At 55.6% G+C, this 57,671-nt stretch carries 59 protein-coding genes (1 of these 59 running past the window's edge); 22 read left to right on the forward strand and 37 right to left on the reverse strand.

The genetic code is table 11. The annotated features are described in order from the left end of the window. A partial coding sequence (locus ACW8F6_RS09815) for an ELM1/GtrOC1 family putative glycosyltransferase (RefSeq protein WP_491575688.1) occupies positions 1-287 on the reverse strand: 287 nt, incomplete at its 3' end. Between the two features lie 65 nt (positions 288-352). Next, entirely contained in the window at positions 353-1,027 is a 675-nt protein-coding gene (gene radC, locus ACW8F6_RS09820; protein WP_491575689.1) for a RadC family protein, read from the reverse strand. 82 nt (positions 1,028-1,109) lie between these two features. Here radC and coaBC point away from each other — a divergent pair, with 82 nt between their 5' ends. The 4 genes from coaBC to slmA all read left to right on the forward strand — a co-directional run bounded on the left by coaBC (position 1,110) and on the right by slmA (position 6,444). Then, complete coding sequence (gene coaBC / locus ACW8F6_RS09825) at positions 1,110-2,321, forward strand: bifunctional phosphopantothenoylcysteine decarboxylase/phosphopantothenate--cysteine ligase CoaBC (RefSeq protein WP_491575690.1); 1,212 nt, start codon at positions 1,110-1,112, stop codon at positions 2,319-2,321. Positions 2,322-2,359: 38 nt separating this feature from the next. Further along, positions 2,360-4,765, forward strand: a complete 2,406-nt coding sequence (locus ACW8F6_RS09830; protein ID WP_491575691.1) for a phosphomannomutase/phosphoglucomutase — start codon at positions 2,360-2,362, stop codon at positions 4,763-4,765. 50 nt (positions 4,766-4,815) lie between these two features. Further along, a complete protein-coding gene (gene argB / locus ACW8F6_RS09835) occupies positions 4,816-5,718 on the forward strand; it encodes an acetylglutamate kinase (RefSeq protein WP_491575692.1) in 903 nt (300 codons plus the stop codon). A 111-nt stretch (positions 5,719-5,829) separates the two neighbouring features. Further along, a complete protein-coding gene (gene slmA, locus ACW8F6_RS09840; RefSeq protein WP_491575693.1) occupies positions 5,830-6,444 on the forward strand; it encodes a nucleoid occlusion factor SlmA in 615 nt (204 codons plus the stop codon). Between the two features lie 52 nt (positions 6,445-6,496). On the opposite strand, the gene ACW8F6_RS09845 is transcribed toward slmA, so the two are convergent. Then, positions 6,497-7,111 carry a hypothetical protein gene (locus ACW8F6_RS09845; protein ID WP_491575694.1) on the reverse strand — a complete coding sequence of 205 codons (615 nt, stop codon included), beginning with the start codon at positions 7,109-7,111 and terminating at the stop codon, positions 6,497-6,499. Between the two features lie 47 nt (positions 7,112-7,158). Beyond that, positions 7,159-7,803, reverse strand: coding sequence for an orotate phosphoribosyltransferase (gene pyrE, locus ACW8F6_RS09850; protein ID WP_491575695.1), 645 nt, complete (start codon positions 7,801-7,803; stop codon positions 7,159-7,161). 230 nt (positions 7,804-8,033) lie between these two features. Between pyrE and ACW8F6_RS09855 the strand changes: the two genes are divergently transcribed. Continuing rightward, positions 8,034-8,807 carry an exodeoxyribonuclease III gene (locus ACW8F6_RS09855; protein ID WP_491575696.1) on the forward strand — a complete coding sequence of 258 codons (774 nt, stop codon included), beginning with the start codon at positions 8,034-8,036 and terminating at the stop codon, positions 8,805-8,807. An 88-nt stretch (positions 8,808-8,895) separates the two neighbouring features. Here ACW8F6_RS09855 and rph read toward each other — a convergent pair whose 3' ends face one another. Then, entirely contained in the window at positions 8,896-9,615 is a 720-nt protein-coding gene (rph, locus tag ACW8F6_RS09860) for a ribonuclease PH (RefSeq protein ID WP_491575777.1), read from the reverse strand. A 98-nt stretch (positions 9,616-9,713) separates the two neighbouring features. Between rph and ACW8F6_RS09865 the strand changes: the two genes are divergently transcribed. From ACW8F6_RS09865 to ACW8F6_RS09885, 5 genes are all read left to right on the forward strand, one after another. Next, positions 9,714-10,580 (forward strand): YicC/YloC family endoribonuclease, encoded by an 867-nt coding sequence (locus tag ACW8F6_RS09865; protein ID WP_491575697.1) that lies wholly within the window; start codon positions 9,714-9,716, stop codon positions 10,578-10,580. A 29-nt stretch (positions 10,581-10,609) separates the two neighbouring features. Next, on the forward strand, positions 10,610-11,227 hold the full coding sequence (gene gmk, locus ACW8F6_RS09870) for a guanylate kinase (protein ID WP_491575698.1): 618 nt from the start codon (positions 10,610-10,612) through the stop codon (positions 11,225-11,227). A gap of 106 nt (positions 11,228-11,333) precedes the next feature. Next, positions 11,334-11,582 (forward strand): DNA-directed RNA polymerase subunit omega, encoded by a 249-nt coding sequence (gene rpoZ / locus ACW8F6_RS09875; RefSeq protein WP_183911355.1) that lies wholly within the window; start codon positions 11,334-11,336, stop codon positions 11,580-11,582. Between the two features lie 19 nt (positions 11,583-11,601). Next, positions 11,602-13,698 (forward strand): bifunctional GTP diphosphokinase/guanosine-3',5'-bis pyrophosphate 3'-pyrophosphohydrolase, encoded by a 2,097-nt coding sequence (spoT, locus tag ACW8F6_RS09880; RefSeq protein ID WP_491575699.1) that lies wholly within the window; start codon positions 11,602-11,604, stop codon positions 13,696-13,698. Positions 13,699-13,787: 89 nt separating this feature from the next. Further along, positions 13,788-14,171: a RidA family protein gene (locus ACW8F6_RS09885; RefSeq protein WP_491575700.1), complete on the forward strand. Its 384-nt coding sequence runs from the start codon at positions 13,788-13,790 to the stop codon at positions 14,169-14,171. Here ACW8F6_RS09885 and ACW8F6_RS09890 read toward each other — a convergent pair. Next, entirely contained in the window at positions 14,158-14,982 is an 825-nt protein-coding gene (locus ACW8F6_RS09890) for an NAD-dependent epimerase/dehydratase family protein (protein WP_491575701.1), read from the reverse strand. The two genes, ACW8F6_RS09885 and ACW8F6_RS09890, sit on opposite strands and share 14 nt — an antisense overlap. An 84-nt stretch (positions 14,983-15,066) precedes the next feature. Between ACW8F6_RS09890 and ACW8F6_RS09895 the strand changes: the two genes are divergently transcribed. The 3 genes from ACW8F6_RS09895 (at position 15,067) to ACW8F6_RS09905 (ending at position 19,584) form a co-directional block, all read left to right on the forward strand. Next, positions 15,067-15,987 carry a hydrogen peroxide-inducible genes activator gene (locus ACW8F6_RS09895; protein WP_491575702.1) on the forward strand — a complete coding sequence of 307 codons (921 nt, stop codon included), beginning with the start codon at positions 15,067-15,069 and terminating at the stop codon, positions 15,985-15,987. Next, entirely contained in the window at positions 15,980-18,073 is a 2,094-nt protein-coding gene (gene recG / locus ACW8F6_RS09900) for an ATP-dependent DNA helicase RecG (RefSeq protein ID WP_491575703.1), read from the forward strand. Before ACW8F6_RS09895 ends, recG begins: the two co-directional genes overlap by 8 nt. Positions 18,074-18,195: 122 nt before the next feature. Then, the gene (locus ACW8F6_RS09905; protein WP_491575704.1) at positions 18,196-19,584 is read left to right on the forward strand and encodes an aminoacyl-tRNA deacylase and HDOD domain-containing protein; all 1,389 of its coding nucleotides are present in this window, start codon (positions 18,196-18,198) and stop codon (positions 19,582-19,584) included. Between the two features lie 14 nt (positions 19,585-19,598). On the opposite strand, the gene ACW8F6_RS09910 is transcribed toward ACW8F6_RS09905, so the two are convergent. Both ACW8F6_RS09910 and ACW8F6_RS09915 read right to left on the reverse strand, forming a co-directional pair. Further along, complete coding sequence (locus ACW8F6_RS09910; protein WP_491575705.1) at positions 19,599-20,894, reverse strand: dicarboxylate/amino acid:cation symporter; 1,296 nt, start codon at positions 20,892-20,894, stop codon at positions 19,599-19,601. Positions 20,895-20,933: 39 nt separating this feature from the next. Next, complete coding sequence (locus ACW8F6_RS09915) at positions 20,934-21,227, reverse strand: HU family DNA-binding protein (RefSeq protein WP_491575778.1); 294 nt, start codon at positions 21,225-21,227, stop codon at positions 20,934-20,936. Between the two features lie 138 nt (positions 21,228-21,365). Between ACW8F6_RS09915 and ACW8F6_RS09920 the strand changes: the two genes are divergently transcribed. From ACW8F6_RS09920 to ACW8F6_RS09940, 5 genes are all read left to right on the forward strand, one after another. Then, positions 21,366-21,911, forward strand: coding sequence for a chorismate--pyruvate lyase family protein (locus tag ACW8F6_RS09920; protein ID WP_491575779.1), 546 nt, complete (start codon positions 21,366-21,368; stop codon positions 21,909-21,911). A gap of 9 nt (positions 21,912-21,920) precedes the next feature. Next, positions 21,921-22,853: a 4-hydroxybenzoate octaprenyltransferase gene (gene ubiA / locus ACW8F6_RS09925; protein WP_491575706.1), complete on the forward strand. Its 933-nt coding sequence runs from the start codon at positions 21,921-21,923 to the stop codon at positions 22,851-22,853. A 71-nt stretch (positions 22,854-22,924) separates the two neighbouring features. After that, positions 22,925-23,626 (forward strand): phosphate regulon transcriptional regulator PhoB, encoded by a 702-nt coding sequence (gene phoB, locus ACW8F6_RS09930; RefSeq protein ID WP_491575707.1) that lies wholly within the window; start codon positions 22,925-22,927, stop codon positions 23,624-23,626. 50 nt (positions 23,627-23,676) lie between these two features. Next, the gene (gene phoR / locus ACW8F6_RS09935) at positions 23,677-24,957 is read left to right on the forward strand and encodes a phosphate regulon sensor histidine kinase PhoR (protein ID WP_491575708.1); all 1,281 of its coding nucleotides are present in this window, start codon (positions 23,677-23,679) and stop codon (positions 24,955-24,957) included. Positions 24,958-25,027: 70 nt separating this feature from the next. After that, entirely contained in the window at positions 25,028-26,158 is a 1,131-nt protein-coding gene (locus ACW8F6_RS09940; protein ID WP_491575709.1) for a GNAT family N-acetyltransferase, read from the forward strand. Here the strand turns inward: ACW8F6_RS09940 and ACW8F6_RS09945 are convergent. The 11 genes from ACW8F6_RS09945 to ACW8F6_RS09995 all read right to left on the reverse strand — a co-directional run bounded on the left by ACW8F6_RS09945 (position 26,139) and on the right by ACW8F6_RS09995 (position 35,362). Then, complete coding sequence (locus ACW8F6_RS09945) at positions 26,139-26,762, reverse strand: DUF938 domain-containing protein (RefSeq protein WP_491575710.1); 624 nt, start codon at positions 26,760-26,762, stop codon at positions 26,139-26,141. The two genes, ACW8F6_RS09940 and ACW8F6_RS09945, sit on opposite strands and share 20 nt — an antisense overlap. Before the next feature lie 69 nt (positions 26,763-26,831). After that, the gene (locus ACW8F6_RS09950; protein ID WP_491575711.1) at positions 26,832-27,710 is read right to left on the reverse strand and encodes a response regulator; all 879 of its coding nucleotides are present in this window, start codon (positions 27,708-27,710) and stop codon (positions 26,832-26,834) included. A 57-nt stretch (positions 27,711-27,767) separates the two neighbouring features. Beyond that, entirely contained in the window at positions 27,768-28,109 is a 342-nt protein-coding gene (locus tag ACW8F6_RS09955) for a hypothetical protein (protein ID WP_491575712.1), read from the reverse strand. A gap of 156 nt (positions 28,110-28,265) precedes the next feature. After that, positions 28,266-29,042, reverse strand: coding sequence for a peroxide stress protein YaaA (gene yaaA, locus ACW8F6_RS09960; RefSeq protein ID WP_491575713.1), 777 nt, complete (start codon positions 29,040-29,042; stop codon positions 28,266-28,268). A gap of 33 nt (positions 29,043-29,075) precedes the next feature. Then, complete coding sequence (locus ACW8F6_RS09965; protein WP_491575714.1) at positions 29,076-29,552, reverse strand: DUF4265 domain-containing protein; 477 nt, start codon at positions 29,550-29,552, stop codon at positions 29,076-29,078. Between the two features lie 94 nt (positions 29,553-29,646). After that, complete coding sequence (locus ACW8F6_RS09970; protein WP_491575715.1) at positions 29,647-29,871, reverse strand: hypothetical protein; 225 nt, start codon at positions 29,869-29,871, stop codon at positions 29,647-29,649. A gap of 67 nt (positions 29,872-29,938) precedes the next feature. After that, a complete protein-coding gene (gene phoU, locus ACW8F6_RS09975; RefSeq protein ID WP_491575716.1) occupies positions 29,939-30,655 on the reverse strand; it encodes a phosphate signaling complex protein PhoU in 717 nt (238 codons plus the stop codon). Between the two features lie 17 nt (positions 30,656-30,672). Beyond that, entirely contained in the window at positions 30,673-31,494 is an 822-nt protein-coding gene (gene pstB / locus ACW8F6_RS09980) for a phosphate ABC transporter ATP-binding protein PstB (protein WP_491575780.1), read from the reverse strand. Positions 31,495-31,585: 91 nt separating this feature from the next. Beyond that, entirely contained in the window at positions 31,586-32,860 is a 1,275-nt protein-coding gene (gene pstA, locus ACW8F6_RS09985; protein WP_491575717.1) for a phosphate ABC transporter permease PstA, read from the reverse strand. Then, positions 32,853-34,241 (reverse strand): phosphate ABC transporter permease subunit PstC, encoded by a 1,389-nt coding sequence (gene pstC / locus ACW8F6_RS09990; RefSeq protein ID WP_491575718.1) that lies wholly within the window; start codon positions 34,239-34,241, stop codon positions 32,853-32,855. Before pstC ends, pstA begins: the two co-directional genes overlap by 8 nt. A gap of 80 nt (positions 34,242-34,321) precedes the next feature. Next, a complete protein-coding gene (locus tag ACW8F6_RS09995; protein ID WP_491575719.1) occupies positions 34,322-35,362 on the reverse strand; it encodes a PstS family phosphate ABC transporter substrate-binding protein in 1,041 nt (346 codons plus the stop codon). A 167-nt stretch (positions 35,363-35,529) separates the two neighbouring features. Between ACW8F6_RS09995 and ACW8F6_RS10000 the strand changes: the two genes are divergently transcribed. The 3 genes from ACW8F6_RS10000 to ACW8F6_RS10010 are packed head-to-tail and all read left to right on the forward strand — an operon-like array spanning position 35,530 to position 37,878. Then, a complete protein-coding gene (locus ACW8F6_RS10000) occupies positions 35,530-36,093 on the forward strand; it encodes a TRAP transporter small permease subunit (protein ID WP_491575720.1) in 564 nt (187 codons plus the stop codon). Next, a complete protein-coding gene (locus tag ACW8F6_RS10005; protein WP_491575721.1) occupies positions 36,086-37,450 on the forward strand; it encodes a TRAP transporter large permease in 1,365 nt (454 codons plus the stop codon). The genes ACW8F6_RS10000 and ACW8F6_RS10005 overlap by 8 nt, the downstream gene beginning before the upstream one ends. A 35-nt stretch (positions 37,451-37,485) precedes the next feature. After that, complete coding sequence (locus ACW8F6_RS10010; protein WP_491575781.1) at positions 37,486-37,878, forward strand: acyl-CoA thioesterase; 393 nt, start codon at positions 37,486-37,488, stop codon at positions 37,876-37,878. 64 nt (positions 37,879-37,942) lie between these two features. Here ACW8F6_RS10010 and ACW8F6_RS10015 read toward each other — a convergent pair whose 3' ends face one another. Both ACW8F6_RS10015 and uvrD read right to left on the reverse strand, forming a co-directional pair. Next, the gene (locus ACW8F6_RS10015) at positions 37,943-39,058 is read right to left on the reverse strand and encodes a TRAP transporter substrate-binding protein (RefSeq protein ID WP_491575722.1); all 1,116 of its coding nucleotides are present in this window, start codon (positions 39,056-39,058) and stop codon (positions 37,943-37,945) included. A gap of 52 nt (positions 39,059-39,110) precedes the next feature. After that, positions 39,111-41,288 (reverse strand): DNA helicase II, encoded by a 2,178-nt coding sequence (uvrD, locus tag ACW8F6_RS10020; protein WP_491575723.1) that lies wholly within the window; start codon positions 41,286-41,288, stop codon positions 39,111-39,113. Positions 41,289-41,473: 185 nt separating this feature from the next. Here uvrD and hexR point away from each other — a divergent pair, with 185 nt between their 5' ends. Continuing rightward, positions 41,474-42,322, forward strand: coding sequence for a transcriptional regulator HexR (gene hexR, locus ACW8F6_RS10025; RefSeq protein ID WP_491575724.1), 849 nt, complete (start codon positions 41,474-41,476; stop codon positions 42,320-42,322). Between the two features lie 44 nt (positions 42,323-42,366). Here the strand turns inward: hexR and ACW8F6_RS10030 are convergent, their stop codons facing one another. From ACW8F6_RS10030 to mnmG, 16 genes are all read right to left on the reverse strand, one after another. Beyond that, positions 42,367-43,110, reverse strand: coding sequence for a TlyA family RNA methyltransferase (locus ACW8F6_RS10030; protein WP_491575725.1), 744 nt, complete (start codon positions 43,108-43,110; stop codon positions 42,367-42,369). A 1-nt stretch (position 43,111) separates the two neighbouring features. Next, positions 43,112-44,941 carry a glutamine--fructose-6-phosphate transaminase (isomerizing) gene (gene glmS / locus ACW8F6_RS10035; protein ID WP_491575726.1) on the reverse strand — a complete coding sequence of 610 codons (1,830 nt, stop codon included), beginning with the start codon at positions 44,939-44,941 and terminating at the stop codon, positions 43,112-43,114. Positions 44,942-45,007: 66 nt separating this feature from the next. Then, positions 45,008-46,366 carry a bifunctional UDP-N-acetylglucosamine diphosphorylase/glucosamine-1-phosphate N-acetyltransferase GlmU gene (gene glmU / locus ACW8F6_RS10040; protein WP_491575727.1) on the reverse strand — a complete coding sequence of 453 codons (1,359 nt, stop codon included), beginning with the start codon at positions 46,364-46,366 and terminating at the stop codon, positions 45,008-45,010. Positions 46,367-46,548: 182 nt separating this feature from the next. Beyond that, positions 46,549-46,974 (reverse strand): F0F1 ATP synthase subunit epsilon, encoded by a 426-nt coding sequence (locus tag ACW8F6_RS10045; protein WP_491575728.1) that lies wholly within the window; start codon positions 46,972-46,974, stop codon positions 46,549-46,551. Positions 46,975-46,998: 24 nt separating this feature from the next. Beyond that, positions 46,999-48,381: a F0F1 ATP synthase subunit beta gene (gene atpD / locus ACW8F6_RS10050; protein ID WP_183911321.1), complete on the reverse strand. Its 1,383-nt coding sequence runs from the start codon at positions 48,379-48,381 to the stop codon at positions 46,999-47,001. Between the two features lie 48 nt (positions 48,382-48,429). After that, a complete protein-coding gene (gene atpG, locus ACW8F6_RS10055) occupies positions 48,430-49,290 on the reverse strand; it encodes a F0F1 ATP synthase subunit gamma (protein ID WP_491575729.1) in 861 nt (286 codons plus the stop codon). A 55-nt stretch (positions 49,291-49,345) separates the two neighbouring features. Beyond that, positions 49,346-50,890: a F0F1 ATP synthase subunit alpha gene (gene atpA / locus ACW8F6_RS10060; protein ID WP_491575730.1), complete on the reverse strand. Its 1,545-nt coding sequence runs from the start codon at positions 50,888-50,890 to the stop codon at positions 49,346-49,348. 25 nt (positions 50,891-50,915) lie between these two features. Then, on the reverse strand, positions 50,916-51,452 hold the full coding sequence (locus ACW8F6_RS10065; RefSeq protein WP_491575731.1) for a F0F1 ATP synthase subunit delta: 537 nt from the start codon (positions 51,450-51,452) through the stop codon (positions 50,916-50,918). 11 nt (positions 51,453-51,463) lie between these two features. Continuing rightward, positions 51,464-51,934: a F0F1 ATP synthase subunit B gene (locus tag ACW8F6_RS10070; protein ID WP_491575732.1), complete on the reverse strand. Its 471-nt coding sequence runs from the start codon at positions 51,932-51,934 to the stop codon at positions 51,464-51,466. A 51-nt stretch (positions 51,935-51,985) separates the two neighbouring features. After that, positions 51,986-52,234, reverse strand: coding sequence for a F0F1 ATP synthase subunit C (gene atpE, locus ACW8F6_RS10075; protein ID WP_015047823.1), 249 nt, complete (start codon positions 52,232-52,234; stop codon positions 51,986-51,988). A gap of 62 nt (positions 52,235-52,296) precedes the next feature. Then, positions 52,297-53,223 (reverse strand): F0F1 ATP synthase subunit A, encoded by a 927-nt coding sequence (gene atpB, locus ACW8F6_RS10080; protein ID WP_491575733.1) that lies wholly within the window; start codon positions 53,221-53,223, stop codon positions 52,297-52,299. Between the two features lie 46 nt (positions 53,224-53,269). Next, positions 53,270-53,650 carry an ATP synthase subunit I gene (locus ACW8F6_RS10085; RefSeq protein WP_491575734.1) on the reverse strand — a complete coding sequence of 127 codons (381 nt, stop codon included), beginning with the start codon at positions 53,648-53,650 and terminating at the stop codon, positions 53,270-53,272. A 167-nt stretch (positions 53,651-53,817) separates the two neighbouring features. Then, positions 53,818-54,735: a ParB/RepB/Spo0J family partition protein gene (locus ACW8F6_RS10090; protein ID WP_491575735.1), complete on the reverse strand. Its 918-nt coding sequence runs from the start codon at positions 54,733-54,735 to the stop codon at positions 53,818-53,820. A 23-nt stretch (positions 54,736-54,758) separates the two neighbouring features. Continuing rightward, entirely contained in the window at positions 54,759-55,559 is an 801-nt protein-coding gene (locus tag ACW8F6_RS10095; protein ID WP_491575736.1) for a ParA family protein, read from the reverse strand. A 13-nt stretch (positions 55,560-55,572) separates the two neighbouring features. After that, complete coding sequence (gene rsmG / locus ACW8F6_RS10100) at positions 55,573-56,217, reverse strand: 16S rRNA (guanine(527)-N(7))-methyltransferase RsmG (RefSeq protein WP_491575737.1); 645 nt, start codon at positions 56,215-56,217, stop codon at positions 55,573-55,575. Between the two features lie 15 nt (positions 56,218-56,232). Beyond that, positions 56,233-57,671, reverse strand: the 3' portion of a protein-coding gene (gene mnmG / locus ACW8F6_RS10105; RefSeq protein WP_491575738.1) for a tRNA uridine-5-carboxymethylaminomethyl(34) synthesis enzyme MnmG. The gene runs 454 nt beyond the window's last position; only the last 1,439 of its 1,893 coding nucleotides appear in the window; its start codon lies off the right edge, out of view; it ends in the stop codon at positions 56,233-56,235.

A 57,671-nucleotide genomic window follows, 5' to 3' on the forward strand; every position in this document is an offset into this window, starting at 1 on the left:
GGCCGCATCAACACCACTGCATGGCACGCCAGCGCGCGCTTTGCGGCCAGCAGATGGCGGTGGGTGGCAGAACCCGCTGCAATTAACATATCCGGCTTTGGCAAATGGGGTGCGGGGTTTAGCCCACGCCAAATTTGCCAGAGACTGGCAGTGGAGTTTGCGACTGTCACCCAGTGGCAGGCTGCGGAGCTATGTACAGACAGGCGAGCAGCCAAGCCGCGCAATTGGTTTTGATGCCCGGGCTTAGCATCGGTCAAAAGCCACACACACGGCGGATTATTGCTCACTCAGCCTCCTGGGCCAGGGATGTAATAGACTGCGAGGAGCGCCATTCTAACAGGCCAGCTACCCGCTAGAGCAAACCCAGCTCGGCTAGCGAAGCACAATAGCCGTCGCCTACAATTACGTGGTCCAGAACCCGAACATCCACCAGCGCCAGGGCATCTTTAAGGCGCCGAGTGATGGCAATGTCTGCCTGGCTGGGCTCGGCCACACCCGATGGGTGGTTGTGTACCAGAATCACCGCCGCCGCACCCGCCATTAACACTGCTTTAACTACTTCGCGCGGATACACGGAGGCGCCGTCAATGGTGCCCTCAAACAGGGTGTCGAAGGCGAGTACTCTGTGCCGATTATCCAGCAACAAAAGCGCAAACACCTCGCGGTCGCGGTGGCGCAATTGGCTTTGCAAGTATCGGTGCACCAACAGCGGGCTAGATAAAACGTCGGTTTGCGTGAGCGATGCAGCCAAATGCCGGCGCGCCATCTCTAGCACCGCCTGCAATTGGGCAAATTTGGCGTCGCCTAGCCCCCGCGCTTCCACAAAATGTGCGTGCGGGGCCTCCAGAAGCTGTCGCAAGCCGCCAAAGCGCGTCAGCAGATCGCGCGCCAGATCGACGGCCGAACAGCCCGTCACCCCCGTGCGCAGAAAGATGGCCAGCAATTCGGCATCTGACAGTGCGCCAGGGCCCTTTTGTAATAATTTTTCGCGCGGCCGCTCCGTGGCTGGCCAATGGTTTATCGCCATGTGATCCTCCTTGATCCTGGTACGAAATAACGCGTGACAATGGTATCGTATCGCCTCATTCACGAGTAGCCACACACCCGCTATGTCCAGCCTCACCCACAAACACGTCCTGTTGGGCGTTAGCGGCGGCATTGCCGCCTACAAAAGTGCCGAACTTATTCGCCGATTGCAAGACGCCGGCGCCCAGGTGCGGGTGGTCATGACGCCTGGTGCCCAAGAGTTTATTACCCCGCTCACCCTCCAGGCGCTGTCCGGTCACCCAGTGCATACCCAGCTACTGGACCCGGAGGCCGAGGCCGGCATGGGGCACATAGAACTGGCGCGCTGGGCAGATATCTTGCTGATAGCACCGGCCACCGCCGATCTCATTGCCCGTTTGGCGCAAGGTAACGGCAACGATTTATTAACCACCGTGGCGCTCGCCTGCCAGGCGCCTCTGGCGCTGGCACCGGCGATGAACCAAGCCATGTGGGGCCATGCCGCCACCCAGGAAAACCTCGCCCAACTGGTGGCTCGCGGCGCCCGAGTATTCGGTCCTGCGAGCGGCGGTCAAGCCTGCGGTGACGTGGGAATGGGGCGTATGTCTGAACCCGAATCGCTGGCCCAAGAGCTGGCCAATTGTTTCGACACCGGCGCTCTAGATGGCCTGCGCGTGACCATTACCGCTGGTCCCACGCGAGAGGCCATCGACCCGGTGCGCTACATCAGTAATCACAGTTCGGGCAAAATGGGCTACGCCCTGGCCGAGGCCTGTGCTGAGGCGGGCGCGCACGTCACACTGATCAGCGGCCCCACGCAGCTGGCCGCACCGGCCCACGTGAATCTGGTGCCAATTAACAGCGCACAGGAATTATTGGCGGCGGCACTGGCAACACCGGGCGATATATTTATTGGCGCCGCCGCCGTCGCCGATTACCGGCCAGCCACCGTAGCCTCGCAAAAACTCAAAAAGCGCGGCGATAGCACAGACACCATGACTCTCGAGCTGGTGCGCAACCCCGATGTCATCGCCTCGGTGGCTGCCTTGCCGGCGCCGCCATTTTGCGTGGGTTTCGCAGCCGAGACTGAAAATCTGCTAGCCTATGCGCGAGCTAAGCTGAGCCGTAAAAAGCTACAACTTATCGTTGCCAACGATGTATCGCGCACAGACATTGGCTTCAACAGCGACGACAATGCTGTAACACTGATCTCCGCCAACACGGAAGAAACACTGGCTACGCGCACTAAGCGTCAGATGGCCCGTGATTTGGTGGCAAGGATTGCCCGTGCTTATCAGCAAGGCAAAAACCAATAAACACGATTGAAACGCGCTAGCTTTACAAGGAACCTGCCGTGCCCGCCGAGCCAAAAACCAACAGCAAGCCCGCACCTAAGCCCAAGCAACCCCCGTATTTTTTGGGCTTTGCCCTGCTGTCGGTACTCATTGCGGCCGCGGTGGGCTGGCTCGGATTTCAGCAATTTGTGGTGGCCGCCGAGCAGCGCCAACTCGCGGCGCTTGGCAATCTGGAAGTAGAAAAGCGCGCTACTGCCGTCGCCCAGTGGGTGCAAAGCCTGCAGACAGACGTAACGCGCCTGGGTGAGCGCGACGCCTTGGCGACCGCAGTGGCCTATCAAGAGCAGGCCGTGCTGGACGACTTTCGTCGCACCATAGAGCGGAATTTAGACAACTTAGACGCCATCCAGTTTTTCCCCCGAGGCAGCGCCGCACTGGATGCCGAGAGCGAGCCCCCCATCAGCTTCATTCAGATGGATCTCATCTATAAAGCCGAGGCGCGCGAAGCGGTGGTGCCGGAGGCCGTCCAGATAGGCAATCAATGGCAACTACAATTAGCCACGGGCCTGCCCACCGATAAGGAAAAGCCAGCCCTCGGCTCAGTGCTGCTGACACTATCGCTCGATGGACTGCGCAGCCTACTGAAATCCCAAGACAGTAATCTGGGGCAAACCGCCGTTATTCAAAAAGTCGGTAATTCGCCGGAGCACACCCTGGCGGCCAGTGGCAGTGCCGATAGCACCGAGCGCTTTACCAAAGCCATCGAGGGCAGCCATTGGACCGTCCAGTTCACGCCCTCCTACGCGTTGATTCAACAGGCATCCGTCAACCCAATACCCTTCCTGGGCGGCTGTGTTGTGTTACTGCTGCTATTACTGACCGCCAGCGGGCTTGCCGCGCGCCACCTCAACGCCCGCACTGCCTTGAAGAAAGTCACCAAGGCTCGCGAGCGCGCCATGATGGGCAGTAAAGACAAAAAAGAGCTGGATGTCAGCGTAAAAGAAGAAGACAAATCCTTGTTGGGCTTAAACAAAGACACGCTGGCGGAAGTAGAAGAAGCCGAACCCGCCCCACAGGCGCAGGAAAACAAAGCGCTGCGCCGCATTTTTCGCGCCTACGATATCCGCGGGGTAGTGGGCGACCAACTGACACCCGAGTTTGCTGAAACGCTAGGGCGCGCCCTGGGCAGCGAAGCCCTGGAGCAGGGCGAATCTACCCTGCTGGTGGGGCGCGACGGGCGCATTCACAGCGAAGAGTTGTGCACCCAATTGGTGAACGGGATTCTCAGCACCGGCTGCAATGTGCTGAACCTGGGCCTGATTCCCTCACCCTTGTTGTATTTTGCCTGCGCCACAGCTGCCGGCGGCAGCCGCAGTGGCGTTATCGTCACTGCCAGCCACAACGCCGGCGAATACAACGGCTTTAAAATTGTCATGAATGGCAACACCTTGGCGGAGGAGGGCATCAGCAGCATTTACACGCGCATCCAGCGCGCCCAGTTCCGCACGGGCGATGCCGTCGAACAGCAACTGGACGTTATCCCAGACTATATCGATCGAATTTTTTCCGATGTGGCACTGGCCGGCGATGTAAAAATTGTCATCGATGCCGGCAATGGCGCCACCGGCGAGATTGCGCCGCAGCTCTTTGAAGAACTGGGCTGTGAAGTCGAGCCGCTGTTTTGCGAAATCGACGGCCGCTTCCCCAATCACCAACCCGATCCCAGCCGCGCAGAAAATCTGACCGCACTGATTGCCCGGGTAAAAAGCACCGGTGCAGATCTGGGTGTGGCATTTGATGGCGATGGCGATCGGCTCACCGTGGTAACGCCCAAGGGCGACATTATCTGGCCCGACCGGCTGCTGATGCTGTTTGCCAAAGATATCGTGTCGCGCAACCCTGGCGCAGACGTGCTGTTTGACGTAAAAAGTACGCGCCAGCTCAACAGCTTGATCACCAGCTATGGCGGCAGACCCATCATGTGGAAAACCGGCCACTCCAACATGAAGCAAAAAATGCTGGAAACCGGGGCGCTGCTTGGCGGCGAGTTATCGGGCCACATTTTTATCAAAGACCGCTGGTACGGTTTTGACGATGGCATGTATGCCTGCGCGCGCCTGCTGGAAATCATGACCCTGCGCGACCAGGATATAGACAGTATTTTTGCCGCCTTCCCAACCCAGCCGTCAACCCCGGAAATTTTGATTCCCATTGCCGAATCCAAAAAATTTGCGCTGGTGAAAACCCTAATTGCCGAGGGCAAATTTCAGAGTGGGAAGCTCACCACCATCGACGGGCTGCGCGTGGATTTCGCCAAAGGCTGGGGCCTGGTGCGCGCCTCCAACACCACAGCCGCATTGACGCTACGCTTTGAGGCGGATACGGAAGAAACACTGGCGCAACTGAAAAGTCTGTTCAAACGCGAACTAACCCGCGTTGCGCCCGATCTACCCTTAGATTTTTAAAGGTTTCGGCAACGAGACCACAACTACAATATTCAGTCACAGAGGTTTTCATGTCACTTTCGCGCGCCGACGCCATGCAAATTGCACAGGTACTTACAGAGTCCCTACCTTATATTCAACGCTTTACCGGCAAGACCATCGTGGTCAAATTTGGTGGCAACGCCATGATTGACGAGGCCCTGCAAAACAGTTTTGCGCGCGATATTGTGCTGATGAAACTGGTGGGCTTAAACCCGGTGGTGGTGCACGGCGGCGGCCCGCAAATTGGTCAACTACTGGAAAAACTCAGTATAAAATCCGAATTTGTGGACGGTATGCGCGTCACCGACAGCGCCACTATGGATGTGGTGGAGATGGTTTTAGGCGGCACCGTCAATAAGCAAATAGTCAGCTTGATCAATCGCAACGGCGGCAACGCCATTGGTCTGACAGGTAAAGACGGCAAACTTATTCGCGCCAAAAAGATGACCGTTAGCCGCAAAACCCCGGGCATGAATGCCTCCGAAATTGTGGACATCGGCCACGTGGGTGAAGTGGTCTCCATCAATACCGAAGTCATCGATATGCTGACCAACAGCAATTTTATTCCCGTCATCGCCCCGGTGGGGGTCGGTCAAGACGGCGCGGCTTATAACATCAATGCCGACTTGGTAGCCGGTAAAATTGCCGAGGTACTCAAGGCCGAAAAGCTAATGCTGTTAACCAATGTGGCCGGCCTGATGGACAAATCCGGCCAGGTGCTAACCGGGCTGTCCACGCAGCAGGTGGATGACCTTATTGCCGACGGCACGATTTATGGTGGCATGCTGCCAAAAATTTCCTGCGCACTGGATGCAGTGAAAAGCGGTGTCAATTCCTCGCACATCATCGATGGCCGAGTGGATCACGCCGTGTTGCTCGAAATTTTTACCGACACGGGCGTTGGCACCAAAATCAGCAACAGCCCCGATTAATCCGCTGGCAACGCGAAACTACCGGCGCATCTCTGGCTTTTTTCATTGATGCGGCCGGCCTTTGTGGCTAGGATAGTCCGTTCCCCGAAAGCCCTGAACGTCGAAGGTTTTATGACAAACTCCTCATCCAAGGTGTCCCGTCGCCAGCAGATTCTAGAGTCTTTGGCGCACATGCTGGAATCCAGCCCGGGGGCACGTATCACCACGGCGGCACTCGCCAAAGAAGTGGGCGTCTCGGAAGCTGCACTTTACCGGCACTTTCCCAGCAAATCTAAAATGTTCGAGGGCTTAATCGAGTTTATTGAGGATACGCTTTTTTCCCGTATCGGCCTTATCCTGACTGATACCGAATCCGCTCAGGGCCGTTGCGAGAAAATTTTTTTACTGTTGTTGACCTTCACGGAGCGCAACCCCGGCATTACTCGCATTCTTACTGGCGATGCTTTGACCGGAGAAACAGAGCGCCTACACACCCGTATCCAGCAGTTGTTTGAGCGTATTGAAACCCAGATCAAGCAAATATTGCGCGAGGCGGAAATCCGCGAGGGCCTGCGCCCCAAATTACCACTTAGCGCCGCCGCCAATTTGTTAATGGCCGCCGCCGAGGGTCGCATTGCCCAATTTGTGCGCTCCAACTTTAAACGGTCGCCCACCGAATACTGGGGCGAGCAGTGGCCGATTCTCATGCAGGATTTTTTCTACGAGCCACTAGCTCAGGTGAATTGACAAAAATGGGCCCGAAGCCCCATTTTTTTCGCTGACTGATAGCTAGCAATACTTAGCGTTTCATATGTATAACGCTAAAGCGCGCCTTATCCTGCTCAAACTTGTCCGCAACGTCTTCGTACTCCCACTCGCGCTGAATGTACTTTTCGCGAGTGTCATCCAATTCTCGCTCCAAATTGTGCAAGTTATCCACCACAATATCCGGCACCGCCTGACCGCGTCGTTCAAAGGCGGCACCGCGCGCGTACTCAGCTCTAATTTGGGTCTGAATAGTATTGAGATTGCTGATCAGGATTGACATGTTCGCCTCCAGATCCGCCAGCTTTCGCTGCTTGGCCGCTTCGATGTCGTCCACGCTGCTGTAGCGCCGCAGCAGCGCCGCATCCCATTCATCCAGCTCGCGCTGCTCGGCTTTTTGTGCGGCCGCAGCGGCGGCCTGCTCGGGCGTCAGTGCTGGCGGCACCACTTTCAAAACGATGCCGGAAATACTCACTACCTCGTAGCCGCGTTTGGCAGCTTCGGGGGGCAGGGAGTGGTGCATCACCTTGGCGCCCGCTTCGTTGACATAGCGGTAAAACACTTTGTCTGCTGGCGGCTCTGCGGCGGCCAAGGCCAGGGGTAGACAGCAGGCAAGCGCCAATAGCAGTGTGTAAAACGTCGTCGTCATGTTAAACAACCCCTTGGTTTCGATGGCTAGCGCCTGTCAATTCACGCTTAGCAGGTACCGTAGCGTTCGCGGTAGGCGCGAATACTCGCCACCATCTCCGCCTGGTCCGGATCGGCATCAAGATAGCTGATGATATCGTTGAGACTAATGATGCTGATCACAGGAATACCAAATTGCTGCTCCACTTCTGCGATTGCAGACAATTCACCCTTGCCCTTTTCTTGCCGATTGAGTCCGATCACCACGCCGGCGGGCTTGGCACCGGCGGCGTCGATTATTTGCATGACTTCGCGTATAGCAGTTCCGGCCGTAATGACATCGTCGATAATCAGTACCTTGCCCACCAAGGGGGCGCCCACAAGGCTGCCTCCTTCGCCGTGGTCCTTGGCCTCTTTGCGGTTAAAGCAGTAGGGCAGGTCGCGCTGGTGCCCATCGGCCAGTGCCACAGCGGTGGTAGCCGCTAGCGGGATGCCTTTGTAAGCCGGCCCAAATAACACATCAAAGGCAACACCTGAGGCCTCTATGGCCGCGGCGTAGAAGCGCCCCAAGGCCGCCAGTGCGGCGCCTGTCTGAAATTTACCTGCGTTAAAAAAGTAGGGGCTCTTGCGGCCGCTTTTGAGGGTAAAGTCTCCGAAACACAGCGCTTTGTGTTCGATGGCCAACTCGATAAATTCGCGCTGGTAACTCTGCATAGCCGTTTCCCGTGTCAAAATCTGAATCTATGAACTATGTTTAAGCCAATGACGGCTCCTCTGTGGGTCGCTATTTTGGCACATTTGCCGGGTTGGCTGCCCACCTTTTATGGCCACCCGCCCGGCCCACAAACGGCTTTGCAGGTGCCAATGGGCTTGCGGTAATCCCAATATTTACAAAAACTTATAAAGCTCGGGTATCATACACAGTCCGTTTTTAAGGGGCTAACATGCGCATTATCAATCTCAGCGTCGATGGGTTACACCAGGCGGCACAGCGGGGTCTGTACGACTGGCTGGCAGAACAGGACGCTGACATTATCTGTCTGCAGGATTTGCGGGCACTCGAATACGAGTTGGACCATCCGGTGTTTCACCCGGAGGGCTACAACGCCTATTTCTTCGACTCGGGCGTCAAGCACTACAATGGCGTCGCTATCTACAGCCGCAAAATGCCCAAGGCCTTGATCTATGGTTTTGGTTTTGCCAGCGGCGTGGATATGGAGGGCCGCTACCTGCAAATTGATTTTGAGAAAATCAGCATTGGCAGTTTGCTGGCACCCTCGGCTATGTCGGCCAGCGAGTCCCAGGAAGTGAAAATGAAATTTTTTGACGACCTGCAGGCACACTTGGTGAAAATCAGCCGCAAGCGGCGCGATTATGTGTTTTGCGGCAACTGGGCCATGGCCCACAAGGCGCGCGACGTCATGAACGCCGCGCAGCACGAAGGCGACGTGGGTTTCCTGCCGCACGAGCGCAGCTGGCTCAACCAACTGTTTACGCAGTTGGAATACACCGATGCCTTCCGCAAAGTCAACAGCGACGACGACGAGTACAGCTGGTTTCCCGAAACTGAATCGGGCGAAGCCGATGGCTGGCGCACTGACTTTCAAGTCATTTCCAACAACCTAGCCAATCGAGTGGAGTACGCCACTATCTACAAAAAGCAGCAATTCTCCAGCCATCAGCCCGTCATCATCGATTACGATCTGGAAATTGAATAGGCGAATCGCTGCAGGTGATGCACCTGATACACAACAATAAAAAAGGGCCTTAAGGCCCTTTTTTGTTACCCGCCTTAGTGGCGCGAAGCTACTGGGCAAGCGCGTCGGTTTGCAGTTGATGCAGCTCGGCGATGCCTTTTTTGGCCAGCGCCAACATGGCGGCAAATTCCGCATCGCTAAAGGGCTCGGCCTCTGCTGTGCCTTGGATTTCGATGATGCCACCGTCGCTGCCCAACACAATATTCATATCGGTGTCGGCGGCCGCATCCTCTGGATAGTCCAGATCCAACACCGGCTCGCCCTGATAAATCCCCACTGACACTGAGGCAATCATGCGCTTGATAGGCGACGACTTAATCATACCCTTGGCCTGCATCAATGCCACCGCATCGGCCAGGGCCACGCAGGCACCGGTGATGGATGCCGTGCGCGTACCGCCGTCGGCCTGAATCACATCGCAGTCCACGGTGATGGTGTATTCACCTAAAGCAGCCAAATCCACCGCCGCACGCAGCGACCGTCCAATCAGGCGCTGAATTTCTACCGTCCGGCCACCCTGCTTACCGCGCGCTGCCTCGCGGCCCATGCGGGTGCCGGTGGAGCGGGGCAACATACCGTATTCTGCGGTAATCCAACCGCGCCCTTCGCCGCGCATAAAACGGGGCACGCCGTCTTCCACCGTCGCGTTGCAAATCACCTTGGTGTTGCCGAACTCCACCAACACCGAGCCCTCGGCGTGACAGGTAAACTGGCGGGTGATACGCACGGGGCGGAGTTGATCGACCTGACGGCCACTGGGTCTTTGCATGGAGTTACCTATATCGATGGCGAGTGGAAAAGCGGCGATTATACCGAGGAATGGCTGTGGTAACATGGCGAACTCTTTTTCGCATTCAGGACCACACCATGCCGCGCAGTATGACAGGCTTTGGCCGGATCGAGGCCAGCTTTGATTGGGGCAACTTGAGCTGGGAAGTTCGCAGCGTCAACCACCGCTACCTCGAACCCCACTTTCGCTTGCCAGAAACCCAGCGCCAGTGCGAGCCCGCCCTGCGCGATGCGCTGCGCAAATGCCTGAACCGCGGCAAGGTAGAAGCCACCCTGCAATTGCAAATCGGCAAGGCCGAGCAGCAGGCGCTGGGCTTGAACGAGCAGCGCGTTAACCAAGTTTTGAATGCGGTCCAACAACTGGCGCGCACCAACGCCAGTCTGTCGCCCATCAACCCACTGGAACTCCTGCGCTGGCCCGGTGTGGTGGTGGAAGACACGGTGGATACCGACACGCTCAACCAGTGCATTGTGGATTGCTTTCGCCAGGCGCTGGTGCAGTTATCGGACAACCGCGCGCGCGAAGGTAAAGAGCTGGCCGCATTTATCGATCAGCGCTTGACCGCCATTGCCGGGCAAGTGGCTCAGGTGCGCCAATTGATGCCCACTATCCTGCAGGCCCAGCGCGATAAATTGCAGGCCCGCCTGGAAGAGCTCTCGGGCCAACTGGATCAAGACCGCATCGAGCAAGAAATTGTCATGCTGGCCCAAAAAGCCGATGTGGAAGAGGAGCTGGATCGACTGAGCGCCCACATTAACGAAGTGCGCCTGACCCTGGGTAAAACCGAGCCCATTGGTCGTCGGCTGGATTTTTTGATGCAGGAGCTCAATCGCGAGGCCAATACGCTATCGTCTAAATCTGTGGTCACCGAAACCACCCAGGCAGCCGTCGAGCTGAAAGTGCTCATTGAACAAATGCGCGAGCAGATCCAAAACATTGAATAGCCGTACTGGCCAGTAGGTAAATCAAAACTATGCAGACTCGGGGCAACCTTTTTACTGTGTCGGCACCCTCGGGGGCCGGCAAAACCAGCCTGGTAAAGGCGCTGGTGGACTCCACCAACGACATTCGGGTGTCGGTATCGCACACCACCCGCGCCATGCGGCCGGGCGAGGTGGACGGCGTCAATTACCACTTCGTGGACCAAGACACCTTCAAATCCATGCTCGCCCAGGCCAGCTTTCTCGAACACGCTCAGGTGTTCACCAATTACTACGGCACCTCCAAGCACTGGGTCGAAGCGCAGCTCGCCAGCGGCATGGACGTGATTCTGGAAATCGACTGGCAGGGCGCCGCCCAGGTGCGTCGACTGATTCCCGATACCGTCGGGCTGTTTATTTTGCCGCCCTCGCGCGAAGCATTGCACCAGCGCCTCACCGGACGCGGGCAGGATAGCGCCGAAGTGATTGAAGGTCGCATGAAGGAGGCCATCAACGAGATGACCCACTATGTGGAAGCCGACTACCTCATCATCAACGACGATTTCGACACAGCGCTGGCCGAATTTAAGGCCCTGGTAGTCAGCCAGCGTTTAAAGCAATCCCGCCAGAGCCAACGGCACCTGGGATTGTTGGCAGACCTATTGAGCTGACTGGTCGATTTGCGTACACTGGCCGACCTTTTTCATACCGGCACCCGCGCGGCCAGTGGGCTAAACTCAAAGCGGGTGCTCACGCACGTTTACCGGAACTCCGAATATGGCACGTATTACTGTTGAAGATTGTCTGAACCATGTTGATAACCGCTTTGAATTGGTTATTGTAGGCAGCAAGCGCGCGCGTCAAATTGCCGTGGGTGGCAAGTCGCCCATGGTGCCAGAAGAAAACGACAAGCCCACCGTGATCGCCCTGCGCGAAATCGAAGAGGGGCTGGTTGACGCCTCTATCCTGACCCAGCGCGACGAGCCAGAATACGAAATCGAAGCACCGATTCTGACCGAAGAGTAAGTTCCCAGAGGAGGGAAGATTGCACACCATTGACGCTCTCGCGCATCAGCTTTCCTCCTATTTAGAACCCGCACATATCAATCTGGTCCGGCGCGCCTACCTCTACGCAGAACAGGCGCACGATGGCCAGAAGCGCCGCTCGGGCGATCCCTACATCACCCACCCGCTGGCGGTAGCGACGATTTTGTCGTCCATGCACATGGACCATCAGAGCCTGATGGCAGCCATGTTGCACGATGTCATCGAAGATACCGGCATTGCCAAGACCAGCCTGGGCGAGCAGTTCGGCGAAACCGTGGCCGATTTAGTGGACGGGGTCAGCAAGCTGACCCAGATCGAATTTGAATCCCAAGCCGAAAAGCAGGCGGAAAACTTCCAAAAGATGACCCTGGCTATGGCGCGCGACATCCGTGTGATTCTGGTCAAGCTGGCCGACCGACTGCACAACATGCGCACCCTGGGCGTGATGCCGCCCGAGAAGAAGCGCCGCATAGCCCGCGAGACCCTGGATATTTACGCGCCCATCGCCCATCGATTGGGCATGAACGATATGCGCATCGAGTTTGAAAACCGCGGTTTTTCCGCCATGCACCCGCTGCGCGCCAAGCGCCTGAAGGCGGCGCTGCAAAGCGCCCGCGGCAACCGCAAGGAACTGGTGGAAAAGATCCGCCAGAGTTTGCAAAAGCGCTTGGAAGACGAGCACATCAACGCCCTGGTTATCGGCCGCGAAAAACACCTGTACAGCATTTACACCAAGATGCGCTCGAAGAAGAAGTCCTTCAAAGAGATCATGGACGTCTACGCTTTCCGCATCATTGTGGATTCCGTGGACACCTGTTACCGCACCCTCGGCGCCATTCACAACCTCTACAAACCCATCATCACCGAATTCAAAGATTACATCGCCATCCCCAAAACCAATGGTTACCAATCGCTGCACACGGTACTAGTGGGTATGCACGGGGTACCTATTGAAGTGCAAATCCGCACCAAGGAAATGGACGAAATGGCCAACAGCGGCATCGCCGCCCACTGGCTCTACAAAACTAACGACAATCCCAACGCCAGCCACTTGCGCGCGCGGCAATGGGTACAGGGGCTGCTGGAAATGCAGCAGCGCGCCGGCGACAGCCTGGAATTTATCGAAAACGTTAAAATCGATCTATTTCCCGACGAAGTCTATGTATTCACCCCCAAAGGTCGCATTGTGGAACTGCCAAGCGGCGCAACGCCGGTGGATTTTGCCTACGCCGTGCACACCGACATCGGCAATGCCTGCGTGGCCTGTCGCATTAACGACCGGTTAGCACCGCTCTCGCAAACGCTGCAGAGCGGCCAGAAAGTGACCATCATCACCGCCGCCAGCGCCCAGCCCAATCCCGGCTGGTTGAACTTTGTCACCTCCGGCAAGGCCCGCTCCGCCATTCGGCATTTCCTGAAGCACCAGCGCCACCACGAATCCATTGAGCTGGGCAGAAAACTGCTGACCCGCTCGCTGGCCGACCGCGGCATGGAATTGCAAAATCTGGACAAAGAAGCCCGCAAGGCCCTGTTAAAAGACTCGGGCACTCACAGCCTGGAAGCCTTGTTTGAAGAAATCGGACTGGGCAAACGGCTGCCCCACGCGGTGGCTAACCTAGTGCAATCCGATAGCCGCAAAGCCAATGCCCAATCGCCACTGATGATCGAATCGGCCGACGGCATGATGATCAGCTTTGCCCGCTGTTGCCGACCTATACCGGGCGACCCCATCGTAGGCCATATCAGCGCGGGCAAGGGCCTGGTGGTACACCACGACACCTGCCGCAATATTATTGAGCTGCGCGAAAACCCTGAAAAAATTGCCGCCGTGAACTGGTCGCCCGACGTACGCGGCGAATTTCCGGTGGATATTCGCGTGGAGGTGGAGTCCGGCCGCGGTATTATTGCCAGCCTGGCCACCCGCATTACCGAGCAAAATGCCAATATCGAACAAATTAATGTGCACGAGCGCGACGCCCACAACAGTGTCATCAACCTTACACTGGGCGTGTCCAACCGAGTGCATCTGGCCAATATCATCCGCCGCCTCAAAAGCCTGCGCTCGGTGATTCGCATCAGCCGCCACCGCAATTAGCACGTTCAAGCATCGGCGGCCGTCGCATTGACGACCCACCGGTCAGTAGCCTTATACTGGCCGTTTTTCCCAATACTCGGACCTTTCCCATGACCAATAAAGCCATTATCAGCACCGATCGTGCGCCCGCCGCCATCGGTACCTACTCGCAAGCGGTGAAAGTGAACAACACCGTGTATTTGTCGGGGCAAATTCCCTTGTTGCCAGACACCATGACACTGGTTGACGGCGACTTCCGGGCGCAGGCGCACCAAGTATTTAAAAATCTGAGTGCCGTGTGCGAGGCCGCCAACGGCAGCCTCGCACATGTCGTCAAGCTCAACCTCTACCTGACGGACCTGAGCAACTTTCCCGTGGTAAACGAGGTGATGGCCGAGTACTTCCAAGAGCCCTATCCAGCGCGCGCCGCCGTGGGGATCAGCGAACTGCCCAAGGGCGCGCTGTTTGAAGCCGAAGGCGTCATGGTGATTTAAACGCCGCCACGATCTCGCGGTAGCCCGCCCGCCAATCGGGGTACACGGGCTGCCAACCGCTGGCTTTGAGCCGACTATTGTCCACCCGCTTGCCGCTAAACACGGCACCCGTAGATTGCGTCGGCGCGGCTACGCCCAAGGCCAGTGCTAAACCGCGCACCACTTCCGCCAGTAACACCGGCGCGTCGTCGTTGACCAGGTAACAACTGGCCGGCGCGTCTAACGCCAATATATGGTGCAGTGCCAAGGCTGCATCCTGCACGTGAATGCGGTTGCTGTAGGCGAGCAAGTTGCGCGAAACCTCGCCAGCGCGCACCTGAGACAGCAACCGCTCGCGACCGGGGCCGTACAGACCCGACAGGCGCGCAATAACCACCGGCAGACCCGACGACAACAACATCTGCTCGGCTTCCAGTAACCGTGCACCGGCAAATCCCGTTGGCTCCGCGGGGCTGATTTCATTTACCCACTCGCCATTCGCCTGCCCGTACACCGAACTACTGGACACGAATACGATACGCGGACGCTGTTGCAGTTGCTGCAATGCGGCCAGCAACACCTGCACCGGCGCCACGTAGGCAGCCTGGTAGCCGGCATCGGTGCGCGCCGATGGCGTCAGCGTTATCACTATCTGATCAAAACCGCGCGCCAGCAGAGCGCGCATAGCGTCTGGCTCGGTGGCATCGCCGGCCACGCAATTCGAGAGCCCTTGGGGCCGGCGGCGCAAACCGGTGATTGTGCCTGGCAACAGCGCCGCCAGACGCTGGGCCAGATCGCCGTAACCGATCAATAAGGTGCGCGATAACTCCATAACAATTCCCATTTAAAAGGACTATCGGGTTGCTAAGTTCTGATATAAAGTCGCAATCATACGCGAACGCCCTGGCAGCACACCATGACCCTGAACGAACTCCGCTATATCGTCACTCTGGCCCAAGAGCAACATTTTGGCCGCGCCGCCGAACGCTGTTACGTGAGCCAACCCACGCTCAGTATTGCGGTGAAAAAACTCGAAGACGAGTTGGGCATTGCCCTGTTCGAGCGCTCCAAGACCCGCGTACAACCGACGCCCTTGGGTGAAAAAATCGTCACCCAGGCGCAGCTAGTGCTGGAGCAAACGGCGGCCATCAAAGACATCGCCAAGTCGGGCAAAGATCAGTTGTCCAGCCCGCTGCACGTGGGCGCCATTTTTACCATTGGTCCCTATCTGTTTCCGCATTTTATCCCCGAATTGCAGCGCATCGCGCCGCACATGCCCCTGTATGTGGAAGAGGGCTACACGGCAACCCTGCGCCAGCGACTGCGCAAGGGCGAACTGGATGTCATTATCGTCTCGCTACCCTTCACCGAAGCAGATGTGGTCACCCAAACCCTGTACGACGAACCCTTCGTAGTGCTGATGCCCAGAGACCACCCGCTGGCGGAGTTCGACGCCATCAAACCCGCCCAACTGCACGACTACAATGTGTTGCTGCTGGGCGAGGGCCACTGCTTTCGCGACCAGATTCTGGAGGCCTGCCCGGCACTCCAGCCCGCCGCCGACCCCAAGGCCGGCCATATTCGCACGGCCGCCAAGGGCAGCTCGCTGGAGACGCTGCGCCACATGGTGGCCTCCGGCCTGGGCATCACCATACTGCCCTACTCGGCGGTGGAGGCCACACGCTATGCCGATAATCTGTTGATATACCGCCCCTTTATTGAGCCGGCGCCCCGACGCACCGTGGCCATGGCCTGGCGCGCCAGTTACCCGCGCCACAAAGCCATCGACGCTTTGCGCGCCTCCATTAACCAATGCCACCTCGTAGGGAATGACTAGCCAGCCTTCTCAAAGCCCCACACTCGACACAGTACCGCTCACCGCCCTCAAAGGCGTGGGCAAGGCGCTGGCCGACAAGCTGGCCAAGTTGGGGCTGCACAATGTGCAGGATCTGCTGTTTCACTTGCCGTTGCGCTACCTGGATCGCACCCGCATTACCCCTATCGGCGCCCTGCAACCGGGCGTGACGGCCGTTATTGAAGGCGAAATTCAGGCCGCCGACGTGGTATTTGGGCGCCGCCGATCGTTGGTGGCGCGGCTGCGCGACCACACCGGCACCGCCACTTTGCGTTTCTATCATTTTAATCAGGCGCAAAGGCAATCATTGGCCAAGGGCCAGCGCCTGCGCTGCTTTGGGGAAGCCCGGCGCGGTGCCGCCGGACTCGAGTTGTACCACCCAGAGTACGAAAATGCGGACCTGAACCAGGCGCCTTTGGCGCAAAACCTGACCCCGGTTTACCCCGCCACTGAGGGGCTGACCCAACCCCGCATGCGCAGCCTGGCCACTCAAGCACTGGCATTGCTGACCCCGCACAGTCTGCACGAACTGATGCCCCCACAGTTGCGCGAGGCCTACGGCCAATGGCCGCTGGCCAAGGCGCTCCAGTATCTACATCAGCCACCGCCCGAGGCCGACATCCAACAGCTGGCGCTTGGTCAGCACCCAGCCCAGCAGCGGCTGGCGTTCGAGGAGCTGCTGGCTCACCACCTGAGCCTGCTCGGCCTGCGCCAGCAAATTCAGGCCGAAGGGGCGCCGCCACTACCCCCAAGCCCTCACCAACTGGCCACCTTTCTGGCCCAGCTTCCCTTTAAACCCACCGCGGCCCAGGCGCGGGTGGCCCGTGAAATTAGCGCCGACCTTGCGCGGGCCGTGCCCATGCTGCGGCTGGTGCAGGGCGATGTGGGCTCGGGCAAAACCCTGGTGGCGGCCATGGCGGCATTGCAGGCCATTGCCAACGGTTATCAGGTGGCCTTGATGGCACCCACGGAAATCTTGAGCGAACAGCACCGCCGCAACTTCCAGCAATGGTTTGAGCCCCTGGGTATGCAGGTGGGCTGGCTGGCCGGCAAGCAAAAGGTGGCCGACCGACGCGCACAATTGGCCGCGTTGGCCAGTGGTGAGACCCAACTGGTGGTGGGCACCCATGCGCTATTTCAGGAGCAGGTAAGCTTTGCCGACCTGGGACTGGTAATTATCGACGAGCAACACCGGTTTGGCGTGCACCAGCGGCTCAGCTTGCGGGAAAAAGCCGGCAGTCAACGGCGCCCCCACCAACTCATCATGACGGCCACCCCCATTCCGCGCACCCTGGCCATGAGTGCCTACGCCGACCTGGATTGCTCGGTGATCGATGAATTGCCGCCCGGGCGCAAGCCGGTAACCACGGTGGTTATCAACCAGGATCGGCGCGAGCAGGTAATCGAGCGGGTGCGCGCAGCTATCGCCGAGGGCCGGCAGGTCTATTGGGTGTGTACCCTCATCGAAGAATCCGAAGCGCTTACCGCCCAGGCGGCGGAGGCCACTCAGGAGGCCTTGGCGCTGAGCCTGCCCGGTATTGCCAGTGGCCTGGTGCACGGGCGCCTGAAGGCCGCCGAAAAAGAAGCGGTCATGGCGCAGTTCAAGGCGGGCGAATTGCCGCTACTGGTAGCCACCACCGTTATCGAAGTGGGGGTCGACGTGCCCAACGCCAGCCTGATGATCATCGATAACCCAGAGCGCTTAGGCCTGGCCCAACTGCATCAATTACGCGGTCGGGTCGGGCGCGGTACCGCCAAAAGCCATTGTGTACTGCTGTATGCCGGGCCCCTATCGCAGCACAGCAAAGCGCGCCTGGAAGCCATGCGCGCCACCAATGACGGCTATATCATCGCCGAAAAAGATTTGGAATTGCGCGGCCCCGGCGAAGTATTGGGCACGCGCCAAACCGGCGCCATGCAATTTAAGATGGCCGATCTGCAGCGCGATGCGGCGTTAATCCCGCCGGTACGGGCAGCGGCCGCAGACATACTTGCGCACCATCCCATACACGCTGCCGCACTCACCCGTCGCTGGCTGGGTTATAACGAGGTCTATGCCAAAGTGTAAATTTAGGCGCCACATATTCTAAATGTGGCCACCCAACTGTGCCGACAGTTAACTACACTGACACAAGCCCGAACGTAAAATTGCGCAATATGCGCCATTCCCGTTGCCTTGAAGGAGTTTCAGTGCCACTTTCCGCCAGCGTTATTCAGTTTTTGGACCACTTAGAACTCGATTACCAACTGACCGAGCCGCTGGACACGCCCGTTTGGCACGACCAACAGCTGCGCAACAGCGCCGCAGCCAGAGCTACCCTGTTGGAAAACGACTACGAACGAGTACTGGCCATTTTCCCGGCCGACACCCTGCTCGACCTAAGCGCCGTCAACAAATTGCTGGGCCGCAACCTGACCGCCATGGAGCCAGGGGCACTGCGCCATTTATACGAAAAGTACCAGCTGTCATCGGTGCCTGCGCTACCGGGCCTAGCCGGCTTAACCACTGTCATCGATCAGGGCCTGTACGACCGGCCGCGCCTGTACCTGGATGCCGGCAGCCGTGCTCAAATGCTAGATTTGCCACAAAAATCCTTTCAAAAGCTGGCAAAAGACGCGATCAACGGTGAAATTGCAATCCCATTGGCGAGCTTAGAACGACCGCTCGAGGGCGACGATCTCACCCTGATCACCCAGTCCGTGAAGCAATTTACCGAACTGCGTGTCAAGGAACGGCTCGAGGAAACGCTAGAGTTGCCGCCGCTGCCCGATACCGCCCAGCGCATCATCCAATTGCGGGTCAACCCCAACGCCGATATCAGCGACCTGGCCCACATCGTAGAAACCGATCCTAGCCTCGCCGCCCAAGTGGTGAGCTGGGCGGCATCGCCCTACTATTCGGCACCCGGTAAAATTAAGTCCATCCACGATGCCATCGTGCGGGTACTGGGTTTCGATATGGTGCTCAATTTGGCACTCGGCCTGTCGCTGGGCAAAACATTGAGCATGCCGAGCGATGGCGTGTTCGGCGTCACCCGCTATTGGCAACAGTCGGTATACATGGCCGCCGCCATGGAGGGGCTGGTAACGGCGATTCCCCGCGACCACCGGCCGGGTTTTGGCATGGCCTACCTGTCGGGCTTGGTGTTTAACTTTGGCTATCTGGTGATGGCCGAGGTATTTCCACCTTACTTTACCAAGCTGTGCCGCACCCTCGAGGTCAACCCGCACGTGGATCACACAGTGGCGGAAAAACACTTGCTGGGCGTCACCCGCGACCATATTGCCAGCTGGTTAATGGAATTGTGGAACATGCCAGAAGAAGTGGTCTTTGCGCTGCGCCACCAAAATGAACCCGGCTGCGAGGGCGAGATGGCGCCTTATGCCAAGCTGTTATTCGTGGCGCGTCGGCTTTTAGCTCAGCGCGGGCTGCCTTGTGGGCCCAAGCTGGAGGTGCCCATGCAGGTCTATCAGGACCTGCACTTAGACCCCGTTAAAGCCGAGGCAACCATCGATAATATTCTAGAGTCCTCAGCGGAGCTGGAACATATCGCCGCCCAAATGGCCCCGGCGGCTTAGCCACCGGGCCAGGCTCACACCGCGCTAACCCGCTTGCGCTCCGGCACGGCCGGATCTTCATTAAAGCGCTGCTCGTCGAGCATGCCTTCACTCTTGGCCACCGCCAGTGTCACCATGGCATCGCCGCACACGTTCACGGCCGTGCGGGTCATATCCAACAGGCGGTCGACGCCAATGATCAGGGCGATGCCCTCCACCGGCAGGCCAACCTGCTGCAACACCATCGATAGCATAATCAAGCCGACTCCGGGTACGCCCGCCGTGCCGATGGAGGCCAGCGTGGCCGTCAGAATGACCATCATGTAGCCACCCAAACCAATGTCGATATTGTAGGCCTGGGCGATAAAAGCTGTGGCCACGCCCTGCATGATGGCGGTGCCATCCATATTGATGGTGGCGCCCATGGGAATCGTGAAAGACGCCACCCGATTGTCGGCGCCCAGTTCATCGCGCACCGCTTTTAAGGTGACAGGAATCGTGGCATTGGAGGAGCTCATGCTAAAGGCAAATAGCACCACCGATTTCATCTTGCGGAAAAACATCACGGGATTTAAGCCGGTTAGCACTTTCAGCGCTGATCCGTAGGTCACCAGTCCGTGTAGCAACAACACAAACAGCACCGTAAAAAAGTACTGGAGCAAATTGCTAAAGGCATCCAGCCCCAAATCGGCAGCCAGCTGCGCCATCAAGCAAAAAACGCCATAGGGAGCAAAGTTCATTAAGATCACCACCATTTTCAGGATGATCTCGTTAAAGTCGCTAAAAAAGCTGGCGATGCGCTTGCCGGGCTCACCCGATTGGGACACCGCAATACCCACCAACAGGGCAAACACAATAATTTGCAGCATGTTGCCTTCGGCCATGGCCTGCACCGGGTTGGTGGGCACTATGCCCAGTAACACCTCTTTCAACGAGGGGGCCTCAGCGGCCACGAAAGTGGCCTCGGTGGTCAGATTAAAACCCACACCAGGCTGCACTATCACGCCGGCCAGGAGCGCCAGTGAAATAGCCACCGCAGTGGTCACCATGTACAACAACAACGTTTTACCGGCCATGGGGCCCATGCGCGTATTGTCGCCCAGCGACGCGGTACCGCACACCAACGACACAAACACCAGCGGTACCACCAACAACTTCAACAGCGCCACAAATACCTTGCCGCCCAAGTCGAACAAGCCCCCGACAATAAAGGTATCGACCCAGCTGTTGAACACGCCGGCGAGCCAACCCTGGCCCTCTGCAAAATTAAACATGCCCCCGATCAACAGGCCCAGGGCCATGGCAATTAATATCCGGCTGGTAAGGCTCATACTTGTTGTCCTGCGTAGTGGCTAACGGCTCGAAGCCGACTAAGAATTGACGGCGTCTTTCAGGGCTTTGCCCGGTTTGAAACCCACGGAGATGCTGGCGGGAATTTGAATGGTTTCGCCCGTTTGCGGACTGCGGCCAGTGCGGGCGGCGCGGGCGCGCTGGGTAAATGAGCCGAAGCCCACAAGGCTGACCGATTCGGCGCGCGCCAGTGCATTGGTAATCTGCTCCAACGTGGCCGCAACCACTAGATCAGCTTTTTCTTTGGACAGGTCGGTGGCATCGGCCACGGCGGCCACAAGGTCAGTTTTGTGCATGGTGATCGCTTCCTGAATTGTTATCGGTATATCCTAAAGGACGTAATCCTACCGCCTTTCCACAAGCGCCCGCCAGTGTGCAGAATTGCGGCCAGCGCCAAGCCACCCTAGAATAGCGGCCCACTCTCTGCCCGATCAGGTACCACTTTGTCTGCAATGTTACCGGCCCGCGAGCCCAGTTGGCGCGATGCCCAACAACAGTCGTGGCAGCTGCCTAGAGCGCTGTGCCCCTGGCTGCTCGACGAGGGATCGCTCACCGCGCGACTGATAGAGCACAGTGCGCAACAATTTGCCGTACGGCTGTTGCGCCAGGGCTGGGGCGAGGCCTTTACCGGCGAGTACCGACTGCTGCAGAGCCCTCTGCGGCAAAAAATGCTGGTGCGCGAAGTCGTGCTGGAAGGCGCCGGCCAAGCGTGGGTGTTTGCCCGCAGCCTGGTGCCGGTCACCAGTCTGCAGGGCCGGCTAAAGGCGCTGAAACACCTGGACAACCGGCCCTTGGGCGCACTGCTGTTCCAAGATCCAGGCATGCGCCGCGGGCCCATTCAAGTGGCGCGCATCGAGCCCCAGCACAACTATGTACACCCGAGCGCGGCGCCCACCAACGGCGAGGCCTTGTGGGGCCGGCGCTCGGTGTTCTATCTTGACCAGCAGCCGCTGATGGTAAGCGAAGTGTTTTTGCCCGCTTTTTTATCAACTTTGTAAGGATCGCCCATGGCCCAGGCCGGTAAAGCAGCGCAACCCAAAGCCCGCGCAAAGCGGAAAGCGACCACTAGACGCCCGCCGCAACCCAACCAACTGTCGGCGCTGTGGCGATTGATGCGCTTCGACAAACCCGTCGGCACCCTGTTGTTACTTTGGCCCACCCTGTGGGCACTGTGGCTGGCCGCTGGCGGCGTACCCGAGACGCGGGTGCTGGTTATCTTTGTACTGGGCGTGATCGTGATGCGGGCCGCCGGCTGCGTGATCAATGACTATGCCGATCGCCACGTAGACGGCCACGTCGCGCGCACACACAAACGACCGCTGGTGAGCGGCGCCGTCACCCCCAACGCCGCTCTGGCAACTTTTGGACTCTTGGTGGCCATTGCCTTCGGTTTGGTGTTAATGACCAACGCGCTGACACTTTTGCTGTCTGTGGGTGGCCTGTTGCTGGCCAGCATTTACCCCTATATGAAACGCCATACCTACCTGCCGCAGGTGGTCTTGGGCGCCGCTTTCGCCTGGAGTATTCCCATGGCCTTTGCCGCCACCCGCGACAGCCTGGATCAGGGTATCTGGCTGGTGTATACCGCCGTGGTGCTTTGGACCGTTGCCTACGATACCTTTTACGCCATGGTGGATAGGCGCGACGATTTACGCATCGGCGTTAAGTCCACGGCCATACTGTTTGGCGATATGGACCTGGTCATCATTGGCGCACTGCAGTTGTTGGCCCTGATCGCGCTAGCGCTGGCCGGGCAGCACTATCAGCTGGAACTCTATTACCAGCTGGGTCTGGTGGCCGCCGGCACACTCTTTCTATGGCAACAGTGGTTGGCCCGACGGCGGGACCCCAAAGGCTGTTTTCAGGCCTTTTTGAATAACCAGTGGGTGGGCGCCGTAGTATTCGCAGGTTTAGTGGCCGATTATGCAATGCGCGCTTAGTGCCAGACGGTCATATAATTGTCATCTCGCCGTAATCTAATACAGCCTCACTCACGCTAGATGACAAGGTTATGAGCAAAAAAACCATACTTATCATTGACGACGAGCCCGCCATTCGCGACATGCTGCGGGTTGCCCTGGAAATGGCAGATTATCGGTGCTTAGAGGCAGACAATGCGCAACAGGGCCACGCCCTGGTCATCGATGAAAAGCCCGATCTCCTGCTGTTGGACTGGATGATGCCCGGCACCAGCGGCATCGAACTGGCGCGCCGCCTGAAGCGCGACGAGGTGACCGCCAAAACCCCCATCATCATGCTCACCGCCAAAGGCGAAGAGGACAACAAAATTCAAGGCCTGGAGACGGGCGCCGACGACTACCTCACCAAGCCTTTTTCCCCGCGCGAGCTCATCGCCCGGCTAAAGGCGGTATTGCGCCGCATTGAGCCGGACACCCCCGAGGAGCCCATCATCGTGGACCAGCTGTGTCTGGACCCCGTCAGCCAGCGGGTCACCATCGAGGAAGAGCCCGTCGATATGGGACCCACCGAATACCGCCTGTTGGCTTTTTTCCTCACCCACCAAGAGCGCGTGTACAATCGCGGGCAATTGCTGGACCACATTTGGGGCGGCAATGTGTATATCGACGAGCGCACTGTGGATGTGCACATCCGCCGTCTGCGCAAGGCGCTGGCACCGGGCGAACACGATCGCTTCGTACAAACGGTGCGCGGCTCCGGTTACCGATTTTCCACTAAGGTGGCCAGCCGGTAAGATCGGTCGCACAATACTCACGCAATTACACCATAAGGATCTGACTCAAGGTGCTCAGAGGTTTTAACGCCGAACTTAAACGGGTCGCACTGTTCACGGTTTTGTGCCTGATTTTTGGCCTGATTAACGGCTATGTGCTGGTCACCTTGTTGTTGGGCGGCAGCCTCTATATGTTCTGGATGCTGTGGCAAATTCGGCAACTGGATATTTGGCTCAACCAGCGCAAGAAATCGCCGCCACCGGAAGCCAGCGGCATCTGGTCAGATATTTTCGAGAGCATCTACCGCCTGCAAAAACGCCAGGAGCGCGAGTCCGAGCGGGTTCGCCAGGTGCTCAACCGCGTGCAGGAAACCACCGGTGCGCTGCCCGATGGCGTATTGCTACTAGATAGCCGCGGCAATATCGACTGGTGGAACCCCGCCGCCGAGCGCTTATTTGGCTTTGAACAAAGCGATCAGGGCCAGCCGCTGGTGAACTATGTGCGCAACCCAAAGTTTGTGGCCTATATGGAAAAGCAGGACTTTCGCGAACCCCTCGATATTCCCGCCTCCCGCAACAAAGAACACCGGCTGCAATTTCAGGTCACCCGCTATGGCCAGAATGAAAAACTCGTGGTGGCGCGCGACATTACTTACCTGCACAAACTCGGTCAGATGCGCAAAGACTTTGTGGCCAATGTGTCCCACGAACTGCGCACCCCCCTGACGGTGTTGAAGGGCTATCTGGAAACCCTGGCCGACGCCGAGCAGCTACCCACCAATTGGCAGGGGCCGCTCGCCCAAATGCAACAGCAGTGCACGCGCATGCACCTGCTGGTAAACGACCTGATTTCGCTGTCGGTTTTGGAAACCGAAGTAAACCCCGAGCGCCATCAGCCTATGCCGCTGCAGCCCTTGCTTCAGCGCCTGGTGGACGAGGGGCAGTCGCTGGCAAACGGTCGCCAGGAGCTGGTGCTCAAGTGCGATCCAAGCATCAATATCAAGGGTGTTGAGAAGGAACTGCAAAGCGCGTTCGGCAACTTAATCAACAACGCCATTAAGTACACCCCGGCCGGAAGCCGAATCGAAGTGACAGCCCAGGTGGATGGCTATGGGTTGCAGGTGCGCGTGGCCGATAACGGCCCCGGTATCGAGGCCCGGCACCTGCCGCGGCTCACCGAGCGCTTTTACCGGGTGGACGACAGCCGCAACAGCGCCACTGGCGGCACCGGTCTGGGGCTCGCTATCGTCAAGCATGCCCTGTCGCGCCACGACGCGCGCCTGGATATCAGCAGCCAGCTGGGCAAGGGCTCGGTGTTTACCTGCCACTTCCCCAAGCAACGGGTCGCCTGAAGCCCTATACTGATCCGCCAGCGCAGCCACCAGGCTGCGACCACCGCCGACTAACTCAACCAGCGCGCCCATGGAACTGGAATTTTTAGACAGCATCACCCGCGTGGACGCTGCCCAATGGCAGGCCCTACTGGCCTCTGACTACCCCTTTGCGCACTATGAATTTCTGCTGGCACTGGAGCAGCAAGGGTGTGTGGGAGACGCCTGTGGTTGGACTCCCCACCACCTGTTGGTACGCGACCAGGGTCAGGTGATCGCCGCGGCACCGCTATACATTAAAACCCACTCCTGGGGCGAGTATATTTTTGACTGGGCCTGGGCCGACGCGTTTCAGCGGGCAGGGCGGCCCTACTACCCCAAACTCCTGTGCGCCATACCCTTTACTCCGGCCACCGGGCCGCGCCTGCTGGGCGAGCTGACGGCAGACCAACGCGCGCAACTGCAGCAACAACTGGAAGATCACTGCCGAACTCAGGGATTCAGTGGCTTGCATTGGCTGCTGAGCAGCGCCCCGGCCGCCCGGGCCTTAGGTCAGCGCTGGACCCTGAGGGAAACACCTCAATACCACTGGTTTAACGAAAATTACGCGGATTTTGCTGATTTTTTGCAACATTTCACCGCAAGAAAACGCAAATCACTGCTGCGTGAAAGGCGCCAAGTAGCCGACCAAGGACTGGTGCTAATGCGCAAAACCGGCGCCGACATCACGGCGCAGGACTGGCAGGTGTTTTACCAGTGCTACCACACCACCTATTTAAAGCGATCGGGCGAAGCCGGTTACCTTAATCTGGGGTTTTTTCACCAATTGGCACAAAAACTCGGCGATCAACTGCTGATGGTGACCGCCCACCATGGGGAGGCGGCGGTTGCGGCTGCACTCTACTTGTTTGACGCGCACACGCTCTACGGTCGCTATTGGGGCTGCTTAGCGGAGTATGAGTGCCTGCACTTTGAAGCCTGCTACTACCAGGGTATCGAATTTGCCATTGAGCGCGGCCTCGCGCGCTTTGACGCCGGCGCCCAGGGCGAGCACAAAATTGCCCGCGGCTTTCGGCCGGTATCGGTCTATTCCAACCATTGGCTCAAAGATACCGATGCGCGCGCCGCCATTGGCGATTTTATTGCCCAAGAGCAAGCCCAGGTGCAAGCCTATGGCCGGGTTGCCAGCCAGAAGCTGCCCTTTAAGCAGTCGGTGCGCTAGGGACTTTTTCCCACACCAATAGCCGGTTATTGGCGGGCATGTCGTTATCTTCGCGAATGTGCAGCCCCGCCTGTAGGGCCAGGCGCTGCAATTTTTCAAAGTCGCGGATCCCGCGCGCCGGGTCTTGGGCCTTCAGCCAAACGTCAAAGCGCTCATTGCTATCGCTGGTATAGCTGCCGCCGTAATTCATGGGGCCGTAAACCACCAACAATCCTCCCTCGGGCAATAACAGACCCACACCTTCAAACAGCGCCTCCACCGCCGACCAGGCCATTATGTGAGCGGTATTGGCGGTAAAGACCGCGTCGACGGCGGGTACTGCGGGCCAGGGTTCGGTGACATCCAGCGCCAAGGGCGGGTGCAGGTTTGGCAGCTGGTACTCTGTCAGCCACAGGCCGATACCCTCGTGGTGCTCCAGCAAGTCGCTGGTGTACCACTGCAAATGCGGCAGTGCCTTGGCAAAGTGCACCGCGTGCTGGCCTGTACCACTGCCGATTTCCAGTACGGCGGTTACCGGCTCAAACAAGCGCTTTAGGTGGTGCAATATGGGGTCGCGATTATTCTGACAGGCTTGCGAAAAAGGTTTCAAATCGATGGATTCCACAGACGGCACCTGCTCCCTTTCGTTATTGGCATTATTGTGTCTAGGGGTTAACAGCGAGCAATAGCGGCATTAGAGCCGGGCAATGTATTTTGAAAGCTGTTCAAATTTTGCCGGATCATCGTCCACAAAGCGAATGGTGATTTTTACCAGGCGGGTGTCCATGCGCGGCTCAGCCGCTTGTAGACTGCTCACATAGCCATTTACCCGCGCCACCGCCTGGCCGTCGTTATCCATGATATCCAGTACGGCCGACTCAAATAGACCGGGCAAAGGCTCTTTGCGCTGAATGACGCCATTGAGCGCTTGCAGCGACAGCTCGCGGATCAAACACTCGCACTGGCTTTTGGCCAACCGCAGTTGTGCCATGCCTTTGCGCGTATTGGCCTTGGCCTTCGGGACTTTTTTAGGCGCGGGAGCGGCTTGGCCGGTTAGCGCGGCGGCCGAGCCGCCCGTCAATGCCGCGGTCGAGCCGGCGGCGGGCGCGGCGCTGGAGGACTTCCCAGTGAGCGCCTCGATCGAGCCGAAGGCCACGCCCTGGCCACTGCCGGCGGGTCGGCTGTCCGCGCTAATACCCAGGCGCTTGAGCTGCTTTGCCACCTTGCCCATCAACTCTTCCGGCGTGAAGGGCTTCACCAGATAGTCGGACACACCGGCCTGTACCGCCTTGACCACAACTGCGCGAGCGCCGCGGCTCCGTACCATCACAAAGGGGGTTTGGGCATAGTGCTCCTGGCTGCGTACCCAGTGCAACAACTCCTCGCCCGACATACCGGGCATTTCCCAATCGGACAGGATAATGTCGACCGTCTGCTTCTTGAGCAGGGCCACCGCCCGCTGACCATCGGCGGCATCAAAGAGTTTGACCCCGGGCAACAGGCTGCGCAGGTTCTTTTTCACCATATCGCGGATGAAACTGGCATCGTCCACCACCAGTATGCGGGCTGACATTGTGCTACAACTCCCAGAATCTCTGTAGAACTAAGAGCCTAGCAGCTGCCTGGCCGTTTAGGCGGTCGCCTGTTGGCTGGGCGCCGTATACGCTGCCGATAAGCAGTGGGCAAGACGGGTGGAATCCGTGAGCCACGCGAGGGGAACCGGGTAAAACTGGCTGTCGATGGTGACGCCTGCGGGCTGCAGCGGCTTGGCATTGGGCAACCAGCGCGAGGCTGACTGCTGCTCCAGATGCATAAACAGGGTGTTGTTTACGATGAGCGCAACGCGCTTGTCCAAGAGGCTGAAACTCACTGCGTTGAAGTGGTGGCGCACTTCGGTGGCCAGCCCAAGACTGGCTGCCGCGTCTTCGAGTTGCGCTATCACATAGGCAACAAATTCTGAGTCCTGGGCCATAGTAGCCTTGCGCTGTGCGTTATTGGAATATTGTGTGGCACGCTTGAAACAAGCCGGCGTCAGCTGGGGCGTAACCCTATCAGCTTGACGAAATCCCGCAAGACGATTTTGATCTAAAAAAACGCCAAACCCTACCATCGGGAAGCTTCAGCGCTCCTAGGCTTGCTCGGCGCGCTGAAACACCCATTCCGTTGCGCTGGAGGCGGCGGGGTTAAACGCGTAGCCCTCACGGTCAAACCCTTTGAGCTGTTCGGCATCGGTTATCTGATTGTCGATGGCATAGGCCGCCATCATGCCCCGGGCCTTTTTAGCGTAAAAACTAATAATTTTATAGGTGCCATTTTTACAATCTTTAAATATCGGCGTCACCACTGGCACGGCTAAAGCCTTAGGCTGTACTGCCCGGAAGTACTCATTGGACGCCAGGTTAACCATGCAATCGCTGCGCAATTTGCGCAATTGCACATTGAGCGCCTGGGTGATCTGCTCGCCCCAAAACGCGTAAAGATCTTTGCCCTGTTGGGTGCTAAACCGCGTGCCCATCTCCAGCCGATAAGCCTGCATCAAATCCATCGGCCGCAGCAATCCGTACAGGCCCGATAGAATTCGCAATCGCTGCTGCGCAAATTGGAGCGATTTTTTAGAGAAGCTTTCAGCCTGCAACCCCGTGTACACATCACCCTTAAACGCCAGCAGAGCCGGTTTGGCATTGGCGGGAGTGAAGGGTGTTTGCCATGCCTGAAAGCGGTCAAAGTTGAGCCCCCCCAATTTGTCACTGATACGCATGAGAGCGGAGATATCCTGGGGCGAGAGCTTGCGCAAGGCGTCGATAAGTTGCGCCGATTGCTCCAGAAAATCCGGCTCTGTGGTTTTGTCGTAGTGCCAGGGGGTATCGAAATCCAGCGTTTTCGCCGGCGAGATGACCATTAACATAACAGCGGAGTATCCTTCGATTGCGCGGTCAATTTATTCAGGTGCCAAAATGGATTGCCACCAGTTGAGGGGGGTTTCGCCGTCTACCGGGTCGTACACATTGCCGTACAACCACTGGCATTGATCGTCTAGGCAGTTGTTGAGAATCGACTCGATGGCACTGAAGCCCAGGCTTACGTGCACACTGAACACCAGCATCCGGGGAGTCTCGATATCCAGCTCGCCACCCAGCTTTTCCAATTCGGGAATCAGTCGTTCCGATACCGCCGCCATATCGCCGCGCGAAAACACCCGCACACACAAATTGCCGCTGCGACGCACAATTTCAAAGGCGCCATCGGCGGGGTCGAGTTTGATGGTGTCGCCCGATGCCAAGCCTTTGATAAAGGCCGGTGACTTTACCAACTGCAAGGTATCATCGTCATTCACCCGTACTTGAAGTTTTTCGGCCACGGGCTGGCCTTGGGGATCGTAACCCGCAAAGATTTCTACTAGGTGAAGGGACTGCATGGGACTTCTCGCTGGCGACCGATTTTTCAGGGGCGCTCATTATAGGGGTAGGGGAGGCGCTGGCCCAAATTAATCGGGCCTATGGCCGGTATAGTTACCGACTGGGGCACACATAACTGCCCAATTCCGCCTTGCGGCGCTCGCACTCGCGCCGCATATTTTCACAGGCGGTAGCGTAGCCGGGGGCAGAGGGCTTTTTTTCCAGGCACTGGCTGTAGCGCTCCGAGAGCTCGAAGTCGGTCATGCGCTCGATGCGGGACGGTTCGCAGGCCAGGCAGGCCACCGCCGCACAGCTGATAAACAAAGAGTGACAATTCACAGGCATATTCCATCGGACACTCACCCAGTATAGATGTTATGCCCGATGGCGACAGTGCCGGCGGCGCTTACTGCTTTAGAATCTTGGCTTCGGCCTCGTCCAGGCTGATGTGGCGAATGTCCAGCCCGCGCACCAGATACACCACGTGTTCGCAAATATTGCGAACGTGATCGCCGATACGCTCCAGTGCGCGCAGGGCCCACAATACATTCATCACGCGCGAGATTTCGCGCGGGTCTTCCATCATGTAGGTGACCATTTCGCGAATGGCAGTTTTATATTCGCGATCCACCGACTCATCGGCCTCTACCACCCGCAGCGCTGCTTCTGCGTCAAAGCGTGCAAAGGCGTCTAACCCCTGGTTCATCATGGCCAACACGCTGGCGCCTATGTGCCGCAACTCGCTGGCGCCGCGACGGTTTGCACCGTCGCCAGACAGCGCAATAGCCATCTTTGCCACTTTTTGCGCTTCATCGCCAATGCGCTCTAAGTCGCGCACGGCCTTGATCACCGCCAGAACCAGGCGCAAATCCGAGGCCGCGGGCTGACGGCGCGCCAACACCAAGGTGGCCTGCTCATCCAGCTCAATCTCAAATTCGTCCACGCGGTCTTCGTTGACAATGACCTTCTCAGCCATCTCGGTATCGCCCGATTCGATACTGGCAACCGCATCGTTGACTTGCTGCTCCACCAAGCCGCCCATTTCCAATAGCTGGGTGCGCAAAGCTTCCAGCTCAACGTTAAACTGGCGAGAAATATGGCGGTCTAAATGTAACTTATCCATTGCTGCAACTCCCTCAATCAGCCGAAGCGGCCGGTTATGTAGGCCTCGGTCAATTCGTGATCCGGATTGGTAAACACTTTTTCAGTGTCGTTCACTTCTATCAATTTGCCCAGATGAAAATAGGCCGTGCGGTGCGAAACCCGTGCCGCCTGTTGCATAGAGTGGGTGACGATAGCGATGGTGTAATTTTCACTTAATTCCGCAATCAGTTCTTCAATTTTTGCCGTGGCTATGGGGTCCAGGGCCGAGCAGGGTTCATCCATGAGGATCACTTCGGGGCTCACGGCAATGGTGCGCGCAATACACAGACGCTGCTGCTGACCGCCCGACAAGCCGGTACCCGGGCCGTGCAATCGGTCTTTTACTTCGTCCCACAGGCCGGCTTTACGCAGACTGGTTTCGACAATCTCGTCTAATTCGGTGCGACGACTGGCCAAACCGTGGATGCGCGGGCCATAAGCCACATTGTCGTAGATGCTTTTCGGAAAGGGATTGGGTTTTTGAAACACCATGCCCACCCGGGCGCGCAGCGGCACAACGTCTAACGAGGGGTTATAGATATCCAGCTCTTCGAGCATCAACTGGCCTTGTACGCGGCAAATATCAATGGTGTCGTTCATGCGATTCAAACAGCGCAGGAACGTAGATTTACCGCAGCCCGAGGGCCCAATCATGGCGATCACTTCGTTGCGACCAATATCCAGATTCACATCAAAAATGGCCTGCTTGTCACCGTAAAAGACATCCACATTGCGCATGCTCATTTTGGCGTCTTTAACTAATGGTCGACCAACGGTTTTGGACGTGTCTGCCTGGGCAGTTTGCTCGGTAATGTTCATAGGTGCTTGGGCTAGAGCCGTTGTCATAGTGTTAACCTGCTCGCTAATTCTAATTAGCTAAATTCTGTATTAAAAAACGGGGACGCCGGCGCTACCAGCGGCGCTCAAGCCGGCGACGCAGCCACACGGCCAGGGCATTCATCAAGAATAAAAACCCCAGCAACACCATAATGGCCGCCGACGTTTTTTCCACAAAGGCCCGCTCGGGGCTGTCTGCCCAAAGAAATATTTGCACCGGTAGCGCGGTGGCCGCATCGGTAACTCCGCCGGGAATATCCACCACGAAGGCCACCATGCCAATCATTAACAGCGGCGCTGTTTCGCCCAGCGCCTGCGCCATACCAATAATGGCGCCGGTCAACATGCCGGGCATGGCGAGCGGCAGCACATGGTGCAAAACCATTTGCATTTTGGAGGCACCCAGACCCAGTGCCGCCTCGCGAATAGAGGGCGGTACCGCCTTAATCGCGGCGCGGCTGGAGATAATAATGGTGGGTAGCGTCATTAACGTTAACACCAAGCCGCCCACCAATGGTATCGAGCGCGGCATTTCAAAAAAGTTAATAAAAATAGCCAAACCAAGAAGGCCAAAAATAATTGAGGGCACGGCCGCCAGGTTATTAATGTTGACTTCAATTAGATCGGTCCAGCGATTTTTCGGGGCATACTCTTCCAGGTAAACCGCGGCGGAAACACCTATGGGAAACGACAATACCAGCGTGACCAATACCGTAAACAGTGAGCCTAATGCCGCACCCAAAATGCCAGCCATCTCAGGTTCGCGCGAATCGCCGCTGGAAAAAAAGGTGGCGTTAAAGGCGGTGCGCAATTCGCCATTTTCCAACAGAGTTTCCAACCAGGCGAGTTGCTGCTCTGTTAAGCGACCGGTAAAGGCTTCGCGCCCATCGCGACTTTTATACCAGGTATCCACATCGTCGTCGGCCAATAGCCAAAAGCCCTGGCTGCTATCGAGTAAATCGGGATTGGCTATTACTTTGTCGCGCACCGTGTAGCTAGCGCCACTGCTAATCAGTGCATTGAGCGAGCGCTTGGCACGCCTATCACTGACCGACAAACGCTCGTAGAGCGCGCGCTTAATGGCGCCCTCGAAGTCTGCCTGCATAAAGGCATTCTCGGCCTCGATATCGACAATGCCCAAATCCTCACTCGCCAAATCTACGGTTAAATAGATTTCGGTGGACACAAAACCCTTGTATCCCTTGCCAATGATATCGGTGAACAGCACCACCAGGCAGGTGAGGCCAAATAGAATAGACAGGATACCGTACAGCCGGAAGCGCTTCTCCGCGCGGTAGCGGCGGGCCAGATTGCGGTTGACCTTGTCGATAGTGGTTTGGTTAGTCATATTGTTCCCGATACTTTCTTACCACGTGCAATGCCACAAAATTGAGCGCCAAGGTGGTCACGAATAACATCAATCCCAGGGCGAACGCGGCCAGCGTTTTAGGACTGTCAAATTCTTGGTCACCCACCAATAGGGTAACGATCTGAACGGTGACGGTGGTCACCGACTCCAGCGGATTAGCGGTCAGTTTCGCCGCTAGTCCGGCTGCCATAACCACAATCATGGTTTCGCCAATGGCGCGCGACACGGCCAGCAATATACCGCCCACCACGCCCGGCAGCGCCGCCGGCAGAACTACCTGCTTAATGGTTTCCGATTGGGTAGCGCCCAGGCCCAGAGAGCCGTCGCGCAGCGATTGCGGCACTGCTGTAATCACATCGTCGGCCAGCGAGGACACAAAAGGAATGATCATGACCCCCATAACCAAACCCGCGGCCAAAGCACTTTCACTGGAGGTGGCAAAGCCCATGGATTGACCCAGGTCGCGCACCACCGGTGCCACAGTGAGCGCCGCAAAAAAGCCATAAACCACAGTGGGAATACCGGCCAGCACTTCTAATAAGGGTTTGACCACGGCGCGGACTTTTTTATGGGCGTACTCCGCCAGGTAAATGGCGGCCATCAGGCCCACGGGCACGGCAACCACCATCGCAATAAAGGAGATCAACATGGTGCCGGCAAACAACGGTACCGAGCCAAAGGCACCCGAGCTGCCCACCTGATCGGCGCGCATGGCCATTTGCGGGCTCCACTGAGTGCCAAACAAAAACTCAAACGGACTCACCGAGCGAAAAAACTGCAGCGATTCAAACAGCACACTGAACACGATGCCCACGGTGGTGAGGATGGCTAGGCAAGAACACCCCAAAAGCATCCAGCTAAAGGCGCTCTCTACTTTCTGGCGCGCGCGCAACTGAGGTGCGATTTTGGTCCAACCAAACAGTAATCCCACCACGCCCAAACTCAGCACCACACCGGTCACCGCCAGGGCATTCGTCGTTTGAATTGCGTGTAGACTGTCTGCCGCAGCCAAGAGTTCGGGCGGTTGGTTTGCCGAGGGCAGATGGCCCTGAGCAATATTTGAGACAGTATTAAGTAGCAGCCCTAATTCGTCGGAAGGCAGCGCCTGCATGTCAGCCGGCAGTTTGGCAATCACCAACCACTCTATTAATCGAGCATCCAGCAATTGCCACAGGCCCAGTACCAACAAGCTCGGCAGGGCGCACCACAGGGCGGTAAGCATGCCATAGTAAAAAGGCAATGAGGCGAGATTGCGCGCGCCGCCAATCGCCTGTGACTGCATCATGGCGCGACCGCGACCTATGACAAAGGCAAATACCGCTAGGGCAATTAATGTGGTTAGTAACGTTAAGGGCTGCATAAGTATTCTGGGTTTCTCAATAAAACAATCGCCCGGTGAGGCTCACCAGGCGATTGCGACATCATACCGTGATTTGGCAGTTACATGGCGTTCAGTGCTTTGACGTCGGCGGCCACTTTATTGCGCTTGGCCTTAGCCATTGGAATCATGCCTTTGTCGGTCAGGTAGCCTTCGTCACCCCAGGCTTTTTCGTGGGTGAATTCAGCCAAGTATTCTGCTATGCCCGGTACCACGCCCACGTGGGCTTTCTTAACGTAGAAGTAGAGTGGGCGTGAAATCGGGTAGCTGCCGTCGGCAATGGTATCAAAAGTAGGCTCTTTGCCATCCACTTCAGACGGTTTCACTTTGTCGCTGTTCTGATCCAGGAAGCTGAAGCCGAAGATACCCAGTGCATTGGGGTTGGCATTCAGTTTCTGCACGATCAAGTTGTCATTTTCACCGGCTTCCACGTAGGCGCCGTCTTCGCGAATTTCGTGACAGATGGTTTTATAGCGGTTTTTGTCTGAATCTTTCAGGGCTTTGATCCAACCAATACTGTTACAGCCGCCTTCCATTGCCATTTCCAGGAATGCATCGCGGGTGCCGGAGGTTGGCGGTGGGCCAAGCACTTCAATTTTGCTGGCGGGCAGAGACGCATTCACGTCTTTCCAGGTTTTGTAGGGGTTGGCAACCAGCGTGTTACCGCCTTTGGGGTTGGGCACTTCCTTTGCCAACGCCAGGAATAGGTCCTTGCGGGTAACCTTAAATAGCGGTGCGTTGATGGCATTGGCAATGACGATGCCGTCGTAGCCAATCAAGACTTCAACAATTTCAGTGACGCCGTTTTCCGCGCACATTTCGCGCTCTGAGTCCTTAATGGCGCGCGAGGCATTGGTCATATCGGGGTACTGGACGCCTACACCACCGCAGAACAGCTTAAAGCCACCGCCAGTACCGGTTGATTCAACCTTGGGCGCTTTAAAGTTGGTAGAGCGGCCAAAGCGCTCTGCCACTGTGGTAGAAAAGGGGTATACAGTAGATGAACCCACAATGCTGATGTGGTCACGCGCGGCGGCGCTGGCGGTCATAACAACACCGAATGCGGTGGCAGCCAGGGCGGCGGTAGTCAGTAGTTTCTTCACAATGTCCTCCAAAGGGGCGTCTGTTTGCTTGACGAGCGCTACTCTATGTCGCGTGGGTGACAATTATATGAAAGCAAGATGACACAAATGTGACAAAGCATAGACCTCTCAGAGAGGGGCCGTGTCTGTATAATGCGTGTCTTATATTTATAAAAAAGCTTTCCAATATGCCCAAAGAAGGATCTTTACGTCTGCCGGAACGCCTTGTGGCCTGGCAGCAGTTTCTGCAAGCAGTCACCAGTTGGCTGGGTAGAGCCGTGGCCTGGCTCACCTTGGCCATGGTACTGGTGACCTGTGTCATAGTCGCGCTGCGCTACGGCTTCAACCTGGGCAGCATAGGCTTGCAAGAGGGATTGGTTTACCTGCACGCCTGTGTATTTCTATTGGCATTGGCCTATACCGCCGACGAAGACCAGCAGGTACGGGTGGATATCTTCTATAGGCGGTTCTCGCCCCTTGCCAAGGCCTGGGTTAATTGCCTGGGCGCCTTAACCTGCCTACTGCCCTTCGCCTGCTTAATGCTCTGGGCTACCTGGCCGTTTTTTGTGAACGCCTGGACGATTCGCGAGGGGTCGGGGGAGGCCGGGGGATTGCCATTTGTCTACCTGTTAAAGGGCTTACTGCCGCTGGCGGCCCTGTGCCTGATCCTGTTGGCAATCGGCCAGGTTCTGGGCAACCTGGGCCGTATTTTGCAGTTACAGCAGCCACAGCGGGAGTCTGAACATGCTTGAGTTGTTGCCGCTGCTGCTCTTTGGCGCCGTCTGCCTGTTGTTGATGCTGGGCTACCCCGTGGCCTTTACCCTGGCCGGTGTGGCACTGTTATTTGCTGGGTTGGGCATATTGCTTGGGCATTTCGACCCCAACCTGTTGCTGGCGCTGCCCGATCGCCTGTACGGCACCATGACCAACGTGACACTCATCGCCGTGCCACTGTTTGTCTTTATGGGCGTCATGCTGGAGCGCTCCCGACTGGCGGAAGACCTGCTCAGCAATATGGCGCGCGCCTGTGGCCGACTGCCCGGCGGACTGGGTTTAAGCGTAATTCTGGTGGGCGCGCTGTTGGCGGCCAGCACCGGCATAGTTGGAGCCACAGTGGTCACCATGGGGCTCATGTCGCTGCCCACCATGCTCAAGCGGGGTTACGATCCCGCCCTGGCCACTGGCACCATTTGCGCCACCGGCACCCTAGGGCAAATTATTCCCCCCTCCATCGCGCTGGTTTTACTGGGCGATATTCTCAGTAGCGCCTATCAGCAATCACAGTTGGCGCTGGGTGTTTACAACGCCGAGCCCATCTCTGTGGGCGATCTCTTTGTGGGTGCGCTGGTGCCCGGCCTGCTGCTGGTGGCTTTGTACCTTCTCTATTTAGCGATTACCGCCTGGCGCTCGCCGCAATTGGCGCCACCCAGCGATGACGAGGCGCCGCCTTTGGGGCAGCTGCTTAAGAGCCTATTACCTCCTATCTTATTGATTTTATTGGTGCTGGGCTCAATTTTGTCCGGTGCTGCAACCCCCACTGAAGCGGCCGGGGTGGGCGCTTTGGGCGCCTTGCTACTCGCACTGGCCAAGGACCAGTTGAGTATTCAAGTACTGCGCGATGTGGTGCAGTCCACTACCCGAATTACCGCTATGGTGTTTGGCATACTCATTGGCGCCTCCCTGTTTTCACTGGTTTTCCGGGGCCTGGGCGGAGAGGAACTGGTGCACCAGCTGTTTGCCGGTCTGCCCGGCGGCGTATTTACCGCCACTCTGGTGGTGATGCTGCTGATCTTTTTGCTCGGCTTTATCCTCGATTTCATTGAGATCACCTTTGTGGTGGTGCCCATTGTGGCGCCCGTGCTATTTGCCATGGGCATAGACCCTTTGTGGCTCGGCATCATGATTGCCATCAACCTGCAAACGAGCTTTTTAACCCCACCCTTTGGCTTCGCCTTGTTTTACTTGCGCGGAGTGGCGCCAGAAACCGTACCAACGGCGCAGATTTACCGTGGCGTGGTGCCCTTTATTGTGATCCAATTGCTACTCCTTGTATTGCTGGCCTTCGAGCCGGGACTGGTTAGCTGGCTACCCAGTTTGCTCAAAGCCTAGCGGCACAAGTTGAGGTAACGATAATGAGAAACGCGATGCAAAACGAAGACGAAAACCCCACACCCTCCGGCCAGCTACTGCTGCAAGCGCTGACTTTGCCCGCCGATACCAACCCCAGCGGCGATATTTACGGCGGTTGGCTAATGACCAAGATGGATCTGGCCGGTTCCATTGCCGCTCAGGCCATTGCCGCCGGGCGAGTTACCACTGTGGCAGTGGGCTCAATGGTATTTTTGCGCCCGGTGCCCGTGGGCGCCAGCGTCGGTTTTTATGTGGAAGTAGAAGAGGTGGGCCGCTCCTCCATTCGCACCCTGGTGGAGGCCTGGATAATGGACCCCAAGGGCGGCGAAGCGCAGAAAATTACCGAGGGGGAGTTTGTCTATGTGGCCATTGACGGCAATGGCCGTACCCGCCCCATCAACAAATAGCAGCTATTAGCGCCATTAAAAAAGGGTTGCCCAAGCAACCCTTTTTTAATGGCCGAATGCACCGCTATCGGCTTTGATAGTAAGCCTCTTCCGAGATTGCGTGGTAATTTTTCGCTTGGTCGCGAAACGCTTTGTAATCCGCGTACACTTTGGCAAAAAATGGGTCTTTCGCCGATTGCTCAGCGTACATTTCTTCCGAAATTCGCTTTAAATTGTCCAGCACATCTTGTGGCAAGCGCTTAATCGTCACCCCGTGTTTGTTAACCAGTTCATTCATCGCGCGGTAATTGCGGGCCGTGTATTCGTCCAACATGTCTTGATTAACGGCTCGCGCGGTGACCTCCACCAATTTCTGTAGATCTTTCGGCAGTGACTCTAGGGCAGTTTTGTTAACGATCAATTCCAGCGTGGGGCCCGGCTCGTGCCAACCGGGATAATAGTAGTATTTTGCTACCTGGTGAAAACCAAAGGCCAAATCGTTATAGGGCCCCACCCACTCGGTTGCATCAATCACGCCCGTTTGCAGTGAGGTATAAAGTTCGTTGCCTGGGATATTTACTGCCACGCCGCCGGCGCGGGCAAATACTTCGCCACCCAGCCCCGGGATGCGCATTTTCAACCCTTGTATGTCGGCCATGGAGCGTATTTCTTTGTTAAACCAACCGGCCATTTGCACACCGGTATTGCCGCCGGCAAAGGGTACAATGTTGAACGGCGCATAGGCCTCGCGCCACAACGTAAGACCATTGCCATAGTGCAACCAACCGTTCATTTCCTGGGCATTCATACCAAAGGGCACTGAGGTAAAAAACGGCGCCGCGGGAATTTTTCCTTTCCAGTAGTAGGCGCCACCGTGACCCAACTCCACACTGCCACTGGACACAGCATCGAATACTCCCAGCGGCGGCACCAGCTCATTGGCGCCATACACGGTGACCTGCAGACGCCCATTACTAGCTTGATTAATCCAGTTGGCAAAATTTTCCGCCGCCATCCCCAGCCCCGGAAAGTTCTTTGGCCAGGTAGTCGCCATGCGCCACTTGTATACCTGTTGCGTACGGCCATCCGTGTCCATCACATTTTGTACCGCTGGCTGGTTAAACACCAAGGCGTAAAATAGCGCTACAACCAATGCCACCAATGCAACAATGATTAAGGGTTGTTTGCTTCTTAGTTCCATGGTCGCTTTCGTGCTCTCGTCGATTATTATTAAATTAAAGCCGGTTGTTTATCTACAAAGCGCTTAATTTTGCCAGTCGTAATACCAGCCACTTGCTGCCTTCATTTATAAAATTTACCTGCACTCGGGCATTGGCACCCTGACCTTCAAATTGCGTAATCACACCTTCGCCAAAAATCGGATGATTGACACCTTGGCCCAGGTTAAAGCCGGCATCCTGTGCCATATCGGCTTGATTATCCCAGCGCGAGGGTGCTGCACGGTCAAAGGAGACTGGGCGACTGAAACTGGCTTTGACGCGCACTTCTTCCAGCAGTTGATTGGGAATCTCCTTCACAAAGCGCGACAGCGCATTGTAGGATTCACTGCCGTACATACGCCGCGATTCGGCATAGGTAAGGTAGAGTTTTTGCATGGCCCGGGTAATACCCACATAGGCCAGCCGCCTTTCCTCTTCCAGGCGCCCAGGTTCTTCCATCGACATTTTGTGGGGAAACAGGTTTTCCTCCATACCCGCTAGAAAGACCAGCGGAAACTCTAGCCCCTTAGCGGAATGCAATGTCATCAACTGCACGGCATCTTCAAATTCATCGGCTTGTTGATCGCCGGCGTCCAATGCCGCGCCGTCGAGAAATTCTGCTAAATCCGATATGTCTTCATCTTCACCGACGAAGCTGCCACAGGCATTGATCAGTTCCTGCAGGTTTTCCACCCGCGCCTGGCCTTTTTCGCCTTTTTCGTTTTTGTGAAAATCGAGCAGACCTGAACCTTTTATCACGCGATCAACCATGTCGCCCAAGGGCAGCTCGCGGGTGGCGTCTTTGAGTTCATCCACCAACACTTGAAACGCTTCTACTGCAGAGCGCGCGCGTGCGGCTAATACTTTTTGTTGCACCATTTTTTGTGCCGCCGCCCACAGGGAACAACCTTCTGCACGAGCAAACTGGCGAATGCTATCGACAGATTTCTCACCGATACCGCGCGTGGGCGTATTGACCACTCGCTCGAACGCCGGGTCGTCGTGGGGATTGTTAATTAAGCGCAAATAGGCGAGCGCATTCTTAATTTCCAGACGCTCGTAAAAGCGCTGACCGCCGTAGATACGGTAGGGCACCTGCTCGCGCAACAGCGCCTCTTCCAACACCCGAGATTGGGCGTTCGAACGATAGAGTATGGCCACTTCATCCAGACGTCGGTTGGGTTGGCTGTGCCACTGCTCGATGCGCTCCACAATAAAGCGCGCCTCGTCTTGCTCGTTGTAGGCCGCATAGAGCGCGATCAACTCGCCCTCGTCGCCATCGGTCCACAACTCCTTACCCAGCCGGCCCTGGTTATTGTCGATGACTGCATTGGCCGCCTTCAATATAGTGGCGGTAGAGCGATAATTTTGCTCCAGTCGAATGGTTTTGGTATTCAAAAAATCATCGGTAAAGCGCTGGATGTTTTCAATGCGTGCGCCGCGCCATCCATAGATCGACTGGTCGTCGTCGCCCACCGCGGTCACGTAGGCGCTTTTACCGGCCAGCACCCGCAGCCAGGCGTACTGCACGGCGTTGGTGTCCTGAAATTCATCCACCAGAATGTAGGGGAAGCGCTGCTGGTAGTGCTTGAGCAGTGGCGGGTTGTCGCGCAGCAACTCCAGTGCGCGCAATAGAAGTTCACCAAAATCCACCAGCCCCGAGGTATTGCAGGCCGCTTCATAGCCTCGATAGATGGCCAGATGGGTGCGCGTATAGACATCGCCAGTATCGTCTACATGCTCGGCGCGACGGCCTTCATCCTTTTGGCTATTGATCCACCACTGGGCCTGGCGCGCGGGCCACTGCTTTTCGTCCAATTGCAGCTCTGCACACACACGCTTGATCATGCGCAGCTGATCATCGCTGTCGAGGATCTGGAAATTTTGCGGCAGCTTGGCCTCTTGCCAATGCATCTTCAGCAACCGGTGCGCAAGGCCGTGAAAGGTTCCCACCCACATAGCGCGCGGATTGAGGCCCAGTAGTTCCTCCAGACGCGCACGCATCTCGCGGGCGGCCTTATTGGTAAAGGTCACCGCCATGATAGACACCGGTGATATGTGTTCCACCTGTATCAACCAAGCGATGCGATGCACCAGCACGCGGGTCTTGCCGCTGCCCGCACCGGCCAGAATCAGTTGGTTACAGGGGTCTGCGCTGACGGCTTCCCGTTGCGCATCATTCAGTTGGTCGAGCAGGCGAGAAACGTCCATGCACCATCATATTTCGCTGTATGTAGGAAAACTACAAAAATCTGGTGTTTTTACTACATGATTGAATAAAATAATGCCGGGTCTACAAGCGGCACGCTGATGCTGCTGTGGAATCACAGGGCAGGGTTGCTCAGGGAGCACCCGCTGCGCCAGTAACGCAGAAAGCGATAAACAAGGAGTAGGCAGTGAAACCGGCACTCATGACACAAAAAATCAGTGACGCTATCTTAACGATGCGCAAGTCTGAACGCAAAGTGGCGGAGTTTGTGTTGGGTCACCCCGCCGACATTATCCATATGCGCATTGTGGATCTGGCTAAGCGCGCCGATGTAAGCGAACCCACAGTGGTACGCTTTTGTCGGGCCATTGGCTGCGAGGGTTTTCAAGACTTTAAACTCAATCTCGCCCAGCAGCTGGCCGCCAGCCCCAGCTTTGGCCAAATAGCCGTCACCGACGAAGATACCGTAGCGGATTACAGCCACAAGGTGTTCGATTCTACCGTCGACACCTTGCTCAAAGTCCGCGATTCGCTCAATGCCGAGATTCTCGATCGCGCAGTAAATGCGCTGTGCAATGCCAACCGGGTGGAGTTTTTCGGCTTCGGCGCAAGCGGCGCTGTGGCGGCCGATGCGCAACATAAATTCTTCCGCCTGCAGCTAGCCACCGCCGCCTACTCCGACCACCACATTCAACACATGAGCGCTATGAGTATGCAACCGGGTGACGTGGTGGTGGCTATTTCCCAGTCAGGCCGAACCGAGGCACTCATTAACGCCATCGAGGTAGTTAGGAGTGTTGGCGGTGCAGTGATAGCCATTGCACCTTCTGGCTCGCCAGTTATTCAAAAAGCAAGCATTCCTATCGAAGTGGATGTGGAGGAAGATATAGAAATCTATACTCCACTGTCTTCGCGCATCGCCCATTTGGTGGTGATTGATGTATTGGCCATTGGAGTCGCAAAACATAAAGGACCGAAACTGCACGATCATTTATTTCGGTTGAAGCAGGGATTGAGAAAACTTCGTGTCAGCTAATTTTTACGCGATCGAGACAGCATTGCGCTTGTTATAGTAAAAGCCTACTTTCGAGCAAACACGAAGAATTCCTTATTGCCATCGCCTCCTTCAATGGGTGAGGCAAAATAGTCCAATACGGAATAACCATTTTCATTGAGGTTTAAGCGGATTTTTTCTTCTACCAGGGGGTAATAATCGGTCGATCGAACCAGTCCATTTTTGCCTATATGCTCTGGTTGCAATTCAAACTGCGGCTTAACTAGCGATAAAATGTGCGCAGCTGGCTTTAGCAATGGCGCGAGCGCCGGGAGTATTAAGGTTTGCGATATAAAAGATACGTCCATTACCGCAATATCAAAACCCTGTTTCCTCTCCGTGTGTGAGATTAGCGTTTGTACTGGCAGCTCGCGCGCATTCATACCCTCCAAGCAAATCACGCGAGGATCGTCGCGCAGTCGGAGGGCAAGTTGGTCTCGACCAACATCGATGCCAATAACCCGGTTGACGTCCCGCTGAAGTAAACAATCGGTAAATCCGCCGGTGGATTGGCCTATATCCAGAGCGGTTAGGCCCTTTACAAAAAATCCAACCCTATCGAGCGCGCCGGCCAATTTAACGCCACCCCGCGAAACATATTGCGCAATGTCGCTATCGGCCACAGCTAGTCGCATGTCGTCGGCGTAAATATATGACGATTTGTTAATGACTTTTCCGTCGACAGAAACAGCTCCCTGTTTAATCAATGCTTGCGCCTGCGATCGGGAGCGGGCATAGCCGCGCTCCACTAGAGCAATATCTAGGCGCACGCTATTCAACGGTTACTGATTTGGCGAGGTTGCGCGGTTGATCGACATCCGTGCCTTTGACAATGGCAACATGGTAACTTAATAGCTGCAAGGGAATGGTGTACACCATGGGAGCGATACTATCGGGCACTGAAGCCACATTGATCACAGTAACGTCATCAGAACTTGGGAAGGCAGAAGCTTGGTCAGAGAAAACAAACAGTTTACCTCCGCGTGCTTGTACTTCTTCAAGATTTGATTTTAGCTTTTCCATCAGCTCATTGTTTGGCGCCACAGCAACAATGGGCATATCCGCATCTACCAACGCCAATGGGCCATGCTTCAGTTCTCCGGCCGGATAGGATTCAGCGTGAATATAGGAAATCTCTTTAAGCTTTAATGCGCCTTCCATTGCCACGGGGTATTCAACGCCCCGGCCCAAAAATAATGCGTGTTTTTTGTCAGCAAATTTTTCACTGGTCGTTTTTATTTCATCATCCAACGTTAGAGCGTTGCCAATTTCTTGCGGTAGAGAAGCCAATGCTTGCACCATGGACTCCTCTACATCCTTCTTTAGACCGTGACGACGACCTAGGACAATAGTTAACAATTGTAGTGCCACCAATTGAGTAGTGAACGCTTTGGTAGAAGCCACACCTATTTCTGGGCCTGCTTGCGTCATGAATACCAGGTCTGACTCTCGTACCAAGGAGGAATTGGGTGCGTTACAAATTACTAGACTCGCCAGATAGTCACTTTTCTTGGCTTCTTTTAATGCAGCAAGCGTATCTGCCGTTTCTCCAGACTGCGAGATAGTGACAAACAACGTATTCCTTGGAACGAAGACTTTTCGATAGCGGTATTCGCTGGCCACCTCCACCTGACAAGGTATCCCCGCGTAGGATTCCATCCAGTATTTAGCAACTAAGCCAGCGTGGTAGCTGGTACCACAGGCCACAATTTGCACGCCTTCGACCTTATCAAATATCGCTGCAGCGTTGGCACCGAAGGATTCTTCCAGCACCCGAGTTTTACTGATGCGCCCCTGTAAGGTGCGGGTTAACACAGCTGGCTGTTCAAATATTTCTTTGAGCATATAGTGGCGATACTGGCCTTTATTTGCCGCCTCGGCTTTATCGGTAAGCTGCTGAACTTGTCGTGTTACCGCGTTGCCGTTTCCGTCATAGACCTCGACGTGTTCGCCTTGCAGATGTACGCAATCGCCTTCTTCTAAAAAGACGAAGCGGTCGGTCACCTGACGCAGCGCCATTTGGTCGGAAGCAACAAAATTTTCTTCAATACCCAAACCCAGCACTAATGGGCTGCCACTGCGACAGGCAACTAGCTCGCCGGGCCGATTGACGTCGATAACAGCCACTGCGTAGGCACCATCAAAACGCGCCACCGCGGATTGCACTGCATTAATCAAAGATTTTCCAGAAGCCACCAGACTGTGAATAAGATGAGCAATAACTTCTGTGTCTGTTTCAGAAACAAAGCGATAGCCTTGTTCTTGCAATTCAGCGCGCAGTTCGCCGTGATTCTCGATAATGCCGTTGTGAACCACCGCAATATTTTCTGAACAATGTGGGTGTGCATTGAGTTCAGACGGTTTACCGTGTGTGGCCCAGCGGGTATGGGCGATACCGGTAAAACCCGCAGACGGATTAGTTTCTAATTTATCGGTGAGGCCTTTTACTTTGCCAACCGCTTTGGTGACGTTCAATTCACCGTTCTTATCAATGACGGCAACACCGGCGGAGTCATAGCCGCGATACTCAAGCCTCATTAAGCCTTCAATCAAGATACCGGTCACATTGCGGCTGGCAACGGCGCCTACAATTCCACACATAATAATTCCCTGTCAGTCAATTCCAGTGGTTAGCGAACTGGAAAATTTATCTCAAAATACCAATCGTTATTTTTTTGTTGGCTTTTGCCAATCGGTTATATTGCGTTGTTTACCGCGCGCAACAGCGAGTTCATCGGCATCAACATCCTTCGTGATGGTTGAGCCAGCGCCCACAGTGGCCCCTTTTCCTAATGAAATAGGTGCAACCAGTGCGGTGTTGGAACCCACAAATACGCCATCACCGATAGTGGTCTGAAATTTATTCACACCGTCGTAATTACAGGTAATCGTACCAGCGCCGATGTTCACCTTGTCGCCCAGCACCGCATCACCTACGTAACTTAGGTGATTAATTTTACTACCCTTACCAACCAGTGCTTTTTTCGTTTCGACAAAATTGCCGATTTTTGCGCCTTCCGCCAATTGAGTACCCGGGCGCAAACGAGCGTAAGGTCCCACTTCACAATTATCAGCGATCTGTGAATCTTCCAGATGGCTGTTGGCTTTGATGCGACAACCATTACCCACGGTGACATTTTTCAATACACAGTTTGGCTCGATAGTAACGTTGTCACCGAGCGCAACCTGTCCTTCAAAAACGCAATTCACATCGATAATGACATCCTGACCGCAACGCAGTTCACCGCGCACGTCAAATCGGTAGGGGTCCAGCAGCGTCACACCCTCGGCCATCAATTTATCGGCATTCGTTTTTTGATAGTAGCGCTCTAACTCGGCTTGTTGGCGGCGGTTATTAACGCCCAGCACTTCTAGTTCGGAAGCAGGGTGCACGCCATTGACCGCTATACCATCGCGAGACGCCAGTGCGATAATATCGGTCAGGTAATACTCGCCCTGGGCGTTATCATTTGAGAGTTCGGGTAGCCAGCGCTTTAGCAATGTACCTTTTACTGCCATCACACCCGTATTAACTTCTTGCACACGAAGTTGTTCCGGGCTGGCATCCTTTTGTTCCACAATGGCCACAATGTGATTATCGCGATTTCGCAATATACGGCCATAGCCGGTGGGATCGGCTAACAAAACTGTCAGCAGCGCCATTTCAAAGTGATTCACCTGTTCGATCATGCGCAACAGTGTGTCGGAGCTAATTAATGGCACATCGCCGTACAGAATGAGCACAACGGCGTCGTCGCGCAATTTCTCCAGGGTTTGCAGTACAGCGTGACCCGTGCCCAATTGCTCGGTTTGTTCTACAAAGGCCAGTTTCGGTGCGTGAACAGCATCGCGCACACGATCGGCGCCGTGACCAATAACAACAATCAGTTCACTTTCCGGCAGCTGGCTGCTGGTGTCCAAAACGTGCTGCAACAAGGGCTTACCTGCTACGGGATGCAGTACTTTTGGAAGCTCCGATTTCATGCGCGTACCTTTGCCGGCCGCTAAGACAACGATGTCTAACATAGTCAATCCTGGTCGGTCCCCGGCCGTCCCTGGACGCCCCGACGGAACTGTAGTTTAGAAATATATCTGCGATTTCGACAGCCATAGGCAATCGCTAACCCAGGCCCCTGTACGTTGCTCAGTGGGCCCATAAAAAAAGGGCAGCTAATGCTACCCTTTTTTGAAGGCGAATGCGCTCAAACTTACTTATTGATGTTTTTGCGAATTGCCTGGAGCGTACGGAGTTTTGCAGAAGCTTCTGCCAGTTCCACCGCAGCGCGGGAGAAATCAATTTCGCCGGCATTGTTGTGGAGCTGTTGTTCAGCGGCTTTCTGGGCTTCCAGAGCCGCCGCTTCATCTAAGTCGTCTGCACGCAGTGCTGAGTCGGCCAAAACGGTAACCTGGTAGGGCTGAACCTCCAGAAAACCGCCGGAAACGTAATAGACTTCCTCTTCGCCGTCTTGCTTCACTACCCGAATCGGGCCTGGCTTCAAGCTGGACAGCAGGGGCGCGTGGCCGTAGGTGATCCCAAGATCACCTTCGGTTCCCGCCGCTACTACCAGTTCAACCAAACCGGAAAAGATAGCTTCTTCTGCGCTGACGATGTCACAGTGGACTGTCATGGCCATAACCTTTGCCTCAGTTGACGGCTGTTACTTCTTCATTTTGTTGGCTTTTTCGATGGCTTCATCGATGGTGCCAACCATGTAGAAAGCCTGCTCTGGCAGATTGTCGTAGTCGCCTGCCAACAGTCCTTTAAAGCCTGCAATGGTTTCTTTCAACGTGACGTATTTGCCGGGTGCACCGGTAAATACTTCCGCCACGTGGAATGGCTGAGACAAGAAACGCTCAATTTTACGGGCGCGATAAACAGTCATCTTGTCTTCTTCAGACAGTTCATCCATGCCCAAAATGGCGATGATGTCCTTCAACTCTTTGTAGCGCTGCAATACCGTTTGCACACCGCGAGCCACATCGTAGTGCTCGGTGCCAATGATCAGTGGGTCCAACTGGCGCGAGGTGGAATCCAGCGGATCGATCGCGGGGTAGATACCCTTGGCGGCGATATCGCGGCTCAGTACCACGGTTGAATCCAAGTGCGCAAAGGTGGTGGCAGGGGACGGGTCAGTCAAGTCATCCGCAGGCACGTATACGGCCTGGATTGACGTGATAGAACCGGTTTTGGTGGAGGTAATACGCTCCTGCAAAACACCCATCTCTTCAGCCAGCGTTGGCTGATAACCTACCGCTGAAGGCATACGACCCAACAGTGCAGACACTTCAGTACCGGCCAAGGTGTAACGGTAGATGTTGTCAACGAACAACAGTACGTCTTTACCTTCGTCGCGAAATTTCTCCGCCATGGTCAAGCCGGTCAGTGCTACGCGCAAACGGTTACCCGGTGGCTCGTTCATCTGGCCGTATACCATCGCTACTTTGTCTAGTACGTTGGATTCTTTCATCTCGTGATAGAAGTCGTTACCTTCACGAGTACGCTCACCTACACCGGCGAAAACAGACAGACCACTGTGTGCTTTTGCGATGTTGTTGATGAGTTCCATCATGTTTACGGTTTTACCGACACCGGCACCACCGAACAGGCCAACCTTACCGCCTTTTGCAAACGGACAAACCAAGTCGATCACCTTGATGCCGGTTTCCAGCAAATCAGATGAAGGCGACAATTCGTCGTAAGCGGGGGCTTTGCGGTGAATAGGCATACGCGCCTCTTCACCAATGGGGCCAGCTTCGTCAATGGGGTTGCCCAGTACATCCATAATGCGACCCAGGGTTTGTTTGCCCACGGGTACGGAGACTGGTGCTTTGGTGTTTTCAACGCTTAATCCACGGCTCAAACCTTCTGAAGAGCCCATGGCAATCGCGCGTACCACACCGTCACCCAGCTGCTGTTGCACTTCCAGGGTCAGACCTTTGTCTGCCACTGTCAGTGCATCGTAAACCTGGGGTACGGAATCACGCGGAAATTCCACGTCAATAACGGCACCGATGATTTGTACAATGCGTCCGCTACTCATTTCCGGTTCCTCTTAAAAACCTAAATTTCAAATCTATTGCGCAGGGCGTTAAACCGCCGCAGCACCGCTAACAATCTCAGACAATTCCTGGGTAATGGCTGCCTGTCGCGCTTTGTTGTACACCAGCTGTAGATCTTTGATCAGATCGCCGGCATTGTCGGTGGCGTTTTTCATGGCCAACATACGCGCAGCCTGTTCGCAGGCACCGTTCTCAACCACGGCCTGATAGACCTGAGATTCGATGTAGCGGGTCAACAAACCATCCAGCAATGTTTTTGCATCGGGTTCGTACAGGTAGTCCCAGGTGTGAGACAGTTTTTCAGTCTTTTCCGCTTGCAGCGGCAACAACTGGTTCACGTAAGGCACTTGGGTCATAGTGTTAACAAAATCGTTACCCACTAAAAACAAACGGTCGATCTTTGCTTCGGCGTAGGCCGTCAGCATGGTTTTCACCGTGCCAATTAAGCTTGTAAGTGAGGGTTCTTCACCCATATCGCGCACAGATGCCACCACGTTGCCGCCGTAGCTTTTGAAGAATGACTGCGCTTTGCCGCCAATCACACAAATATCTATGCCCACACCCTGATCAGACCATGCCTTCATGGACTTGAGCGCGCCTTTGAACATGTTGATGTTCAAACCGCCACACAGTCCACGATCAGTGGATACCAAAATGTAACCGACGCGCTTTACCTCACGCTCTTGCATATACAAGTGCTGGTACTCAGGCGCTGCATTGGCAATATGCCCAACCACTGCGCGAATGCGCTGTGCATAGGGTTTGCCGAGCTGCATGCGCTCTTGCGCTTTACGCATCTTGCTCGCCGCAACCATTTCCATGGCCGAGGTGATCTTCTGCGTACTTTTAATACTCGTAATCTGAGTACGTATCTCTTTTCCGGCTGCCATATCGGGCCTCAAACAGATTCGTTAAAGTTATTGAAGGGCGCGGTGCGCCCAGCAATTACCAGGTTTGGGTTGCCTTGAATTTTTCCAGTGCAGCCTTAAACGTTGCGGCGATTTCATCGTTGTAATCACCGGTTTCGTTAATTTTCTTCATGAGGTCGCTGTGTTCAGCGTTCATGTAAGACAGCAGGGCACTTTCAAAGGCGCCAATTTTGGCTACTTCAACGTCTTTCAAGAAACCTTCGTTAGCGGCGTAAACCACCACAGCCAGCTCACCCACTTTCAGTGGCTGGTACTGCTTCTGCTTCATCAGTTCGGTTACGCGCTCACCGTGATCCAGCTGTGCCTTAGTGGCTTCATCCAGATCAGAGGCAAACTGTGAGAAGGCCGCCAGTTCGCGATACTGTGCCAGAGCAGTACGAATACCACCGGACAATTTCTTCACGATCTTGGTCTGCGCGGCACCACCTACACGGGAAACCGAAATACCGGCGTTCATCGCTGGACGTACACCCGCATTGAACAGACTGGTTTCCAGGAAGATCTGACCATCAGTAATGGAGATCACGTTAGTGGGTACGAAAGCTGATACGTCACCGGCTTGGGTTTCAATGATTGGCAGTGCGGTCAACGAACCGGTTTTACCCTTCACTTCGCCCTTGGTGAATTGTTCAACATAGTCGGCATTCACACGCGAGGCGCGCTCCAGCAAACGCGAGTGCAAATAGAACACGTCACCTGGGTAGGCTTCACGGCCTGGCGGACGACGCAACAGCAACGAAATTTGACGGTAGGCCCACGCCTGCTTGGTCAAATCATCGTAAATGATCAGTGCATCTTGGCCGCGGTCGCGGAAGTATTCACCCATGGTGCAACCGGCAAAAGGTGCCAAGAATTGCATGGCCGCTGGATCAGAAGCAGTAGCGGCGATCACGATGGTGTGATCCATGGCGCCGTGTTCTTCCAACTTGCGCACAACTGCGGCAACGGAAGAGGCCTTCTGACCGATAGCGACGTAGATACACTTAACGCCAGTGCCTTTCTGGTTGATGATGGCATCAACAGCGATCGCAGTTTTACCGGTCTGGCGGTCACCAATGATCAGCTCGCGCTGACCGCGACCGATTGGCACCATGGCATCTACCGCTTTCAAACCAATCTGGATTGGCTGATCAACGGATTGACGGGCGATAACACCGGGTGCAATTTTTTCAATGGCGTCGGTTTCGGTCGCATTTAACGCGCCCTTACCGTCGATGGGGTTACCCAGGGCATCCATTACGCGACCGAGCAGGGCTTCGCCCACGGGTACTTCCAGGATGCGACCGGTACAACGGGCTTTCTGGCCTTCAGCCAAACCTGAGGTATCACCCAAAACCACAGCGCCGACAGAGTCTTGCTCGAGGTTCAGGGCCATACCGAAGAGGCCGCCGTCAAATTCAATCATTTCACCGTACATTACGTCGGCCAATCCGTGAATACGGATAATGCCGTCGGATACGGAAACAATGGTGCCCTCATTCTGGGCTTCAGTAGCCACATCGAGACTGTCGATGCGCTGCTTGATAATTTCACTGATTTCCGAAGGATTCAGTTGCTGCATGCTTTTGTCCTCAATCCTATAAGAGTTAGGCGTTCATCGCTTCGGCAAGTTTGGCCAGCCGACCGCGCACAGAACCATCAATGATGGTATCGCCGGCGCGAATAACTGCGCCACCAATCAAATTCTGATCCACGCTAGCCTGAACACGCACATCACAGCTGAGCTTTTTGCTCAGTGCGCTTGCCAGTTTCTCTTGAAGGTCGGCGGAAAGGGTAAATGCTGATACCACTTCCACATCGATGGTTTTTTCCTGTGCGGCTTTGAGCTGCTCGAAAATTACCGCGATATGCGGCAATAGAGACAGGCGCTTGTTGGCTGCCAGGTTCTTAATAAAGTTTTGGCCGGGACTGCTGAGCGTGTCTGCACAGACGTCGACAAAAATCTGCGCTTTTTGATCTGCTGTGTAAGAGGGCAGGCTCAAAACCTGCTCCATTACGTCTTGCTGAGCAACGGCAGCCGCCGTGCTCAACATCGCAGACCAACCCGCCAGATCCTGTGCCGCTAATGCGTACTCAAAAGCCGCTTTTGCGTAGGGCCGTGCCAGAGTGGTCAATTCAGCCATGGAATCCTCGCTTAGAGCTCTTGCGCTAATTGATTGAGCAGATCCGCATGCTTGGATTCATCTACAGATGTCCCCAGCACTTTGGTGGCACCCGCCAATGCTAAGCTGGCAACCTGCGCACGCAGAGCTTCTTTAGCACGGTTGGTTTCCTGCACGATTTCAGATTGCGCAGCCGCTTTCAGGCGATCGCCCTCTGCGCGAGCTTGCTCTTTCGCTTCTTCCACGATCTGCGCCGCGCGCTTGTTAGCCTGCTCAACGATAGCTGCCGCTTGCGCTTTAGCTTCTTTCAGTTGATCGGTGGCTTTTTTCTGCGCCAGCTCTAGATCTTTGTCTGCACGCTCGGCTGCTTGCAGACCGTCGGCAATTTTCTTTTCACGTGCAGCCATCACGCCTATGAGCGCGGGCCATACGTATTTCCAGCAGAACGCAACGAAAAACAAAAATGTTATCGTCTGTCCTATCAGGGTCAGATTAATGTTCACACCAACACCTCTTGCTCTTTAGTGAGTGGTTAAAAGGCAAAAAGGGTGGAATTAACCTGCCAGGCCTGGAGCCACTACGAAGATCAGGTACATGCCGATACCCACGCCGATCATTGGCACGGCGTCGAGCAGACCAGCCATCAGGAACATTTTGCCTTGCAGGGCAGGGGCTTGCTCAGGCTGACGCGCGGCGCCTTCCAGCAATTTGCCACCCAGAGTACCAAAACCAATTGCAGTACCCAGAGCGCCCAGACCGATCAGCAGTGCAGATGCTACGTATACCAAACCAAGTGCTTCCATTGTTATCTCCTAGAGTAGGTAAAGTTAAAACAAAATATCAGTTAAAAAAGTAAAACGTTTAATCAGTGCGCTTCGCCCGTGTCGTGCGCCATGGCCATATACACCGTGGTCAACACCATGAACACAAAGGCCTGCAGGGTAATTACCAGGATATGGAACACCGCCCAACCCCACTGCAGCACACCCGCGCCTAAGCCCAGCAGCAATCCGCCACCAAACATCAGCGCAATCAAAATAAATATCATTTCACCGGCATAGAGGTTGCCGAACAATCGCAGGCCCAACGAAATTGGCTTGGCAATCAGAGAAACGGTTTCCAGAATCAAGTTGATCGGAATCAGGAAAATATCGAAGTACCACTTGCCCGAGTGGAAAGGGTGCAATGTCAATTCCTTCACAAAACCCATCAGGCCTTTTTCTTTGATGCTGAAAAACAACATCAGCAGGAAAACCGCAAAGGCCATACCCAGAGTGATGTTCGGGTCGGTGGTGGGTACCACTTTAAAAAACAAGTGGTCATTGCCGGCAATTTTAGCCGCCGCCATGGGCAACCAATCCACGGGAATCAAATCCATCAGGTTCATCAAGAACACCCACATAAAAATGGTCAGTGCCATTGGGGCGATCATGGTATTGCGGTGGTGAAAAATGTCTTTCACTGTGTTGTCTACAAATTCAACCACCAACTCCACAAAGCTTTGTACGCCTGTGGGCACACCGGTCGTAGCCTTGCTGGCAACCCGGGCAAACAAGAACGCGAAAATAATACCAAGTGCGATGGACCACCCCATAGAGTCGAGGTGCACAGCCCAAAAGCCCATGTCCACCGCTTCTTGCGATGTATGTGCCAAGGTCCAGGTGGATTCCTCCAGCACAGTGACACTGCCATCGGCATTCACGCGCTCGTAGCCGGCTGGCAATTTGCCATAGGCCATATTCTGGAGGTGGTGTTGGATATAACCGGTTGTGGTGATTTCTTCGCTTGCCATAATGCTTCAAGCACCTCAATGATTTAAGAAAGCCGTTGTGGCTGGTTTACGCCTGTCGAGCGGCAAGCCCAACTTGAACTGCCAAAAATACGCAGTAGGTCGCAAATAACACCAGCGGTTGCACCGGTAGCGGGGACCCAAAGATCAACCCAAACCCCACCAGTGTCAGTACAAATTTTCCACTTTCGCCCCGGTAAAAAGACTTCACCACCCAAGGGGCGGCGCGCGCACCGGAAAAACGCCAAACAAGGCCTGCAAAATAGGCGTGGGGGACGATGGCAACCAATCCACCCAGAAGGCAAGACACCGCGTAGTAGGCGGGCTGCTCGTCCGCTTCTAAAAACCAAGCGAGCGCCACGGCCAGCGCCAATAGCGCCAGCTCTATTCCCAGCCACTGTAAAATCGGAGGCTTGTATTTGCTTGCCACGTGTACTTCTCAGGTAGTCTTATGCGCGGCTTGCGTGATGACCATTTTTGCACCGGATTTGCTCGTGCGCACCATCTGGCGGCACAAGGGCGACGCGCATTATAGGTTTAAAGATGACAGCATTCAACCAGCCTAAATAAAGGCCTTAGAAAGTGAGTAAACACTTACTAAGTATTTGGCTTGTAATGCAGGTGTGCCAGAATTCCGTCCAACTCATCCAGACTGTTATAGCTCAACACCAACTTGCCCTTACCTTTGGCACTTTGCTGTAATTGCACGGGTACGCCAATGTGTTCGGCCAGCCCCTCTTCGAGGTGGCGCACATCCGGACTGGGCGATTGGGCCGGCACAGCTTTGGTTTGATCTTGTTGAATTTTACGGACCAGTGCTTCGGTCTGGCGAACCGATAAGCCGCGAGCCACTACCTGGCGGGCCACCTCGCGTTGATCGAGTTCGTCCAGGGTGAGTAGGCTGCGGGCGTGGCCCATTTCAAGATCGCCGTGCTCGAGCATAATTTTGACATCGTCGGCCAGCGCAATCAGTCGCAGCAAGTTAGTCACGGTGGTACGCGATTTACCCACGGCATCGGCCACTTCCTGGTGCGTCAGATCAAACTCGTCTTGTAAGCGCTTGAGTGCAACAGCCTCTTCTACGGGATTTAGGTCTTCGCGCTGAATGTTTTCAATCAGCGCCATGGCAATGGCAGCTTCGTCGGGCACATCCCTCACTACAGCGGGAATTTTGTCCATGCCCGCCAGTTGGGTGGCGCGCCAACGACGTTCACCGGCGATAATTTCATAGCGAGTAGTACCATTTTCCACGCCGATCGGGCGCACCACGATGGGCTGCATCACACCTTGCGCCTTGATGGAGGCAGCTAATTCTTCAAGCGCTTCAGTGTGCATATCCCGGCGCGGCTGATATTTGCCGCGCTGTATAAACTCCACAGGTATTTCGGTGAGGTGACCATCGGTCGGTGCATTTTGTGTATCGGCATTACCGGCGGCATCGCCGGTTGGCAGTGGTTTACCGGCGCCTAAGAGCGCATCTAATCCGCGTCCGAGTCCTTTTCGTTTTGTCGCCATGCTGATACTTCCCAAAAATTCTGTTAGTGAGCGTTAGTATTCGCCAGATGTTTGGCACTCGCCTCGTGACGGCGCAGTATTTCACCGGCCAGCGCCAGGTAGGCAATGGCACCCTTGGACTGGTTGTCGTAAGCCAGCGCCGGCTGACCAAAGGAGGGCGCCTCGGCCAAGCGTACATTGCGCGGAATGCAGGTGCGGTAAACTTTGTCGCCGAAATATTCCGTTAACTGGGCCGACACATCCACAGTGAGGCTATTGCGTGGGTCGTGCATGGTACGCAGAATCCCCTCGATGGCAAGTCCGGGGTTGAGCACTTCGGTAATTTGCTGAATGGTCTGCACCAAGGCAGACAACCCCTCCAAGGCGTAGTATTCACATTGCATCGGAATAATCACACTTTGGCAGGCGGCCAATGCATTAACCGTGAGCATGTTTAACGAAGGTGGGCAGTCGATGAGCACAAAATCGTACCTGCCCTGCAGTTGCGTTAAAGCTTTGCGCAAACGAGTTTCCTTTTCTTCCAACTCCAGTAAGCGCACTTCTGCCGCGGTCAGGTCGGAATTAGCGGGCAGCACATCATAGCCACCGGTTTCCGAGTGGCAAATAACATCCAGAATCTGAGCACTTCCCAGCAGCACATCGTACACAGATTCTTCCAGCTCGTTTTTATCTACGCCAGAGCCCATGGTGGCATTGCCCTGCGGATCGAGGTCCACCAACAACACGCGCTTTTTTGTGGCCACCAAGGATGCCGCCAAATTGACACACGTGGTGGTCTTGCCGACGCCACCTTTTTGGTTTGTTATCGCGTAGATCTTGCTCACGGTTTTATCCTTGTTATGACTGGGTTTGCCGGCTTATTTCCAACAGGTGACGCTCGCCATCACAGCCTGGAACTTCCAGCCGATGACAAGCCTCGACAGTATAGTGTTTTGGCAGTTCACTCAACTCGCTTTCAGGGTAAACACCTTTCAAAGCCCAGAAGCGACCGGCCGGCGCAATTAACTGCGCACAGCCAGTGACCATATCGTTCAAACTAGCAAAGGCCCGACTGATGACCCCATCGAACAAGGGTGTGGGCTGGAAACTTTCTACCCGGCGGTTTTCCACAGCCACGTTGGCAAGCTTGAGTGCTGTTTTTACTTGAAATAAAAACCGGGTTTTCTTGCCGTTGCTATCGAGCAGTGAAAAATGACATTCAGGTTTCATAATCGCCAAGGGAATGCCCGGCAAACCTCCGCCGGTACCGACATCGATAAAGCGCTTGCCTTGCAAGTGTGGTATCACTACTAGACTGTCCAACAAATGACGAGACACCATGGCCTCGCGCTCGCGCACAGCGGACAAGTTGTAGGTTTTATTCCATTTCTCAAATAATAAAAGATAGTCAACCAATTGCTGCTGTTGCTGCACCGTCGCAGCAACACCGATTTGCGCCAACCCCCGTTCCAGTTGATCTGAAAACAGCGCTTTAGATTCCATGTTTTACTTTCTCGTTTATACCGCAGCCGCGTTTGGTTTTTTTAGCAGGCCGCGTTTTTTTAAGTAGATCATCAACAGAGAAACCGCTGCGGGCGTGACGCCGGGTATCCGTGCGGCGCGCGCAAGCGTTTGTGGTTTGGCACTCGACAATTTTTGCTTAACTTCGTTGGAAAGCCCATCCACTGCCTGGTAATCCAAATCCTCTGGCAGCAACATTGCTTCGTTGGCACGCAGGCGATCGATATCTTCTTGCTGGCGGTCGATGTAGCCCGCATATTTGATGGAAATCTCTACTTGCTCGCGCACCGCATCATTCACGCCTTCCGGTTCAGAAAATGGCAAGTCGTCATAGTGTATTTCCGGACGCTTTAATAAATCCTGCAAATTGTATTCGCGAGTCAGTGGGCTGGCGATTTTTTCTTCAAGCTTTTTAGCCTCGGAACTTCCGGCCTGCACCCAGGTATCTTTCAAGCGTTGCTGCTCTTTCGCAATCGACTCGCGTTTTTCATTGAATGCCATCCAACGCTGGTCGTTCACTAATCCCAGTGCACGGCCTTGCTCTGTGAGACGCAGATCGGCGTTATCTTCACGTAGCAGCAATCGGTATTCTGCGCGGCTGGTAAACATGCGGTAGGGTTCTTGTGTTCCCAGAGTAATTAAATCATCAACCAGTACACCCAGGTAGGCCTCATCTCGACCCGGACACCACGCGGGTTTATTCTGCGCGCGCAGCGCCGCATTGGTTCCCGCCAGCAATCCTTGAATACCCGCTTCTTCGTAGCCGGTGGTGCCATTAATTTGGCCGGCAAAAAATAGCCCAGCGATAGATTTAGTTTCGAAACTGTAATTTAAATCCTGCGGATTAAAGAAATCGTATTCGATGGCATAGCCGGGGCGAATGATATGCGCGTTCTCAAAACCTTTTATCGAGCGCACCAAATCCAGCTGCACATCAAAGGGCAAACTGGTGGAGATACCGTTGGGATAAAGTTCGTGAGTGGTCAAGCCTTCCGGCTCGATAAATACCTGGTGCTTATCTTTATCGGCAAAGCGGTGAATTTTATCTTCAATGGATGGGCAGTAACGAGGCCCTACGCCTTCGATCACGCCTGAATACATAGGCGAACGATCTAACCCACCGCGAATAATCTCGTGCGTTTTTTCGTTGGTGTAGCTGATCCAACAACAGCGTTGTTCAGGGTGCTGCTCGCGATTACCAAGGTAAGACATAACCGGGCGCGGGTTATCCCCCCACTGTTGTTCCAGTTGACTGAAATCCACCGAGCGCGCATCGATACGCGGCGGCGTACCTGTCTTCAAGCGCTCCACACGCAACGGCAATTCGCGCAGTCGGCTGGCCAAAGCGATGGCCGGTGGATCACCCGCGCGCCCACCGGAATAATTTTGCAGGCCAATGTGTATTTTTCCGCCCAAAAAGGTACCCGCGGTTAATA

This window comes from Simiduia sp. (assembly GCF_058345725.1).

Bases quoted from the DNA above. Each gene is read 5' to 3' on its own strand.
- ACW8F6_RS09885 (WP_491575700.1), top strand. From the start codon at position 13,788: ATGACCAATAAAGCCATTATCAGCACCGATCGTGCGCCCGCCGCCATC.
- argB (WP_491575692.1), top strand. From the start codon at position 4,816: ATGTCACTTTCGCGCGCCGACGCCATGCAAATTGCACAGGTACTTACA.
- ACW8F6_RS09965 (WP_491575714.1), bottom strand. From the start codon at position 29,552: ATGCAGTCCCTTCACCTAGTAGAAATCTTTGCGGGTTACGATCCCCAA.
- slmA (WP_491575693.1), top strand. From the start codon at position 5,830: ATGACAAACTCCTCATCCAAGGTGTCCCGTCGCCAGCAGATTCTAGAG.
- pstC (WP_491575718.1), bottom strand. From the start codon at position 34,241: ATGCAGCCCTTAACGTTACTAACCACATTAATTGCCCTAGCGGTATTT.
- coaBC (WP_491575690.1), top strand. From the start codon at position 1,110: ATGTCCAGCCTCACCCACAAACACGTCCTGTTGGGCGTTAGCGGCGGC.
- atpG (WP_491575729.1), bottom strand. From the start codon at position 49,290: ATGGCAGCCGGAAAAGAGATACGTACTCAGATTACGAGTATTAAAAGT.
- phoB (WP_491575707.1), top strand. From the start codon at position 22,925: ATGAGCAAAAAAACCATACTTATCATTGACGACGAGCCCGCCATTCGC.
- ACW8F6_RS09895 (WP_491575702.1), top strand. From the start codon at position 15,067: ATGACCCTGAACGAACTCCGCTATATCGTCACTCTGGCCCAAGAGCAA.
- ACW8F6_RS10065 (WP_491575731.1), bottom strand. From the start codon at position 51,452: ATGGCTGAATTGACCACTCTGGCACGGCCCTACGCAAAAGCGGCTTTT.
- ACW8F6_RS09855 (WP_491575696.1), top strand. From the start codon at position 8,034: ATGCGCATTATCAATCTCAGCGTCGATGGGTTACACCAGGCGGCACAG.
- recG (WP_491575703.1), top strand. From the start codon at position 15,980: ATGACTAGCCAGCCTTCTCAAAGCCCCACACTCGACACAGTACCGCTC.
- gmk (WP_491575698.1), top strand. From the start codon at position 10,610: ATGCAGACTCGGGGCAACCTTTTTACTGTGTCGGCACCCTCGGGGGCC.
- atpE (WP_015047823.1), bottom strand. From the start codon at position 52,234: ATGGAAGCACTTGGTTTGGTATACGTAGCATCTGCACTGCTGATCGGT.
- atpB (WP_491575733.1), bottom strand. From the start codon at position 53,223: ATGGCAAGCGAAGAAATCACCACAACCGGTTATATCCAACACCACCTC.
- ACW8F6_RS09920 (WP_491575779.1), top strand. From the start codon at position 21,366: ATGTTACCGGCCCGCGAGCCCAGTTGGCGCGATGCCCAACAACAGTCG.
- ACW8F6_RS09865 (WP_491575697.1), top strand. From the start codon at position 9,714: ATGCCGCGCAGTATGACAGGCTTTGGCCGGATCGAGGCCAGCTTTGAT.
- rph (WP_491575777.1), bottom strand. From the start codon at position 9,615: ATGCAAAGACCCAGTGGCCGTCAGGTCGATCAACTCCGCCCCGTGCGT.
- atpA (WP_491575730.1), bottom strand. From the start codon at position 50,890: ATGCAGCAACTGAATCCTTCGGAAATCAGTGAAATTATCAAGCAGCGC.
- ACW8F6_RS10015 (WP_491575722.1), bottom strand. From the start codon at position 39,058: ATGGAACTAAGAAGCAAACAACCCTTAATCATTGTTGCATTGGTGGCA.
- ACW8F6_RS09950 (WP_491575711.1), bottom strand. From the start codon at position 27,710: ATGTCAGCCCGCATACTGGTGGTGGACGATGCCAGTTTCATCCGCGAT.
- ACW8F6_RS10045 (WP_491575728.1), bottom strand. From the start codon at position 46,974: ATGGCCATGACAGTCCACTGTGACATCGTCAGCGCAGAAGAAGCTATC.
- pyrE (WP_491575695.1), bottom strand. From the start codon at position 7,803: ATGCAGAGTTACCAGCGCGAATTTATCGAGTTGGCCATCGAACACAAA.
- ACW8F6_RS09910 (WP_491575705.1), bottom strand. From the start codon at position 20,894: ATGAGCCTTACCAGCCGGATATTAATTGCCATGGCCCTGGGCCTGTTG.
- ACW8F6_RS10010 (WP_491575781.1), top strand. From the start codon at position 37,486: ATGCAAAACGAAGACGAAAACCCCACACCCTCCGGCCAGCTACTGCTG.
- ACW8F6_RS09955 (WP_491575712.1), bottom strand. From the start codon at position 28,109: ATGGCCCAGGACTCAGAATTTGTTGCCTATGTGATAGCGCAACTCGAA.
- rsmG (WP_491575737.1), bottom strand. From the start codon at position 56,217: ATGGAATCTAAAGCGCTGTTTTCAGATCAACTGGAACGGGGGTTGGCG.
- uvrD (WP_491575723.1), bottom strand. From the start codon at position 41,288: ATGGACGTTTCTCGCCTGCTCGACCAACTGAATGATGCGCAACGGGAA.
- ACW8F6_RS09890 (WP_491575701.1), bottom strand. From the start codon at position 14,982: ATGGAGTTATCGCGCACCTTATTGATCGGTTACGGCGATCTGGCCCAG.
- ACW8F6_RS10005 (WP_491575721.1), top strand. From the start codon at position 36,086: ATGCTTGAGTTGTTGCCGCTGCTGCTCTTTGGCGCCGTCTGCCTGTTG.
- ACW8F6_RS10000 (WP_491575720.1), top strand. From the start codon at position 35,530: ATGCCCAAAGAAGGATCTTTACGTCTGCCGGAACGCCTTGTGGCCTGG.
- rpoZ (WP_183911355.1), top strand. From the start codon at position 11,334: ATGGCACGTATTACTGTTGAAGATTGTCTGAACCATGTTGATAACCGC.
- radC (WP_491575689.1), bottom strand. From the start codon at position 1,027: ATGGCGATAAACCATTGGCCAGCCACGGAGCGGCCGCGCGAAAAATTA.
- atpD (WP_183911321.1), bottom strand. From the start codon at position 48,381: ATGAGTAGCGGACGCATTGTACAAATCATCGGTGCCGTTATTGACGTG.
- phoU (WP_491575716.1), bottom strand. From the start codon at position 30,655: ATGGATAAGTTACATTTAGACCGCCATATTTCTCGCCAGTTTAACGTT.
- glmU (WP_491575727.1), bottom strand. From the start codon at position 46,366: ATGTTAGACATCGTTGTCTTAGCGGCCGGCAAAGGTACGCGCATGAAA.
- pstB (WP_491575780.1), bottom strand. From the start codon at position 31,494: ATGAACATTACCGAGCAAACTGCCCAGGCAGACACGTCCAAAACCGTT.
- ACW8F6_RS09940 (WP_491575709.1), top strand. From the start codon at position 25,028: ATGGAACTGGAATTTTTAGACAGCATCACCCGCGTGGACGCTGCCCAA.
- ACW8F6_RS10090 (WP_491575735.1), bottom strand. From the start codon at position 54,735: ATGGCGACAAAACGAAAAGGACTCGGACGCGGATTAGATGCGCTCTTA.
- glmS (WP_491575726.1), bottom strand. From the start codon at position 44,941: ATGTGTGGAATTGTAGGCGCCGTTGCCAGCCGCAATGTGACCGGTATC.
- pstA (WP_491575717.1), bottom strand. From the start codon at position 32,860: ATGACTAACCAAACCACTATCGACAAGGTCAACCGCAATCTGGCCCGC.
- yaaA (WP_491575713.1), bottom strand. From the start codon at position 29,042: ATGTTAATGGTCATCTCGCCGGCGAAAACGCTGGATTTCGATACCCCC.
- ACW8F6_RS09845 (WP_491575694.1), bottom strand. From the start codon at position 7,111: ATGACGACGACGTTTTACACACTGCTATTGGCGCTTGCCTGCTGTCTA.
- ubiA (WP_491575706.1), top strand. From the start codon at position 21,921: ATGGCCCAGGCCGGTAAAGCAGCGCAACCCAAAGCCCGCGCAAAGCGG.